48 protein-coding genes, 2 tRNA genes and 1 pseudogene (2 of these 51 cut by a window edge) are annotated in these 57,671 nt (G+C 37.4%); 26 read left to right on the top strand and 25 right to left on the bottom strand.

Features of this window, described 5'->3' with window-relative positions; all coding sequences use genetic code 11:
• From ASE92_RS00460 to ASE92_RS00440, 5 genes are all read left to right on the top strand, one after another.
• A protein-coding gene (locus ASE92_RS00460) for a phosphocholine-specific phospholipase C (RefSeq protein WP_056848158.1) crosses the window boundary here: on the top strand, positions 1 to 277 show its 3' portion. Its footprint begins 2,252 nt before the window's first position; only the last 277 of its 2,529 coding nucleotides appear in the window; its start codon lies off the left edge, out of view; its stop codon occupies positions 275 to 277.
• 340 nt (positions 278 to 617) lie between these two features.
• Complete coding sequence (locus tag ASE92_RS00455; protein WP_056848157.1) at positions 618 to 2,936, top strand: NADP-dependent malic enzyme; 2,319 nt, start codon at positions 618 to 620, stop codon at positions 2,934 to 2,936.
• A gap of 81 nt (positions 2,937 to 3,017) precedes the next feature.
• On the top strand, positions 3,018 to 3,602 hold the full coding sequence (gene ruvA, locus ASE92_RS00450) for a Holliday junction branch migration protein RuvA (protein ID WP_056848156.1): 585 nt from the start codon (positions 3,018 to 3,020) through the stop codon (positions 3,600 to 3,602).
• A 12-nt stretch (positions 3,603 to 3,614) separates the two neighbouring features.
• On the top strand, positions 3,615 to 10,811 hold the full coding sequence (gene sprA / locus ASE92_RS00445) for a cell surface protein SprA (protein ID WP_056848155.1): 7,197 nt from the start codon (positions 3,615 to 3,617) through the stop codon (positions 10,809 to 10,811).
• Positions 10,812 to 11,051: 240 nt separating this feature from the next.
• Entirely contained in the window at positions 11,052 to 11,282 is a 231-nt protein-coding gene (locus tag ASE92_RS00440) for a response regulator transcription factor (protein WP_056848154.1), read from the top strand.
• Positions 11,283 to 12,070: 788 nt separating this feature from the next.
• Here ASE92_RS00440 and ASE92_RS00435 read toward each other — a convergent pair.
• Positions 12,071 to 12,457, bottom strand: coding sequence for a hypothetical protein (locus ASE92_RS00435; RefSeq protein ID WP_056848153.1), 387 nt, complete (start codon positions 12,455 to 12,457; stop codon positions 12,071 to 12,073).
• A gap of 501 nt (positions 12,458 to 12,958) precedes the next feature.
• On the opposite strand from ASE92_RS00435, the gene gcvH reads away from it, so the two are divergent.
• The 6 genes from gcvH to feoB all read left to right on the top strand — a co-directional run bounded on the left by gcvH (position 12,959) and on the right by feoB (position 22,259).
• The gene (gene gcvH / locus ASE92_RS00430; RefSeq protein WP_056848152.1) at positions 12,959 to 13,339 is read left to right on the top strand and encodes a glycine cleavage system protein GcvH; all 381 of its coding nucleotides are present in this window, start codon (positions 12,959 to 12,961) and stop codon (positions 13,337 to 13,339) included.
• Positions 13,340 to 13,350: 11 nt separating this feature from the next.
• Positions 13,351 to 13,749, top strand: coding sequence for a VanZ family protein (locus ASE92_RS00425; protein ID WP_056848151.1), 399 nt, complete (start codon positions 13,351 to 13,353; stop codon positions 13,747 to 13,749).
• Between the two features lie 253 nt (positions 13,750 to 14,002).
• Positions 14,003 to 16,819, top strand: a complete 2,817-nt coding sequence (locus ASE92_RS00420; RefSeq protein ID WP_056848150.1) for an outer membrane beta-barrel family protein — start codon at positions 14,003 to 14,005, stop codon at positions 16,817 to 16,819.
• 162 nt (positions 16,820 to 16,981) lie between these two features.
• On the top strand, positions 16,982 to 19,750 hold the full coding sequence (locus tag ASE92_RS00415) for an outer membrane beta-barrel family protein (protein WP_056848149.1): 2,769 nt from the start codon (positions 16,982 to 16,984) through the stop codon (positions 19,748 to 19,750).
• Positions 19,751 to 19,924: 174 nt separating this feature from the next.
• Entirely contained in the window at positions 19,925 to 20,140 is a 216-nt protein-coding gene (locus ASE92_RS00410; RefSeq protein WP_010600239.1) for a FeoA family protein, read from the top strand.
• 10 nt (positions 20,141 to 20,150) lie between these two features.
• A complete protein-coding gene (gene feoB, locus ASE92_RS00405; protein WP_082454864.1) occupies positions 20,151 to 22,259 on the top strand; it encodes a ferrous iron transport protein B in 2,109 nt (702 codons plus the stop codon).
• A 184-nt stretch (positions 22,260 to 22,443) separates the two neighbouring features.
• Here the strand turns inward: feoB and ASE92_RS00400 are convergent, their stop codons facing one another.
• Positions 22,444 to 22,920, bottom strand: a complete 477-nt coding sequence (locus tag ASE92_RS00400) for an Lrp/AsnC ligand binding domain-containing protein (protein ID WP_056848148.1) — start codon at positions 22,918 to 22,920, stop codon at positions 22,444 to 22,446.
• A gap of 156 nt (positions 22,921 to 23,076) precedes the next feature.
• Here ASE92_RS00400 and ASE92_RS21020 point away from each other — a divergent pair.
• The 3 genes from ASE92_RS21020 to ASE92_RS00390 all read left to right on the top strand — a co-directional run bounded on the left by ASE92_RS21020 (position 23,077) and on the right by ASE92_RS00390 (position 24,619).
• Positions 23,077 to 23,186: transfer RNA gene (locus ASE92_RS21020), tRNA-Asp, on the top strand.
• Positions 23,187 to 23,257: 71 nt separating this feature from the next.
• A tRNA-Asp gene (locus ASE92_RS21015) sits at positions 23,258 to 23,401 on the top strand.
• Positions 23,402 to 23,578: 177 nt separating this feature from the next.
• The gene (locus ASE92_RS00390) at positions 23,579 to 24,619 is read left to right on the top strand and encodes a LacI family DNA-binding transcriptional regulator (protein ID WP_056848146.1); all 1,041 of its coding nucleotides are present in this window, start codon (positions 23,579 to 23,581) and stop codon (positions 24,617 to 24,619) included.
• Between the two features lie 41 nt (positions 24,620 to 24,660).
• On the opposite strand, the gene frr is transcribed toward ASE92_RS00390, so the two are convergent.
• The 8 genes and pseudogenes from frr to ASE92_RS00350 all read right to left on the bottom strand — a co-directional run bounded on the left by frr (position 24,661) and on the right by ASE92_RS00350 (position 30,864).
• Positions 24,661 to 25,224 carry a ribosome recycling factor gene (gene frr / locus ASE92_RS00385; protein WP_056848145.1) on the bottom strand — a complete coding sequence of 188 codons (564 nt, stop codon included), beginning with the start codon at positions 25,222 to 25,224 and terminating at the stop codon, positions 24,661 to 24,663.
• A 36-nt stretch (positions 25,225 to 25,260) separates the two neighbouring features.
• Complete coding sequence (gene pyrH / locus ASE92_RS00380) at positions 25,261 to 25,965, bottom strand: UMP kinase (RefSeq protein ID WP_056848144.1); 705 nt, start codon at positions 25,963 to 25,965, stop codon at positions 25,261 to 25,263.
• Between the two features lie 64 nt (positions 25,966 to 26,029).
• The gene (nagA, locus tag ASE92_RS00375; protein WP_056848143.1) at positions 26,030 to 27,124 is read right to left on the bottom strand and encodes an N-acetylglucosamine-6-phosphate deacetylase; all 1,095 of its coding nucleotides are present in this window, start codon (positions 27,122 to 27,124) and stop codon (positions 26,030 to 26,032) included.
• Between the two features lie 132 nt (positions 27,125 to 27,256).
• On the bottom strand, positions 27,257 to 28,102 hold the full coding sequence (gene tsf / locus ASE92_RS00370; RefSeq protein ID WP_056848142.1) for a translation elongation factor Ts: 846 nt from the start codon (positions 28,100 to 28,102) through the stop codon (positions 27,257 to 27,259).
• A 97-nt stretch (positions 28,103 to 28,199) separates the two neighbouring features.
• Positions 28,200 to 29,060, bottom strand: a complete 861-nt coding sequence (gene rpsB, locus ASE92_RS00365; RefSeq protein ID WP_056848141.1) for a 30S ribosomal protein S2 — start codon at positions 29,058 to 29,060, stop codon at positions 28,200 to 28,202.
• 18 nt (positions 29,061 to 29,078) lie between these two features.
• A complete protein-coding gene (rpsI, locus tag ASE92_RS00360; protein WP_055913282.1) occupies positions 29,079 to 29,465 on the bottom strand; it encodes a 30S ribosomal protein S9 in 387 nt (128 codons plus the stop codon).
• A 3-nt stretch (positions 29,466 to 29,468) separates the two neighbouring features.
• Positions 29,469 to 29,912 (bottom strand): 50S ribosomal protein L13, encoded by a 444-nt coding sequence (gene rplM, locus ASE92_RS00355; protein WP_010602007.1) that lies wholly within the window; start codon positions 29,910 to 29,912, stop codon positions 29,469 to 29,471.
• Between the two features lie 608 nt (positions 29,913 to 30,520).
• Positions 30,521 to 30,864: pseudogene (locus ASE92_RS00350) on the bottom strand (ORF6N domain-containing protein).
• A gap of 262 nt (positions 30,865 to 31,126) precedes the next feature.
• Here ASE92_RS00350 and ASE92_RS00345 point away from each other — a divergent pair.
• Entirely contained in the window at positions 31,127 to 31,606 is a 480-nt protein-coding gene (locus ASE92_RS00345; RefSeq protein WP_056848140.1) for a hypothetical protein, read from the top strand.
• A gap of 15 nt (positions 31,607 to 31,621) precedes the next feature.
• Here the strand turns inward: ASE92_RS00345 and ASE92_RS00340 are convergent, their stop codons facing one another.
• The 5 genes from ASE92_RS00340 to ASE92_RS00320 all read right to left on the bottom strand — a co-directional run bounded on the left by ASE92_RS00340 (position 31,622) and on the right by ASE92_RS00320 (position 34,156).
• The gene (locus tag ASE92_RS00340) at positions 31,622 to 31,840 is read right to left on the bottom strand and encodes a hypothetical protein (protein WP_056848139.1); all 219 of its coding nucleotides are present in this window, start codon (positions 31,838 to 31,840) and stop codon (positions 31,622 to 31,624) included.
• 8 nt (positions 31,841 to 31,848) lie between these two features.
• Positions 31,849 to 32,310 (bottom strand): hypothetical protein, encoded by a 462-nt coding sequence (locus ASE92_RS00335; RefSeq protein WP_056848138.1) that lies wholly within the window; start codon positions 32,308 to 32,310, stop codon positions 31,849 to 31,851.
• A 95-nt stretch (positions 32,311 to 32,405) separates the two neighbouring features.
• Positions 32,406 to 33,014, bottom strand: a complete 609-nt coding sequence (locus tag ASE92_RS00330) for a superoxide dismutase (RefSeq protein WP_056848137.1) — start codon at positions 33,012 to 33,014, stop codon at positions 32,406 to 32,408.
• A 179-nt stretch (positions 33,015 to 33,193) separates the two neighbouring features.
• Positions 33,194 to 33,661, bottom strand: coding sequence for a nucleoside deaminase (locus ASE92_RS00325; RefSeq protein WP_056848136.1), 468 nt, complete (start codon positions 33,659 to 33,661; stop codon positions 33,194 to 33,196).
• 159 nt (positions 33,662 to 33,820) lie between these two features.
• On the bottom strand, positions 33,821 to 34,156 hold the full coding sequence (locus ASE92_RS00320) for a tRNA-binding protein (RefSeq protein WP_056848135.1): 336 nt from the start codon (positions 34,154 to 34,156) through the stop codon (positions 33,821 to 33,823).
• Positions 34,157 to 34,391: 235 nt separating this feature from the next.
• Between ASE92_RS00320 and ASE92_RS00315 the strand changes: the two genes are divergently transcribed.
• The 4 genes from ASE92_RS00315 to ASE92_RS00300 all read left to right on the top strand — a co-directional run bounded on the left by ASE92_RS00315 (position 34,392) and on the right by ASE92_RS00300 (position 39,578).
• On the top strand, positions 34,392 to 35,870 hold the full coding sequence (locus ASE92_RS00315; RefSeq protein WP_056848134.1) for a xylulokinase: 1,479 nt from the start codon (positions 34,392 to 34,394) through the stop codon (positions 35,868 to 35,870).
• 20 nt (positions 35,871 to 35,890) lie between these two features.
• On the top strand, positions 35,891 to 37,222 hold the full coding sequence (gene xylA / locus ASE92_RS00310) for a xylose isomerase (protein WP_056848133.1): 1,332 nt from the start codon (positions 35,891 to 35,893) through the stop codon (positions 37,220 to 37,222).
• 114 nt (positions 37,223 to 37,336) lie between these two features.
• Positions 37,337 to 39,004 carry a sodium/sugar symporter gene (locus ASE92_RS00305; protein WP_056848132.1) on the top strand — a complete coding sequence of 556 codons (1,668 nt, stop codon included), beginning with the start codon at positions 37,337 to 37,339 and terminating at the stop codon, positions 39,002 to 39,004.
• A gap of 202 nt (positions 39,005 to 39,206) precedes the next feature.
• Positions 39,207 to 39,578: a glyoxalase/bleomycin resistance/extradiol dioxygenase family protein gene (locus tag ASE92_RS00300; protein WP_056848131.1), complete on the top strand. Its 372-nt coding sequence runs from the start codon at positions 39,207 to 39,209 to the stop codon at positions 39,576 to 39,578.
• Between the two features lie 6 nt (positions 39,579 to 39,584).
• On the opposite strand, the gene ASE92_RS00295 is transcribed toward ASE92_RS00300, so the two are convergent.
• The 8 genes from ASE92_RS00295 to ASE92_RS00260 form a co-directional block, all read right to left on the bottom strand.
• Positions 39,585 to 39,968, bottom strand: coding sequence for a hypothetical protein (locus ASE92_RS00295; RefSeq protein ID WP_056848130.1), 384 nt, complete (start codon positions 39,966 to 39,968; stop codon positions 39,585 to 39,587).
• Between the two features lies 1 nt (position 39,969).
• Positions 39,970 to 41,196: an ABC transporter permease gene (locus tag ASE92_RS00290; RefSeq protein WP_056848129.1), complete on the bottom strand. Its 1,227-nt coding sequence runs from the start codon at positions 41,194 to 41,196 to the stop codon at positions 39,970 to 39,972.
• A gap of 70 nt (positions 41,197 to 41,266) precedes the next feature.
• Positions 41,267 to 41,905 (bottom strand): MBL fold metallo-hydrolase, encoded by a 639-nt coding sequence (locus ASE92_RS00285; protein WP_056848128.1) that lies wholly within the window; start codon positions 41,903 to 41,905, stop codon positions 41,267 to 41,269.
• Complete coding sequence (locus tag ASE92_RS00280) at positions 41,902 to 43,203, bottom strand: alpha/beta fold hydrolase (RefSeq protein ID WP_056848127.1); 1,302 nt, start codon at positions 43,201 to 43,203, stop codon at positions 41,902 to 41,904. Before ASE92_RS00280 ends, ASE92_RS00285 begins: the two co-directional genes overlap by 4 nt.
• 6 nt (positions 43,204 to 43,209) lie before the next feature.
• Positions 43,210 to 43,797 (bottom strand): hypothetical protein, encoded by a 588-nt coding sequence (locus tag ASE92_RS00275; RefSeq protein ID WP_056848126.1) that lies wholly within the window; start codon positions 43,795 to 43,797, stop codon positions 43,210 to 43,212.
• Between the two features lie 60 nt (positions 43,798 to 43,857).
• Complete coding sequence (locus ASE92_RS00270) at positions 43,858 to 44,601, bottom strand: shikimate dehydrogenase (RefSeq protein ID WP_056848125.1); 744 nt, start codon at positions 44,599 to 44,601, stop codon at positions 43,858 to 43,860.
• Between the two features lie 84 nt (positions 44,602 to 44,685).
• Complete coding sequence (locus ASE92_RS00265; RefSeq protein WP_056848124.1) at positions 44,686 to 45,453, bottom strand: phosphosulfolactate synthase; 768 nt, start codon at positions 45,451 to 45,453, stop codon at positions 44,686 to 44,688.
• A gap of 60 nt (positions 45,454 to 45,513) precedes the next feature.
• Entirely contained in the window at positions 45,514 to 46,917 is a 1,404-nt protein-coding gene (locus ASE92_RS00260) for a tetratricopeptide repeat protein (protein ID WP_056848123.1), read from the bottom strand.
• Positions 46,918 to 47,167: 250 nt separating this feature from the next.
• Between ASE92_RS00260 and ASE92_RS21305 the strand changes: the two genes are divergently transcribed.
• Positions 47,168 to 47,437 (top strand): nuclear transport factor 2 family protein, encoded by a 270-nt coding sequence (locus ASE92_RS21305; protein ID WP_056848122.1) that lies wholly within the window; start codon positions 47,168 to 47,170, stop codon positions 47,435 to 47,437.
• Positions 47,438 to 47,472: 35 nt separating this feature from the next.
• Positions 47,473 to 47,640 (top strand): hypothetical protein, encoded by a 168-nt coding sequence (locus ASE92_RS21300; RefSeq protein WP_200926301.1) that lies wholly within the window; start codon positions 47,473 to 47,475, stop codon positions 47,638 to 47,640.
• A 46-nt stretch (positions 47,641 to 47,686) separates the two neighbouring features.
• Here ASE92_RS21300 and ASE92_RS00250 read toward each other — a convergent pair whose 3' ends face one another.
• Positions 47,687 to 50,197 carry a M1 family metallopeptidase gene (locus tag ASE92_RS00250; RefSeq protein WP_056848121.1) on the bottom strand — a complete coding sequence of 837 codons (2,511 nt, stop codon included), beginning with the start codon at positions 50,195 to 50,197 and terminating at the stop codon, positions 47,687 to 47,689.
• Positions 50,198 to 50,320: 123 nt separating this feature from the next.
• Here ASE92_RS00250 and ASE92_RS00245 point away from each other — a divergent pair, with 123 nt between their 5' ends.
• The 5 genes from ASE92_RS00245 (at position 50,321) to ASE92_RS00225 (ending at position 57,011) form a co-directional block, all read left to right on the top strand.
• Entirely contained in the window at positions 50,321 to 51,862 is a 1,542-nt protein-coding gene (locus ASE92_RS00245) for an aldehyde dehydrogenase family protein (RefSeq protein ID WP_056848120.1), read from the top strand.
• A 419-nt stretch (positions 51,863 to 52,281) separates the two neighbouring features.
• On the top strand, positions 52,282 to 55,077 hold the full coding sequence (locus ASE92_RS00240; protein ID WP_056848119.1) for an outer membrane beta-barrel family protein: 2,796 nt from the start codon (positions 52,282 to 52,284) through the stop codon (positions 55,075 to 55,077).
• A gap of 5 nt (positions 55,078 to 55,082) precedes the next feature.
• Entirely contained in the window at positions 55,083 to 55,865 is a 783-nt protein-coding gene (locus tag ASE92_RS00235) for a GLPGLI family protein (RefSeq protein WP_056848118.1), read from the top strand.
• A gap of 49 nt (positions 55,866 to 55,914) precedes the next feature.
• Positions 55,915 to 56,484, top strand: a complete 570-nt coding sequence (locus ASE92_RS00230) for a Crp/Fnr family transcriptional regulator (protein WP_056848117.1) — start codon at positions 55,915 to 55,917, stop codon at positions 56,482 to 56,484.
• 92 nt (positions 56,485 to 56,576) lie between these two features.
• Positions 56,577 to 57,011: a carboxymuconolactone decarboxylase family protein gene (locus ASE92_RS00225; protein ID WP_056848116.1), complete on the top strand. Its 435-nt coding sequence runs from the start codon at positions 56,577 to 56,579 to the stop codon at positions 57,009 to 57,011.
• A gap of 44 nt (positions 57,012 to 57,055) precedes the next feature.
• On the opposite strand, the gene ASE92_RS00220 is transcribed toward ASE92_RS00225, so the two are convergent.
• Positions 57,056 to 57,671: the 3' portion of a rhamnogalacturonan acetylesterase gene (locus ASE92_RS00220; RefSeq protein WP_056848115.1), read on the bottom strand. Its footprint extends 167 nt past the window's final position; 616 of the gene's 783 nt are visible here — the last part of the coding sequence; its start codon lies off the right edge, out of view; its stop codon occupies positions 57,056 to 57,058.

Genomic DNA, 57,671 nt, shown 5'->3' with positions numbered 1-57,671 from the left:
CATAGTGCCAACAGGAAATATTAAGCTTCTAATAAAAAATGAAGGTTCGAAGGCGATAAGTTTCCAGGTGAACGACCTTGCTTATAAAAAAGGTATTATTAAGAAAACGATTGCAGCCAATGGTGAAGACACAATAGTGTTGGATTTGAAGTCGAGTTTCGGCTGGTACGACTTTGAAATCACTGCTAACACATTTGCTTCGTTTTCGCAACGATTTGCAGGAAGAATAGAAACTGGCAAAGAAACCTATACCGATCCGCTGATGGGAAGAGTTTAGCTCATTTTAAACCTCGCAGGTTTTAAAAAACTGCGAGGTTGCTGCTCGTAAGCCAGAGTTTTATAGCACCATCTGTTGTTTTTAAACCTTATTGCAGCGGTATCCTTTTTGTTGCAGCAACATTCAAATTCAGCAGAAAAATGAACAAAAAGATTAAGCGAAAAGAAGGATTGACTATTTATTCTTGCTTGTAAAGTTGCTTTACAAATTATCTGTTTGTTATTATGTTCCAAATTGTTAGAAAATTTTAGCCCGATTCGAATTAATTATTTTGCTTGGATATTTATTTTCTGCCTAGTAAAAGAATTGTACCTTTGCGGCGTCACTAATAAGTTACGTAATGAGTAAAACCACTAGAAAGCAAGATGCGCTTGATTACCACTCGCAAGGCCGTCCGGGAAAGATACAAGTAGTACCTACAAAACCTACAAATTCGCAAAGAGACTTAACTCTTGCCTATTCTCCAGGCGTTGCAGAGCCATGTTTAAAAATTGCTGAGAATACAGAAGATGTTTATAAATATACCGCAAAAGGGAATCTTGTTGCGGTAATTAGTAATGGTACAGCCGTTTTAGGCTTAGGCGATATCGGTCCGGAAGCTGGGAAACCAGTAATGGAAGGCAAAGGTTTGCTATTTAAAATTTTTGCTGATATTGATGTATTTGATTTAGAGTTAGACACTAAAAATGTTGATGATTTTGTTAAAATCGTTAAAGCTTTAGAGCCAACATTTGGTGGTGTTAACTTAGAAGATATTAAAGCGCCAGAATGTTTCGAAATCGAGCGTCGCTTGAAAGAGGAAATGAACATTCCGGTGATGCATGATGACCAACACGGTACGGCAATTATTTCTGCTGCTGCATTGTTAAACGCCTGCGAAATCATCAAGAAAAAAATGGACAAGATTAAAATTGTGGTTAACGGTGCTGGCGCCGCTGCAATTTCTTGTACTAAGTTATATGTTTCTTTAGGTGCTAAAAAAGAGAACATCGTGATGTGCGACCGTTCTGGCGTAATCCGTAAAGACCGTGAAAAGCTCGACGCGATTAAAGCTGAGTTTGCTACTGACAGAAAAATCGACACTTTGGCCGAAGCCATGAAAGATTCTGATGTTTTCATCGGATTATCTTCTGCTGATTGTGTAACTGTTGAGATGTTAAACTCGATGGCAAAAAACCCAATCGTGTTTGCAATGGCAAATCCGAATCCGGAAATTGCTTACGAATTGGCGATTAAAACGCGTAAAGATATCATTATGGCTACTGGCCGTTCTGATTATCCTAACCAGGTAAACAACGTTTTAGGATTTCCATATATTTTCCGCGGCGCGCTTGATGTTCGTGCAACAAGCATTAACGAACCCATGAAAATTGCTGCCGTTAAAGCAATTGCCGAATTGGCAAAGAAATCGGTTCCTGAGGCGGTAAATTTGGCTTACAATGCCCGTAACCTTAAATTTGGCAAGGAATATATCATTCCGAAACCTGTAGATTTTAGGTTGATTACGGAGGTTTCTACGGCAGTAGCTAAGGCAGCAATTGAAAGTGGCGTAGCCCGTAAAATCATCACTGATTGGGATGCTTATAACGAAGAATTAAGAAAGCGTTTAGGATTGGACGATGCCATTATGCGTTCGATTACAACCAAAGCTAAAATGGACCCTAAACGGGTAGTCTTTGCTGAGGCAGACAACTATAAAATTTTAAAAGCTGCTCAAATTGTAAAGGATGATAATATTGCTATTCCTATCTTGTTGGGAAATAGAGAAAAAATTCAGGCCATTATTGATGAACACGCTTTGGAATTGGAAGGTGTAGAAATCATCGACCAAATGCAGAATCCCGAAAAAACGAAACTATACGCGGAATCACTGTACAAAAAACGTCAACGTAAAGGGATTTCATTAAACGATGCTACAAAATTATTGAGAGACCGTAATTATTACGGTGCATCGATGGTAGAATTTGGCGAAGCTGATGCTATGATTTCTGGTTTAACAAAAGATTACGGATCGACCATTAAACCTGCTTTACGCGTTATTGGTGTAGATCCAAGTGTAAAACGTGTGGCAGGAATGTACATGATGATGACTAAAAAAGGTCCGATCTTTTTTGGTGATACCACCGTTAACGTAGATCCGACTGCAGAAGAATTGGTAGATATTACGCTATTGCTGGATAAATCGGTAAAACAATTCAACATTAAACCTCGTATTGCATTATTATCGTATTCTAACTTTGGTTCGAATGATGGTGTAACGCCAAACAAGGTTAGAGAAACGGCCAGATTACTTCACAAAAACCATCCAGAAGTGGTGGTTGATGGAGAAATGCAAGGAAACTTTGCCATTAATAACGATTTATTAAAAGAAAATTTCCCATTTAGCACTCTAGCTAAAGAGCCTGCAAATACGTTGGTTTTCCCCAATTTAGAATCGGGTAACATTGCTTACAAACTATTACAGGAACTTGGAGGTGCAGAAGCTGTTGGTCCTATTTTACTTGGATTAAACAAACCTGTTCATATTGTTCAGTTAGGAAGTTCGGTGCGAGAAATCGTAAATATGGTTACTATTGCAGTAGTAGATGTTCAGGCTAAAGAAGAAATTGCAGATTCATCAAAACGAAAAGGTATATTTACAAAAACAAACAAAAAATAAACAGATTTCGGATGCTCACGGGTTTGGTCTAAAACTACAAGATCATGCTATTAAATCTAAAATCGTAAACTGTAAATCGAAATGTACGCCTATATTGATGGTAAATTGACGTTCAAAAACCCGGCATATGTTGTGGTTGAAGCCGGAGGTATAGGCTATCATATTAACATTTCTTTAAACACATATAGCGCTTTGGGCGATGCAGAAAGGTGCAAATTGTACACTTGGCTACATGTGAAAGAAGATGCACATACATTATACGGCTTCGCCGATGAGGGCGAACGCCGTTTATTTTTACACCTCATATCCGTATCAGGAATTGGACCCAATACAGGAAGAATGATCTTATCTTCCATTACTCCAATTGAAATTCAAACAGCAATCGTTAAAGCCGATTATCCTCTAATACAGCGTATTAAGGGTTTAGGCGCAAAAACAGCGCAACGTTTGGTATTGGAATTACAAGACAAGCTTAAAAAAGAAGGCGCAGATTCATTAATTTCTATGCCTCAATACAATACAGTGAAAGATGAAGCGTTATCTGCATTGGTAATGCTCGGATTCGCCAAACAAACAGCCGAAAAAACTATTGATCAGATTTTAAAAGGGACAGAAGGAACACTTTCGGTAGAGCAACTAATTAAACAAGCTTTAAAAAATTTATAGATCTAACGGCCTTTGAAGAGAATTTCTACACTCCTATTTCTCATCCCACTTTTCTTATTTGCTACTAAAAACGCCTTCTCTCAAGCTGTTCCGGGCAAAGCTGATACAGCTACGCTTAAAAATAACTTTGGCTTACGCGAAAAACAACTCCTTGGTTTAGGTTCATCAACCAATCCTTTTTATCCATTACCCAATAATGTTAAAAGGCTTGTAGAATACGATGCAAAAAACAAAAGATACATTGTTAAAGAACTCATTGGCGACAAATACGTTACGCAAACGCAGTACTTAACAATTGATGAATACTCACGTTTAGTAAATAGCGAAATTAAGAGGGGTAACTGGAGAAGTATTTCCAATGCAGAGGTTAGCGATTACCGTAATACAGGCATCATTCCGAAAATTCAGGTGAATAGTAAAGCCTTCGAAAAACTTTTCGGTGGAACTACAATTGATATTCAACCTCGTGGTGAAGCAGAATTAACTTTCCTCGGTCGGATAAATAAAAACGAAAATCCGCTTTTCAACGAACGTCAGCGTGTACAAACCAATTTTGATTTTAACCAAAGAATTCAAATGGATTTGGTTGGAAACATTGGTACAAAACTTAAAATAAGAAGCAATTACAATACTGAAGCCCAATTCGATTTTGAAAACCAAATTAAACTGGATTATACGGGCGGTGCCGATGATATCATCAAAAAAATTGAAGCAGGTAATGTGAGCTTGCCTTTAAATACCTCATTAATTACAGGTACGCAAGCACTTTTTGGTCTAAAAACGCAATTACAATTTGGTAAACTTAGCGTAACAAGTGTTTACACACAACAAAAGTCAGAATCGAGAGAGCTTCGTATTACAAATGGTGCGCAACAAAATGAATTTAGGGTAAGTGCAGATAGTTATGAAGCGAATAAACACTTCTTTTTAGCGCAGTATTTTCGCAACAATTACAACAAACATTTAGCAAATGCACCTATTATAACCTCTCCTATTCAAATTACTAAGATAGAGGTTTGGATTACCAATAAAGCGGGATCAACAACCGATTCGAGAGATGTTTTGGGTTTATTGGATTTGGGCGAAAATCAACCTTATAACAATACTTTGCTTACCGGTGGAACTTCGGGTTTACCTGCCGGGTCTACGGCAACAGGTTTCCCACAGCAATCAAACAACTTAGTTGCGCAATTAAATACTTTTCAGGGTGGGGCGGCCAGATTTACCAATTCCAATGCCGTTATTTCATTCTTCCAATCTACCGGCGTTACCGATAACTTTGCTAAACTTACTTACGCCAGAAAATTAACCGAACGGGAGTTTACTTTCCAGCCTCAATTGGGTTACATCTCTTTAAATAACCCCCTAAACGGAGATGAAGTTTTGGCGGTTGCCTATCGTTATACCTACAATGGCGTAGAATATCAGGTGGGTGAATTTTCTACCGATGTAAGTTTCGATGCAGCGAATCCTAAGGTACTTTACGCAAAATTGCTTAAGAACGATATCAACAAAATCAATTTGCCAACTTGGGATTTGATGATGAAAAACATCTATTCCATTGGTGGATACCAGATTAGTCCGGTAAATTTTAAACTGGATATTTTTAGGATTGATAACGAAACTGGTGTAGAAAAACCCATCATGACTGAAGGGCAAAATACAGCCAATAAACAGTGGATTGCCTTAACTGAATTTGATAGATTAAATCAACAGAACGAAAGAAAACCTGATGGGATTTTCGATTTTGTGGCCGCCAATAATGCATTCGGCTCGTACTTTTCATCCAGCAGCCAAAACCTAAACAGTCCGTTTGGATCAAACCTTTCGAGCACAGGTTTAGCCGCCTTAGCCAACAACACCAATACCGGTTACATCACCATCGATCCGGCAAATGGTAGAATTATTTTTCCGTTAATAGAACCTTTTGGGAAGGATTTAGCTTCGAAATTTTCGCCAAGCGAGCAAGCGTTAATTGATAAATATACCTTTACCGCACTTTACGACTCGACGCAAACCATAGCCAAGCAGCTTTTTCAAAATCAAAACAGATACATTTTAAAAGGTAATTATCAATCAGAAATTTCGTCGGAGTTCAGCTTAAATGCAATCAATGTTCCTGAAGGTTCGGTAAAGGTTTTTGCGGGTACAATGCCTTTAACTGAAGGTGTTGATTTTACTGTTGATTATCAGGGTGGAAGAGTAAGTATCATTAATCAGGCTTTGCTTACTTCTGGCCAGCCAATAAGAATTACAACCGAAAACAACGAATTATTTGGACTTCAACAACGGTCGCTTTTTGGAACGCGTTTAGATTATCGTGTAAATAACAAGCTGAATTTGGGTGGTACAATCATGAACCTGACTGAAAAGCCGCTTACGCAAAAAGTAAATTTAGGCGAAGAACCTATTTCCAACACCATTTGGGGTGCAGATATTAATTACAGTTCGCCATCAAGATTTTTAACAAAATTAGTAGACAAGCTGCCGTTTTTATCTACTAAAGCACCGTCAAGTGTTAATTTTTACGGCGAGTATGCTCAACTTATTCCTGGCCACCCGAGGGCTTTAAACTTTGCTGGTAGCAGAAATGGAGTAAGTTACCTGGACGATTTTGAAGCATCGCGATCAATTATCGATTTGAAAAGCGCTATCTCCTGGCAACTTTCAGGAACGCCACAAGATTTCGCTGAATCGCAATTGGTTGATAATTTAGAATATGGATACAACAGAGCGAGAATCGCTTTTTATAATATCGATCCTACGTTCTATAATTCGGCAGCATCTACTACTCCAGCAAACATCAGGAATAACAGAAACGAACTTTCTAACCACTACGTAAGGGAAGTGATTGAGCAGGAGGTGTTCCCATTCAAAGAAACCGCAACCGGACAGGCATTAAACATCACTACTTTGGATGTGGCTTATTATCCAACCGTTCGTGGTCCTTACAACTATGTAACTACTGGCTTTCAGCCCGACGGAAGGTTTATTGCTCCAAGAACAAAATGGGGTGGTTTCCAACGTAAAATCGAGACCAATGATTTTGAAGCCTTAAACGTAGGTTTTATCGAATTTTGGGTGCTTGATCCATTCATTTATAACAAATCAAATACCGCCGGTGGCGATCTTTTCTTCAATCTTGGTAATATTTCAGAAGATATTTTAAAAGACGGACGGAAATCATTGGAAAATGGTTTGCCCGCAGGCGAAGACCCATCTAAATATGATGTAACCAATTGGGGAAGAGTACCCAAATTACAACCGGTAATCCAGGCTTTCGATAACGATCCAGATGCCAGAAGGGCGCAAGATGTGGGTTTAGATGGTTTATCAGATGCGAATGAAAAAACAAAGTTTGCCACAGCCATCAATCAAATCAAAGCACAATTAAATGGCACCGCAGCAGCACTTATCGATGCCGATCCATCATCAGATAACTATACCTATTTCAGAGGTCCGCAATTGGACGCCATTAATGCTGGCATTTTGAAGCGTTACGAGAAATATAATGGTCCAGAAGGAAACTCAAAAACTTCACAACAATCTCAGGAAGAACTCGGCATCGAAAATTCTGCATCAACAGCATTGCCTGATGGTGAAGATATCAATCGCGACAACAACATGACGCAGAGCGATGAGTACTTTCAATACAAAGTTTCTATGCGCCAGAACGATTTAGTGGTAGGCCAGAATTTTGTTACGGACAAAGTTACCTCGCAGGTTAAGCTGGCAAACGGAAATACGCAGGCTGCAACCTGGTATCAGTTCCGTGTACCAATCTCCCAATATCAAAAGAGAGTGGGGAACATTCAGGATTTCAAATCCATTCGTTTTTTCAGAATGTTTATGACAAACTTTGCTGATACGACCATTTTGCGTTTCGCTAAACTGCAGTTAATTCGTGGTGAGTGGAGAGAATTCAATGCCAAAAACGAAGCCGATGAAGTAATTGTTGATCCATCGTTACCGGCTTTAACTCCAGATAATTCTACCATCGAGGTTTCTACCGTAAATATTGAAGAAAACGGTAAACGTTCTCCAATCCCTTATGTTACGCCTCCGGGCATTTTGCGTGAGCGTGATTACTCTAACTACAGGGGCGATACCCGTTTAAATGAACAATCGCTTTCGGTAACGGTAAAAAACTTACGTGATGGTTACGGGCGCTCGGCATTTAAAACCGCTTACAGCGACTTCAGATCGTATAAGCGTTTAGAAATGTTTGTCCATGCAGAGGCAGTAAATAATCAGATATTAAATGATAGAGATGTTGCGGCGTTTTTAAGAATCGGTACAGACAATCAGGACAACTACTACGAATATGTAATGCCGTTGAAGGTTACGCAGCCAGGCACAAGCGATCCGGATGCGATATGGCCAGAAGCCAACCGGATGGATATTGATTTAACCTTATTTCAAAATGCCAAACTTGCCCGAAACGTAGCAAAACAAAGCAGTGGACAGCCATGGCCAATTAACGTTCCGTTTACTTACACTGATGGCGACAGAACCATTGTAGTTAAAGGCCAGCCAGACATGAGTAAAGTAAGGGTTTACATGTTGGGTGTTAAAAATCCGTTACGTGGTTTAGCCAATGCAGAAGCTGATGACGGTTTGGATAAAAATGCTTTGATTTGGTTTAATGAGATGCGTTTAACGGAATTTGATGAACGCGGTGGTTGGGCAGCAACAGCCAGATTGAACCTAAAACTAGCAGATTTTGCTGATGTTAATATTTCTGGAAGTAAATCAACGATTGGTTTCGGAACCATTGATTCGAAAGTGAGCGAACGTAACCGGGCAGATAATGTGCTGCTGGATGTATCATCGGCGGTTGAATTAGGTAAATTTTTGCCGCAAAAATCGGGTGTGAAGATTCCGATGTTTGTAAACTATTCGAAACAGGTATCTACGCCGCAGTTTAATCCGCGTACACCAGATATCGAACTCAAAAATGCACTCGATCAATCTACAAAAGCGCAAAAAGATTCTATTTTAAACTTCTCGCAGGATTATACCATTCGTAGAGGAATTAACTTTACCAATGTACGCAAGGAACGCATTAACAATAGCAAACCTGTTCGCCTTTGGGATATTGAAAACTTTGCGGTGAGTTATGCATTCACTGAATATAACCACCGCGATTTCATCAATCAAAGCAGTATTCAGAATACCTACAGAGGCTCGCTTCAATATAGCTATGCCAAAGAAGCGAAAACTTATGCTCCTTTCGAAAAGATTATTAAATCGAATATGTTGGCGCTGGTTCGCGATTTTAACTTCAGCATTTTCCCTAGCGCCATTAATTTTAGGATAGATGTTGATCGGTTATATTCGGAAAATACTTTAAGGAATAACGACCCTAACAATTCCATCCCAATTTATCAGAATGGGTTTGGAACTACATTCAACAAAAACTTTAGAATGAGCAGAATTTATGGCATTGCCTGGAATTTAACCCGTTCATTACAGCTCGACTTTAATGCCACGAACTACTCCATCATTGATGAACCAGATGGAAGATTAGAAGGTTTGAAACGCGATACCGTTTGGCAAAACTTAAAACGATTAGGCCGTACAACTGATTATAACCACAACTTAAATGTAACTTACAACCTGCCAATTGATAAAATTCCTGGCATGAATTGGGTAACTGTTAAAACACGTTACGGAACCAACTTTAACTGGCAAACCGAACCATTATCTACCCTTTTGGATCCAAATATCAACTTAGGAAACACTATCCAAAACAGCAGAAATCTTCAGGTTAACCCAAGTTTGAATTTGGTTACGCTTTACAACAAATTTGGGTTCATCAGAAATGCAGGGAGCAATCAAGATGGCGCAAAAGTTAAAAACTTCTTCATCAATTTATTAACCAGCGTTAAAAATTTAAATGCCAATTACGTTCAAACCAAAGGAATATTTTTGCCAGGTTACTTACCAACTACAAAATATTTTGGAATTGATAATGCAACTGGCGCTCCTGGTTTAGGGTTTGCTTTTGGTAGTCAACGCGATATTCGTGATATGGCCTTAAACAATGGGTGGTTAACTACCGATACTTTGCAAACGCAACTATATGTAAATACATTAAGAGAGGATTTGCAGTTTACTGGCCAGATAGAACCTTTTAAAGATTTGCGCATTACATTAAGAGCAAACAAAGCGCAGACCCGAAATTTTTCTACCAACTTTAGATACGAAGCCAGCGTAGGTTCATTTGAAAATTTGAGTGCTATCACTACCGGTGATTATAGCATTTCATACATCGCATTGGGAACGGCCTTTAAAGAAAAAAATTCGAGCATCATCTCTACTTTGTTTAACCAGTTTATGGCAAACAGGATTATTGTTTCCAGAAGGCTGGGTGCACAAAATCCAAATTCTGGCGCACAAACGGCTGGTTATGCTGATGGCTATAGTAAGGAAAGTCAGGATGTAATTATTTCGGCTTTTATGGCGGCATATACCGGAAAAGATCCTGGTAAAATGAAGCTCAATGCTTTCCCTCGTATTCCGCTGCCAAACTGGACCTTAACCTACAATGGTTTAACAAGAATCCCTTTCATTGCCGATAAATTTTCTTCTGTAGATATTCGTCATGGTTATCGTTCAGCCTATAATATCAATGGTTTTAATTCCTTGTTGAGGTATGAAGAAAGTAATGGTTTCTCTGTAAATAGAGATGCAAATAATAATTTCTTGCCAGAATATCAGTTTGCCCAAGTAACCATTTCTGAATATTTTTCTCCATTGATTGGTGTAGATACCCGTTTTAAAAATAACCTGACCGCAACTTTTGAGTTGAACAGATCGAGGTTGTTAGGCTTAAGTTTGGCTAATAGTCAATTGGCTCAGCTTTCTGAAAACAATATGGTTTTAGGTTTGGGTTACCGGACCAATAAATTCCGTTTTCCATTTGGGTGGTTTAAGAGCCTAAAAATGGATAATAACATGGACTTTAAATTGGATGTAGCCATTCGTGACAACAAAACGGTTATTTATCGTGCCGATGTAACTGAAGCTGAAATTTCATCTGGAGCGAAGAACATTACTTTAAGACCTAGTGTTGATTACGTGTTGAATCAAAAATTCAACATCAAATTATTTTACGATTCAAACATTACAAAGCCTTATACTTCGCAAACGTTTAATACTGCCTTTAGCAATTTCGGCTTCAGTTTGAGATTTACATTGAATTAGAAGAAATCATTCTGATCAAGGATGATATTTCAAAAATAAATAGCAATACCTATTGAAAAAAACTTCGATATAAAGGAATGGAGCCATACAATTGTATGGCTACCATTGCTTCTTAGAATGCCTTTAGGCTCCATACCAGCTAATTAATCTCTTACACGCAACAATCATAAATCTTAGAATTTGTAGTTGTAATTAGTCGAAACAAAACAATCTGGCTAAATTCTTGTTCATTTCATTCAAATGGAAAATAATAATACAGCTATCCCTAAAATTATGGGACTGGATGAGCAGGAAATTAAAGCACTTGAATTGATAGCAGAAGGTTTGACCTATAGTGAAATTAGCCAAAAACTCAACTTAAACGAGAATAAAATTGAATCTATAAGGAAAAACCTGATGGTTAAAACGAAAACAAAGAACAGCGCTTCATTAGTGTCGTTTGCTTATAAGTACGGTTTGCTTAAGGTATAATAAAAGCCTCTCAAATTTTTGAAAAGGCTTTTAAAATATTTGGTTAGAAAAAACGCTCTGCTATAAGCATAGCAAAGCGTTACTATTTAATCTATCGTCCCGAATAAATTAACATTACAAACTTATCAAGTTTTGTTTATTCGCCAAATAGCCTTTTTGGGCCATTAACATTCTATTTTATCATTAGTTTAGGGCACATTAGCCAGATACTTATCACTTCGAATATCAGGTAAAGTCAGCATAGCAAAGTTCTTGGCTAAAATTACGTTTCAGCGTATTGCTAACAATAGCATAATAATTATGTGCAGTATTTCCCATCAAAAGGATTATCTATATTACTTTTACAGATGATTTTCTTAAATAATAAAAGCCCCGGAAACAAGATTATCCACGAGATAAAATACTGTACTCTACACCGCAACCAGCATAATTCGAACTGAAGATTTTGGCGCTATGTTGATCTGCGATTTCTTCCCTTTTTAAGGATGAGCAGAGTGCGATACCTCTAGCATTTAACATGGAATTTCCTAAATTCGTACGTGGTAGAGCGAACTATTCATAAAGGATTTGACGATTGAAAGGTGACAATTTGATTTCAAAGGGTTAAAAGATTTTACACAAAATACTCCGGTTAAATGAAATTAATTTTGATGTTCTATAAAAATTGACTGTGACGGCAATGCAAAACTTGATAACGTAGAGAGATATACTGTAAAAGGTAGGTGAAAAAAGCGATCCAAACTGCTAATACTAAAAAAGCCACCCTATCTTAGAGTGGCTTTTCAAAATTAGTTTTGTCTTTCTTTATGGAGATTGTAGGTCTCGTGTATCTGCTCGTCGATGCGAAGCAATTTCAAAATTACCTTGGCCGGAACAGGTTCATCGATATCCCACTTCCAGAAAATGTGGTCAGGCACATGTTCGAAATTAATTACCTGATTCCCCGATCTCAGTTTCCAATAGTATACGGTACTGGTAAGTGGTTGCTTTTCTTCGAGATAAAATACCTTCTTTTCAATATCAGAGATTGTTACCTTGTCAGTATCAACAGGCAAAAGTTTCAAAGTTTGCTCATGGTGCTTTGCTTTAATACCTTTAGGGACATAAATAGCTGAAATTAAAGTTAGTGGCAATAAGAATATTGCTGATGCAATGAGAATGTGTTTGGTTTTCATTTTTAAAAATTCAATATTGAAATTGTGACTCAAAATTGAGCAGAAATTACAAATGCATCAATAGTACAATAAGGCTATTAATTGAAACCCTAAAAGGTGGAAAGCTGTTAAAATATACACCACTAAATCAGGCCATTAAGTAATCTATCATATCAGCAGCAGCCGGATCCGATGAGCCTCTTCAGTTCGTTTTATAGTGATTACAAATTCTTATTTCTTTACAATGATCAGGCTACTATCGGCTAACCTAATTTGACTCAAACGCGGTTATTACGCGTGCATAAGAGTTGATGTTTCGCAACTATCGATATCTCAACCGGGGCACTTAATGCTGAATAAATAAAAGTTATTTTGGAGTCGTTGCTAATGGTTAAACTAAATTGTATTTTTGAGGCACTGGCAAACATATAGATACGAAGAAACGGAAAGATGTTTTTGCAACAAGTTGTGCAATACGTATAGAATTAGACAAATTTTTCATAATCAATAACTTACATTATAATGAATTTTCCATCAGAATTAAAATACACTAAAGACCACGAGTGGGTTAAGGTTGAAGGCAATGAAGCTTTTATCGGCATTACTGATTTCGCACAACGCGAATTAGGCGATATCGTTTATGTTGACATCAACAACGTAGGCTCTGAAGTAACTAAAGAAGAAGTTTTCGGTACAGTTGAAGCAGTAAAAACAGTTTCAGATTTATATATGCCGGTAACAGGTACTGTTTTAGAAATCAATTCAGAATTAAATGATAATCCAGAATTGGTGAATAGCGATCCTTATGGTAAAGGTTGGATGGTTAAAGTTTCATTATCTGATTTAGCTGAAGTAGAAGAATTATTGACTGCAGAAGCTTACCAAGCTTTAGTAGGCGCTTAATTTATCATATTTTGTACGAAGCACTGAAACGACAAAAATGGGCCATCTTCTGGACAATTGTTGTCTTGGTGCTTTGTAATATCAAATTACCCGATTCGGAAGGAGATGGATTTTTCTTCAAAGGTTTTGATAAAATGGCCCACCTGGGCTTTTTCTTTGTACTTTCTGTATTATTATTTTATGGGAAGATAAAATATCAAAATAATTATGGTTTTAGAACGTTAACCATTTTTAAAATCATTTTGATTAATGCCATTATCGGCGGTACCATCGAAATATTACAGTGGAAACTCTTCACCTATCGCTCGGCAGAATGGTGGGATTTTGGCTGCGATATGTTAGGCGCTTTGATGGCCGTATTCAGTTACATATTACTTCACAAATTAAATCTTAATGAAAAAAATACTTAGTTTATTCATAGTTGGTGCATGCTTAAGCTTAAGTGGCTGCAGTATTTTTAAAAAAGGTTGTAACTGTCCGAAAGTTTATCATAAAACTTATCCTTCTCAAATTAGATAAATTCTATCGCTCGATTATCTCTCACAGCTACATCCCACCTGCTGTATTTAAAATGTTACCAAGCATTTAACACATCTTAACCAAACCTTTTAAACTTCGCTTAGTCTGATAGCTTAGTTTTGTATTAATATCTAATTTTTTCTAATGAAAAAAAACGTTCAAAGAGCAGTTTTTATTGTTCTTATCTTTTGCGGTTACCTCGCTCAAGCTCAAAATACCGGTGCTATTACTGGCAAAGTAGTCAGTGCTAAAGATAAAAAACCAGTTGATTACGCAACCATTGCGGTTAGAAGTTTAAAAGATTCGGCAGTTGTGGCTTCTGGCCAAAGCGATCCCGATGGAACGTTTAGCTTTAAAGCCATCGCCCCAGGAAAATACCGCATTTACGCAGCCTTTTTAGGGTTAAAAACGGCCACCAAAGATATTGAAGTGGCCAAAACTACTGTTAATGCAGGCGAAATTGCCATGACTGATGATGGACTTGACTTAAAAGATGTAAATGTAACGGCAAGTATCCCTGTAGTTGTTAAAACCGATACCTTAGAATTTGATGCTAAATCAATTAAAGTTAGAGAAAATGCCGTAGTGGAAGATGTGTTAAAGAAACTCCCTGGAGTGGAAGTGGCAAAAGATGGAAGTATTAAAGCACAAGGTGAAACGGTTACCAAGGTTAAGGTAGATGGTAAAGAGTTTTTCGGAAGCGACCCACTTTTGGCTACAAAAAACCTCCCTGCGGATATGGTCGATAAAATTCAAGTGATTGATGAAATGTCAGAACAATCGCAATTTTCGGGCGTTGATGATGGTACCCGAAGCAAGATCTTGAACATCACTACCAAAGCTGGAATGAAAAAAGGTTATTTTGGTAATAGCAGCATCGGTTATGGAACCAATGAAAGATATGATGCCAATATTAACGTAAACAAGTTTGATAACGACCAACAATTCAGCGTAATTGGGCAATTTAATAATGTAAACAAACAAAGCTTTGGCCAGGGTAACGGCGCTGGAAATGGTTTTGGCGGCGGTGGCCGTGGCAACTTTGGCGGTGGCGGTAGTGGCGCCGGTAGTGGAGGTATTACCAACACCAATGCTGGCGGTTTAAACTTTGCCGATACCTATAAAGATGGAACCCAAATTCAGGGAAGTTACTTTTTTAACCGATCGGATGTATCCAACCAGCAAACCAGTTTTACCCAAAACTTATTGGGAAATTCGATTACTACCGTTAACAATACGGCAGATAACAATACCGATCGAATCAATCACAGGTTTAATTTCATGATTGATACCAAGCTGGATTCATCAACAACAATTAAGATTCAGCCAAATGTATCTTTCACAGAATCTGATGCAACGAACTTAAGTACTTACAACAGAAATTTAATCGCTACTTCAACCACTGGAGATCAGCGTTATATTAGCAATTCGACCACGCCAAACATTGCAAATAATTTATTGATTCGTAAGAAATTCAAAAGACGTGGCAGAACGATATCATTAAACGTAAATACCAGCATCAATAACAATGATGCAGATACTTACAATTATATCTCTGAAAGTAACACGGTGAATAATGTTACTACTCCATCACTTATTGATCAGTTGAATAAAGTAAATAGCAATTCGATTAATAACACGGCAAGAGTAGTTTACACCGAACCGCTTTCTAAAACAACAAGCCTGGAGCTAAATTACCAAAATGGCTATGCTCATGATAATCAAGGCAGACAAGTTCTGGATTTTAACTCTGCAAGCGGACAATATGATTTAGTTAATTTAGATTACACCAACATTTACGAAAACCAAACTTTAACAAATGCTGCAGGCGTAAGTTATACCACGAATGAGAAAAAATACAATTGGAATATCGGCTTAGCCGCTCAACAAACCAACCGTGTAAACACCAATGTGACCACTGGTATGGTTAGAACTCAAAATTTTATTAATTTAACGCCTTCAGCTAACTTCAGATACAACTTTAGTAATGCCAGAAGATTAAATATACGATACAGAGGAAACACACAACAGCCAAGTATCAATCAAATTCAACCAATTCCTGATAATACCAATACGCAAAGTGTATTTGTGGGTAACCCTTTATTGAAACCAGCTTTTAATAATAATTTAACCATTAATTATAATAATTTCGACTTTGCAAAAAGCAGAATGTTTTTTGCCTATATCAATTTAAGCCAAACCTTCAACGCTATTGGAAACAGTAGTCAATTGGTTACTGACCAAAGTGATGTGGACTTTGGTAAAATCAGAACTACCTATGTAAATGTTGATGGTGTTTATTCGGGTACTGGAAGCGTAAATGTGGGTTTACCACTTCTCCCTGAACGTAAATTAAATTTGAATGCATCGTTAAATGCAAATTACAACCGAAACGTAAACTTTACTACAGCCAATAACAACCCTGCAGATTTAGTAAGAAATATTACCAATACTTACGCATTAACAAATCGTTACAGTTTGGTAACCAATTTTGATAAGTTTGATTTAACCGGAGGTATTTCTGGAACATACAACAGGGCCACGTATTCGGCTAATCCTGGTCAAACCACAAACTTTTATACGCTAAACCCGAGTTTCGATATTAGTTATGTATTCCCTGGAAATATCCGTTTGGCTATTGATTTGGATTATATTAAAAATACTGGTCGTGGCGAAGGTTACAATACCGAATTTACATTGGTAAACTCCTACATCAGTCGCCAGTTTTTTAAAAATAGAGGGACTTTCAAAGTTGCGGTAAATGATGCTTTTAACCAGAATCAAGGTATTAGCAGAACAGCTACCAACAATACCATTACCGATTTAAATTATAATGTTTTAAAAAGATATTTTATGTTCTCGTTTACTTACTCATTAACCCGCATCGGCGGAAGAAATATGAGTGGCGATATGCAGATGCCAAACCAAGGCGGAGGCGGCGGTCAGCGAATGAGAATGTAAGCTTAAAAATTTATTTAAAGTCTCGGTTGATTAGCCGAGACTTTTTTTTAGTTTGAATTTATAACTGTTAAATCAACAGTTATGTATTTCAATTGTTACTTAAACCAAATAAACCTTTAATATCGTTGTTAGTCTCTATTTTTAAACCAGGAAACTAACCGAATGAAACAACTCTTTACCCTAATTTTTATTTTATTTTCTTGCTATGCCTTTGCCCAAAACAATGGTTCTGTCAGTGGGCGGGTACTTCAATCAAAAGATAAAAAACCTATAGATTATGCTTCTTTAGCCGTTAAAAATCTGTCAGACTCAAGCATGGTTGGTGCGGTGAGTACTACTGAAGATGGAAAATTTATTTTGAAGGGGCTTAAACCTGGCAACTACCGGATATTTGCAGCCTTTCTGGGCTTGAAAAACACGACAAAAGATTTCGCGATTACAGCTGACAGACCGACTGCTGATGTTGGAGATATTATTTTAGAAGGCGGGGCGATTGATCTTCAAACCGTTGAGATTAAGGCGGAGGTTCCACCGATTGTGGTAAAAAAGGATACGCTGGAATTTAATGCCAGCTCGTTTAAAGTAGTGGAAAATGCAGTGGTAGAAGATTTACTAAAAAAGCTTCCAGGTGTTGAGGTAGACAAGGCAGGAACCGTAAAAGCACAGGGGGAAACCATTACTAAAGTACGGGTAGATGGAAAAGAATTTTTTGGCAACGATCCACTATTGGCCACCAAAAACTTACCCGCCGATATGATTGATAAAATTCAGATTATAGATGAACTTTCTGATCAGGCCCAATTTACAGGAATTGATGATGGAACACGAACCAAGATCATTAACATCACCACTCGAAAAGACAAGAAAAATGGCTACTTCGGAAATACCACAGCTGGTTATGGCTCAGACGATCGATATGATATCAATGCCAATATCAACCATTTTGATCAGGATAGAAAGCTAAGCGTAATTGCTCAATTCAATAACGTAAATAAACAAAACTTCGGTGGCGGCTTAGGCGGTGGAAATGGTGGTAATAATGGAGGCAGAGGTGGCATAACCGATACAAAGGCTGCAGGTTTCAATTACAACGATACTTATTCCGATCAAACAGAAGTAAGCGTGAACTACTTTGTTAATAAATCTGAAAATCTAATATTGAGGAACAGTGTTACCCAAAACTTTCTGGGTGATGTAACCACAATATTCAATAACAATCAAACGAATAATTCAGAGCGATTGAACCACCGTTTGGGTTTCATGGTTGATACCAAAATCGACTCACTTACTTCATTAAGGATCCAACCTAACATCAGTTATACTAATAACGAATCCTTAAATTTTAGTGAATATACCCGGGATTATAATACTTACCGCATTAATGGCTCACAAACATTAACCAATCACGGAACATCTCCTTCCATTAGTAATAACATTTTGCTAAGAAAAAAATTCATGCGTCGCGGCAGAACATTATCATTAAATTTAAATACCAACATTAACAACAACGACAGTGAAAACTACAATGATAATCCTGAGACGAGAATTGAAGGAACGGTAGCCACTCAAAAACGCACCAACCAGTTAAACGATCAGGAAAGTGAATCCATCAACCAAAATACACGTTTGGTATACACCGAACCATTGAGCAACACATTAAGTTTCGAGCTGAATTATCAAAACGGATATAACCACAACACATCCGATCGGTTTACATACAATTTCAATCCTGCAACACTACAATACGATTTGCTCGATCAAACTTTTAGTAATTCTTATGAGAATACCATTTTAACCAACACCGCGGGGTTTAGTATCAATAAATCAGCAAAAAAATACAATTGGAATGCGGGTATGGCAGTCCAAAATACCGATCGAACGAACAACAACATTACCCGTGGATTTATATTAAAGCAGAATGTATTTAACTATACGCCATCGGCTATGTTTAGGTATAACTTTAGCAACAGCAAAAGGTTGGTTTTCAATTACCGGGGAAGAACCAATCAGCCTAGTATACAGCAATTGCAACCGATTCCCAACAATACCAATACCCAAAATATTCCAGTCGGCAACCCCGATTTAAGGCCTGAATTTGATAATACATTGAGAATTGCCTACAACACCTTCACTGTGGGCAAAAATAGATCGCTTTTTGTAAATATCAATCTTACCCAAACCTCAAATAAAATAGCCAACAGCAGCAGTTTAATTCAAAGTGGACCAGATCAAGGTAAGCTCTCCATTACACCAGTAAACGTAAACGGCGTGTATGCAGGCAGTGTATCTTCATCACTAAGTCTCCCTTTAATGAGCGAGAATAAACTTAACTTCCACATTAACGTTTCAGGTAATTTCGATCGGGATGTAAACTTTACCAATTCATTAAGAAATATCACCAACAGCTGGTCAATCACCAACGGTTACCGCCTGGTTTCTAATTTGGATAAGCTTGATTTAACGGCTGGTGTTAATGGTTCAATCAACCGTGCTACCTATTCTGTTCAACCAAATTCGAACACCCGTTTCTATACCTTCAGTCCAAATGTAAGTGTAAGTTATCTTTTCCCTGGGGATATCCGCTGGTCTGTAGATGCCGATTATAATCAGAATACCGGTCGCGGAGAAGCCTTTGACACTCATTTCACTTTGATAAATTCTTACATTAGCAAACAGTTCTTTAAAAACCGCGGTACTTTCAAAACTGCTGTAAATGATTTGTTAAATGAAAATCAGGGTATAAGCAGAACGGCAAACAACAACACTATACAAGACGTAAGCTTTAATGTGCTTAAACGATATTTCATGTTTTCATTTACTTACTCGCTTAATAGAATGGGTGGCAAAAATCGAATCAAAGGAAATGAAGGTGGCGGAGGCCGACGGCGTGGAGGTGAAGGAGGCTTTAGCGGCGGCCGACAACGTAATTAATCATTATTTAGTAAAACAACATTTTTAACAGCAATGTTAACAGTCGTTATTTGGAATAAATCTAAAGAAAGGGTAACTTGCGCCTCAATTCAGCACATGAATAACCTAAGAGTAAAGGGATGATAAAGATCAAAAACTCGAAGGCTACGAAATACGAGTAAACAAGATCATACAATGAAACTTTCAAATCTAAAAGTAGGCGAAAAGGGCACTATCATTTCATTTACAGATCTCGATTTATCTGTTAAATTGATGGAAATGGGTTGCTTGCCTGGCGAGGTTGTAGAAGTAGAACGCTTTGCTCCGCTCGGCGATCCGATGGCTATTCGAGTTGCTGGATATCAGTTATGTTTGCGCAAAAGCGAAGCTGATGTTATTATCATTCAATAAATAAGCTGGTTTGGATATTAAAGTTGCATTAGTTGGTAATCCCAATACAGGTAAATCTACACTCTTTAACCGTTTAACGGGGTTAAATCAAAAAATCGGAAACTTTCCAGGCATTACTGTTGATAAAAAAACAGGATTTATGAAAATGCTTGATGGTAAACAGGCCGAAATTATCGATTTGCCTGGAACCTATAGCTTATATCCGAAAAGCAGCGATGAAAGTATCGTTTTTCAGGTACTGGCCGATAAAGAAAACAGTAGTCATCCGGATGTTATTGTGCTTATCGCTGACTCCTCAAACCTAAAACGCAACATGCTGTTGTACTCGCAGGTGGCCGATTTGGGTATTCCAATAGTCCTGGCGTTGAACATGATTGATCTTGCCGAAAAACAAGGTATCAGTATTGATTTAAATAAGCTTGCAGAAAAATTAGGCATCCAGGTAGTATCCATTTCTGCAAGGAATAATATTGGTATCGACCGTTTGAAACAAGCTATTGGCAATACCACTAAAATTGCCACACAATTTCAGGATGTTGATGTGAACAGTTTAGCGCCTGCCGCAATCAACGCCATAAAATCGAAATTGAATTCTGATAACGATTACTTTGCCTTGCAGGTGTTGCATCAACACGAATATCTAACGTTCTTCAGCCCTCAGGAACAAGAAGAAATTGAAAATATAGAACAATCGCACCATTTTGAATCGTCGAAAATTCAGGCAGCAGAAACCGTTGTTCGCTACCAACATTTGAGTAAAATTCTATCAGATGTAGTAACGGATAGCGGCAGGGCGCAAAAATTTTCTTTTAGCGATAAACTCGATGCAGTTTTAACCCACAAAGTTTGGGGTTTTGCCATTTTTCTACTGATCCTCTTTGTGATTTTTAACGCCATATTTGCGTGGTCGGCCTACCCGATGGATTGGATTGAAAGCGGTTTTGGTTTCATCACTGAACTCGGTCACAAATATCTACCGGCAGGCATGCTTACCGATTTAGTGCTCGATGGAATTATTGCTGGCTTAGGTGGAATATTCGTATTCATACCTCAAATTGCTATACTTTTTGCCTTTATTTCCATTTTAGAAGATACAGGCTACATGGCTCGTGTTACTTTCATGATGGATAAAATCATGAGCAAAGTGGGCTTGAATGGTAAATCAGTAGTTCCAATGATAGGTGGTTTGGCCTGCGCAGTGCCTTCCATTATGGCCGCCCGAAATATCGAAAACTGGAAAGATAGAATGATTACCATTATGGTTACGCCATTGGTAAGTTGCTCGGCAAGGTTACCAGTCTACATTCTAATTATCTCGTTAATTATCCCTTCAGAGAATGTGTTAGGTATCTTCAACATGCAAGGTTTAGCACTAATGATCATGTATTTGGTCGGCATCATTGCAGCGGTGTTGGTTGCCTGGGTAATGAAAATCATCATTAAAACGAAAGAGCGGTCTTACTTCATCATGGAACTGCCCATTTACCGAATGCCAAGGTGGAAAAACGTTTTCTATACCATGTATGAGAAGTCGAAAACCTTTGTAATCGAAGCCGGGAAAGTGATTATTGCTATTTCTATTATCCTTTGGGTAATGGCAACATTTGGCCCAGGCGATCGCTTCGAAAACATTGATAAAAAATACGAATCAGCACTAGCAGATACGACTAAAAACACAACCCATATTGAAACATTAATCGCAACAGAAAAGCTCGAAAACTCTTATGTGGGCATTCTTGGGCATTGTATCGAACCTGCCATTCGTCCACTCGGTTACGATTGGAAAATCGGTATTGGGCTAATCACATCATTTGCCGCCCGCGAAGCTTTTGTAGGTACCATGGCTACCATTTATAGCGTTGACGGTGGCGATGAAGATACCTCTACTATCCGCGAACGCATGGCCGCATCAAAAAACACACGAACTAACTTGCCGGTTTATACTTTTGCAACTGGCGTATCGCTGATGTTGTTTTACGCTTTCGCAATGCAATGCATGAGTACCGTGGCTATTGTTTACCGCGAAACCAAGGGCTGGAAATGGCCTATCATTCAGTTGGTTTACATGACAGCCATGGCCTACTTTGCTGCACTCCTTGCTTATCAGTTGTTGAAATAGAAAGAAGCCCCACCCAACCTCCCCCGAGGGGAGGAGCCTAAAGCGTTCATATTCATTTTGATGTTTTACTTTAAGATAAATCTTTGCTTTGGGTTATAGCTAATCACTATCGTTTCCCTCTCTTCGGGAGAGGGACAGTACTACCCAAGCCCAATTACAAAACTTTCAGAGGGAGAGGCTACTTTTAGCCCAACTCGATCTGCCTTTTAATGCTTTCTTCCAAAGAAATTAGCGTTTCTGTCCGTTGAATTCCATTAACCGCCTGAATTTCTTCGTTAAGCACATGGCGTAAATGATTCGTATCCCTACAAATAATTTTCGCGAACATACTATAAGATCCAGTGGTATAATGTAATTCTACCACCTCTTTGATTTTACTCAATTGAGCAACAGCATCCTTATATTGTATTCCCTTCTCCAGGTAAATTCCTAAAAAAGCACAAATATCGTAACCCGCCTTCTGTGGATCTATAATCAGATGAGAGCCTTTTATAATGCCCATCTCCTGCAATTTCTTCATTCTAACGTGGATTGTACCCCCAGATACGATTAAATCCTTGGCAATTTCCGTATAAGGTTTCGTAGCATCTTGCATTAACTGTTTCAATATATCAATATCGAGGTTGTCAATTTCTAAATTGGAATTGTCTTTTTTAAGCATATTTTTGAATTATGATAAGCGAATTTACGAATATTTATCAAAATTATAAAAATAAAATTAAATGTTTAAAATATTTGCAAGGTATTGAGAGTTCCTTTACATTTGTATCAAGCAATTAACAAAAAGGGAACGTTCTTTCACAATTGCTGAACATAATGTAGGGTGGTGAAACAGGCAGACACACCTCCTTGTCTCGGTGGCGGAGAATAATGGGAAAACCAGCAATGGCTAACCACTCCTTGAAGGTTCGATTCCTTCCCCTACAGCGACTTAGTTCAAAGTCATTAGTCAGTAGTCTTTAGACTCAGTACTTTCGACTCCAGACTGATGACTAAAATGTTGGGTGGTGAAATTGGCAGACACGCCTCCTTGTCTCGGTGGTGGGGAATAATGGGACAAACGCAGTTTATTGGGTTGACCACAATTAATTTTTTGAACTGTAGCTAACTACCCCTTGAAGGTTCGACTCCTTCCCCAACAGCATTTTTTATGAATAATAAGTTAGTTAATCGAGCAATCCTGGATAGGTTGCTCTTTTTCTTTTTTAGACGGTTTAGGTCGAAGTCGCCTTTATCTTTATCCGGTGCCAACATTAATATAGAGTTAATATTCAAATATTTCCTATATTTCGATGTATTGTAAGTGTTATACCACATTAATGAAAAAGAAAATCCAAATAAAAGATATAGCAAACGAATTAAATATATCCATCACTACCGTTTCTTTCGTGATCAATGGCAAAGCTCAAGAAAAAAATATAAGCAAGGCTGTTACTAAAAAGGTACTTGATCTAGTCGAAAAATGGGGCTACCAGCCCAATACCCTTGCAAAGAGCTTGCGTACCGGAAAAACAAATGTAATTGGTTTTCTTGTCGACGATATTTCTGAACCTTTCTTTTCCCGTATAGCGCATCACTTAGACCAGAAAGCCTCTGAAAACGGATACAAGATTCTTTTCAGCAGTACCCACAACAGTTATGAAAAGGCTATCGAACTACTCCAGATATTTCGCGATCGGCACGTGGACGGATACATTATGGCTTTGCCAGAGGGATTTGAAGCGGAAACTAAAAAACTAATAGAAACCAATACGCCGGTTGTACTTTTTGATCGCTATGTACAGGAACTTCAAACAGATTACGTGGTGATAGATAATGCAGGGGCAACCTTTAACGCTACACAACACCTGATCAATAACGGCTATCAAAATATTGGCTTTGTAACACTCGAAACAGATTTACAACAAATGGTTGATCGGTTAGCGGGTTATGAAAAAGCCATGGAGGAACACAAGCTTCCCGCTACTATCAAAAAGGTGAAATATCAACGTTCCGAATTAACTTCGATCGAACAAATGACAGCATTTTTTTCTTCGGAAAAGCAGCTTGATGCAGTAATTTTCTCTGCCAATTACATTTGCCTTGATGGCTTGCGAACGCTGAAACAAATGGAAATCTCACCTGCGTTAAAACCTGCTTTGCTATCTTTTGATGATTTTGAGCTTCTCGAATTTTATACGCCACCTATAACTGCAGTTGCGCAGCCTGTACAGGAAATTGCCGAAAGCCTAATGAAAATATTGCTTTCGAAACTAGAGTCGAAAGAACAGGAATCAGCTTTTAAGCAGATTGTGTTATCAACCAAATTAATCGAACGGGAATCTACTCTTCCAAAAAACCAGCATAAAAAAAGGGAATAAGTTCTATCTTATTCCCTTTTTTTATGCTGATGATTGACAACCTAAACGGTCATTACATCCTTTTCCTTTGCTTCTGCATGTTTATCAACTTTAATGATATAAGCATCAGTTAATTTTTGTACTTCGGCTTCACCTGACTTTATTTCATCGTCAGATACACCTTCTCCTTTTAACTTTTGTATTTTGGTATTGGCATCTTTGCGAATGTTACGAACGGTTATCCGTCCACGTTCTGCCTCTTCCTTTACTTTTTTAACCAGGTCTTTTCTGCGTTCCTCAGTTAATGGTGGTACAACTAAACGAATTACAATACCATCATTTTGAGGGTTGATACCGATGTTAGCTACCTGAATAGCTTTTTCTATTGGCACTAATAACGATTTTTCCCAAGGCTGAATCACAATCGTTCTGGCATCAGGTGTATTAATGCTAGATACTTGAGACAAGGCGGTAGAAGCACCATAATAATCTACAAAAATACCATCAAGCATTCCTGCAGAAGCCTTACCAGCTCTAATTTTAGTTAATTCCGATTCGCAATGATCGATAGCCTTATCCATAGCAGATTGGGCATCCATTAATTGCAATTGTATGAGTTCGTTCATAATATGTGTATTTCTACAAAAATAATAATTTAAGCTTTATTTCACCAAAGTACCAATGGGTTCTCCATTAGCAATTTTCATGAAATTACCGTGTTTATTCATATCAAACACAATAATAGGAACCTGGTTTTCTTCACATAAAGTAAAGGCAGTCATATCCATTACATTTAACCCTTTAGCATATACTTCTCTAAACGATATTTCATCGTATTTAGTCGCTAAAGGGTCCTTTTCAGGATCTGCAGTATAAATTCCGTCAACTCGTGTTCCTTTTAAAACTGCGTCTGCCTTAATCTCTATTGCCCTTAACGCTGCAGCAGAATCGGTCGTGAAGTATGGATTGCCTGTTCCGGCTCCAAAAATAACTACCCTACCTTTTTCCAAATGGCGCACCGCTCTACGGCGGATAAATGGCTCACAAATTTGTTCCATTTTAATTGCAGTAAGCAAACGCGTTTTTATGCCCACTTTCTCCAAGGCATCTTGCAATGCCATAGAGTTGATCACTGTAGCCAGCATCCCCATATAATCGGCCTGGGCTCTGTCCATACCGCTTTTTTCAGCACTTAAACCTCTAAAAATATTCCCACCTCCAATTACGATTGCAATTTCTAAACCTTTATCGTGTACTGTTTTTATATCTTCAGCATATTGCTTAACACGCTCATTGTCAATACCGTATTGTTTTTCGCCCATTAGCGATTCGCCGCTGAGCTTTAGTAGGATGCGTTTGTACTTCATGACCTCAAAAATATCAACAATTTTTTAATACCAAGCAATTGTTTCTAATAATTGATGTAATTATTTAGATTGAAACTTCTTCTCCCTGGAAAATTACTCGTTTTAGATTCAAATCTTTATCAACAATAACCAGATTTGCATCGCTACCGCTTTCTATTTTGCCAATCAGGGTTTCAATTCCAATTAACTTTGCCGGATAAACTGTAGCCATATTTATCGCCTCGCTTAAGGCAATTTCACAGTATTTAACGCAGTTTTTGATTGCTTGAAGCATGGTTAAAGAAGAGCCTGAAAGCGTTCCGTCTGGCATTACAAACTTCTCGCCTTTTTTGATATGCTGATACGGACCCTGATTACATTCCGTTACAGCATCGGTAATTAAGAACAATCTTTCTTGAAGTAGCTTCTTTGCAAATTTAACTACCTCAAAATCTACATGCTGCCCATCTACAATAATGCTAGACATAGCTTTACTGTGATTGAATAATGCCGTTGGTATGCCCGGCTCGCGATGATGGATAGGACTCATAGCATTAAATAAGTGTGTAGTAGTGGGTATGCCCATATTGTACGCGACAGTTGCTTGTTCAAAAGTCGCATTGCTGTGACCTAAAGATATCAAGACGCCATTATCAATTAAATAATTAATCACTTTATCATCATTGCATTCGGGTGCAATAGTCATCATTTTAATTACTCCATCCCCAAAGTCTAATAATTCTTTAATCTCATCCAAGGTAGCTTTACGTACAAACTCCGGAACATGGGCACCCAAACGATTCGGGTTTAAAAATGGGCCTTCTAAGTGTAAGCCTAAAAAATTTCTTGCTGATGAACGATATTCTTTTGCTGTCGCGATGCAAGCATTAAATACTTCCGCGGTATTGGTCGCCATACAGGCCAAGAAACCCGTGGTGCCTTTTTTGAGCAAATCGTCTTCCATTATCTGGAGTGCTTCTATTGTCGGCTCTGCTGAAAACAGTTTTCCTCCGGCACCATAGATTTGAAGATCTATTAAGCCTGGCAAAAGAATTAAATCATCACATTGGTTTACCTCACTATTTTGAATGGAAATGATTTTCCCATTCAAAATATTTAGCGTTTTATCTTCCAACAGAATGTGATCCTGATAAAAGTTTACATTAGAAATTTTTAGCATAAGATTTGTGTTAAAGGGATGAAGTTGCTATACTCCAAATTAATAAACATTAGTTTGTCGGCGCTGAAAAAACACAAAAACCAAAAAAGTCCCGATTTTCATCGGGACTTTCGAAATATTGTTTATAAATGCTTACGCACCTAATTGAACGCGTTTGAATTCTGTTACTGTTAATCCTTTAGCCGTATTGTCTAAGAATTTCCGAACATCCATTGAGCCGTCTTTAACAAACTCCTGGTTTAATAAAGTACTGTCTTTGTAGAATTTGTTCAATTTACCAGCAGCGATTTTCTCAACCATTTCTTCTGGTTTACCTTCTTGACGAATTACGTCTTTAGCAATTTCGATTTCACGCTCAATAGTTGCAGGATCAACACCGTCTTTATCAACAGCAACTGGATTCATTGCAGCAATTTGCATTGCAACATCTTTACCAGCTTCAGTGATATCAGCACCATTAGCACCCTGGAATACTACCAAAACACCCATTTTACCGTTAGAGTGAATATAAGAAACGATTTTCTCGCCTGTTACATTTGCATACTCTTGGATAACGATTTTCTCGCCAATTTTACCAGTAAGTTCAGTAATAGTTTCTGCAACTGTACGTCCGTCTTCTAATTTAATTGCTTCTAACTCCTCTGCAGTAGCAGGATTGTTCGCAACTGCTGCAGCTAAAACAGCCTGAGCAAGATTACGGAAATCTTCAACTTTAGAAACTGGTTCAGTTTCGCAAGCTAAAGCAACTAATTTACCATTTGTACCATCCGCTGAAACAGCGATTGATACCAAACCTTCAGAAGTAGCATTACCAGAACGAGCGGCAGATACTTTTTGACCTTTTTTACGCAATAAATCAACAGCTGCTTCGAAATCGCCATTAGCTTCTACTAAAGCTTTTTTGCAATCCATCATACCAGCGCCAGTTTGTTGGCGTAGTTTATTTACATCAGCGGCAGTAATTTGTACTGTAGACATGTTTAAAAATTTTATAAGTTCCTTAAAATGTTAAAAGTTACAGGTTACAGGTTGCGGGGATATACCTACAACTTATAACCTATAACTTATAACTTAATTATTCTTCTGTTTTAGTTTCTTCTGATGAAGGTGCTTCAGTTTCTGCTTCAGCAGTTACCTTTTTAGTAGTTGGTCTTTTTTCACCAGCTGCTCTAGGCTCTTTTGCTTCAGGAGCATCAGCTGCAACTTTCGCTGCTACTGCTTCTTTTTCAGCTTCATCATCTTTTTCGCGTTTGCGCTCATCTAAACCTTCTTCAATAGCTTTGATAATTACATCAGTAATTAAAGAAATTGATTTCGTAGCATCATCATTCGCTGGAATAGGGAAATCGATGTTAGAAGGATCCGAGTTCGTGTCAACCATCGCAAAAGTTGGGATGTTTAATTTTAATGCTTCAGTTACTGCGATGTGTTCTTTCTTAACATCAATTAAGAATAAAGCTGCAGGTAAACGGTTTAAATCAGCAATACCACCTAAAAGTGATTCTAATTTAATACGCTCACGTTGAATCATCAAACGCTCTTTTTTAGAAAGAATCGAATAAGTACCGTCTTTAGTCATTTTATCGATGGTAACCATCTTTTTAATTGACTTACGCACGGTAGCGAAGTTAGTTAACATACCACCTAACCAACGCTCGGTTACGAAAGGCATGTTTACTTTTTTAGCTTGCTCAGCTACGATTCCTTTTGCTTGTTTTTTTGTTGAAACAAATAATACTTTACGTCCTGATTTTACGATTTGCTTAATCGCAGCCGCAGCTTCTTCAGTTTTAGTTAAAGTTTTATTTAAATCTATAATGTGAATTCCATTACGCTCCATGAAAATGTAAGGAGCCATTTTTGGATTCCATTTACGGGTAAGGTGACCAAAGTGTACACCTGCATCCAATAAGTCTTGATAAGTTGTTCTTGCCATTGTTCTTGCCTCCTGTGATTAACGTTTACTGAATTGGAATTTCTTACGAGCTTTAGCACGTCCTGGTTTTTTACGCTCAACCATACGCATATCACGCGTCATTAGGCCTTTAGCACGTAATGCAGGTTTTTTCTCCGCATCTAGTTCAACAATCGCTTTAGCAATAGCTAAACGAACAGCTTCTGCTTGTCCTTTTACTCCACCACCCTGTACGTTTACAGTGATATCGTAACGGCCAGTAAGCTCAGAAACTTCTAAACTTTGGTTTACGATATATTGCAAAGGTAAAGTTGGGAAATAAACTTTGTGATCTTTACCGTTAACGGTAATTGCTCCAGCACCATCTTTTAAGTAGATACGTGCAACAGCTGTTTTTCTTCTTCCTGAAGTGTTAGTAACTGACATTTCTTAAAGTTTAATGGTTTTTGGAGATTGAGCTGCATGAGGGTGAGTTTCACCAGCATACACAAAAAGATTGGTGTAAAGTTTTTTACCCAATTTAGTTTTCGGTAACATACCACGTACCGCTTTCTCGATTACACGTTGAGGGTGTTTCGCCATTAACTCCTTAGGAGAAATAAAACGCTGACCACCTGGATAACCAGTATAAGAAACATATTGCTTTTCGCTGAATTTGTTTCCTGTCAATTTAACCTTGTCTGCATTGATAACAATAACATTATCTCCGCAGTCTACGTGTGGGGTGTACTCAGGCTTGTTTTTACCACGGATGATCATAGCGATCTTCGATGACAAGCGCCCCAAAATCTCGCCTTGTGCATCAACAACAATCCACTGTTTGTTAACAGTTTTCGCATTGGCAGAGACAGTTTTGTAACTTAACGTATTCACTTGCTTGTATTTAATTTATTAAACAATTTATTATTCCCATTAAATTTGGGACTGCAAAGATAGATAGAAAACTTTTATTATCAAATAGTTGAAGAGAAAAAAGTTGAATGTTATAAGTTAAAAGTTGAAAGTCTGAGTGCAGTAGCTGTATAACATCAGGAAGTAGTCCTGCTGAATTTAGTCCAGCATCTTAATAATTTGTATTTAATTGTGCGATCATCTGCTGTAAATATCATGTCGATCTGGCAATTTTATGAAAGATATCTGGAAAGCAAAACCAGTGGTTCTTCGACAAGGTTTGGTCGGGCTTTGTGTCCAATTTCAAATCAATCTTGTGCTGCTGAGGCGTGAAGCATCTGTTTCATCGGCTGCAGATGCTTCGTGCCTCAGCAAGACAGCGTGAACAAAGTCGCTGCTAATTTAAAAGAATACCGCTTTCATCCCGTTTACACAATATTAGCTTATAATCCCATTAACCATTCAACAGCAGAAACCTACAAATCATCAGGCATAAAGCCAATCCTTTTTCTTGGCCCAATTTTCTTATCAATTAGCTTATCTAAATAAGAAAACACCATTTCTATATTTTTGTCATAATTTTGGAGATGCTATTTAATATCAGCAATTTCAAGTTGAAGCTCTGTATGTTCAATAAGTAAATTTCTCAGTCTCGTAAAAATCCTTACAATTTGAATATTTACCTGAATAGCCTGTTGGCTATTTAGAACACTTGAAAGCATCAGTACACCATGTTCAGTAAAAGCAAAAGGAAGTTTTCTCGTCCTACCTCTACCTGTCTTTGATGTCACAATTTGTGATATCAAAGAACTCCATTCTCTTTCGTTAATTGAAACATAAAATCCTCAGGAAATCGTTCGATATTTCTTTTAATTGCTTGATTTGAAATCCTGGTTTCAACTCCATAGAGTTCTGCCAAATCACTATCGAGCATAACTTTATGCCCACGTATTTCATAAATTTTGTTTAGTAAAGTATCTTCAGGGATGATAGAGAACGTTTGTTTAGCTGTCATATCATTATTGGGTTTAAATTAAAGATACAAAATCGATTTGGTTATTAAGCGAGCAATGTTCAGCCGTAAAGAAATTAAAATTAATTATGCTCTTACTTTGCTTGAAAATCCTAATGGAAAACAAAAATTAGAAATTCTTCTTTACATTGCAGCATCTAATAAACGTTTTCTATTTTAACTTATGTTCAACATCGAATTTTTATCTTCATTAGGCAAGAAAACTGAACTGCTAAACCGTAGTAGTTTTGATATACAAAATTTTTGCAAGAACATTGATTGGCTACAAGAGTGGAAGAGTTATTATCACGCTTACCGCAGCAATGAGCATATCAATTATGAAGATTATTGGTATTTGGATCTATCCGATGAGGTTAATATGAGAAACCTTAATGTTTCCTCCAATTATATAGATGAAAGGAAACTGCATGAGGAAAATTTAAGCCTACTTGTAACCTTTTCTTGGTATCATCTTGAGAAAAACGGTTGGTTTACTAAATTAATTACCGGCAAAATAGAGAAGAAAGTTTGGAAAGCTAGACATGCAGATGTCGTGCTTGTGAAGGATTTAGCTCAAATTGTGAAATATTTTGTAGAAGGAGACTTAGCGCAACTTAATTCAATATTACCGAATGAAGGTGAGTATCAATTTAACGAACATTAAAACCTTGAACTCTTTTTAATCTTTCCCAATATGATCTGCCAGCTTATAGCCAGCACTATTCGGATTCTTATCCTCTAAACAAATCAGGATAATCAATGAAATAATCGGTATTAAAAATGATATCGAAAACCAAAACCAGAAATTTCGACCGGTTCTTTTGGCTAAAAAACCGGCTAGCAGTTGTGGCGACAACAATAATCCAAGTACAATTGTGCCTACGATAATTTCAGGCATAGCTTAGTTTATTGTTTCTGTGGATCAAGCGGGGGTGCAGAAAGTAATCCTTTGATATCGCTTTCAACCTCTTCTTCTTCGCCTTTTTTCTTTTTCTTCTTTTTATCTTTATTCGCTTTACCGCTCAAGCGCTCTTCGATAACTTTATCGTATTCGGTTTGCTGTTCGCCTTTTAACACGTTACGGATATTTTTCGAAGTTTCATTCTGTAGTTTATAGAATTTATCTACATCCTCATCTCTGGAGTTGCCAGCTTGTTGTCTTTTAATTAAATCAGCTTGTTCTTTAGCCTGATTATAGGTAAAGCGATAAATCACACTCTTTTGAGTATCATTCAGCTTCAATCTTTTATCCAAATCCTCCACATTTTTCTTCGCAATATCATCGGGTGTTGGCATCTTATTCTGCTGTGCATTTGCCAAACCTACCATCCCAATCACTAAAAAAAATAAAAATATAATCTTCTTCATTTTGAATATTTTACAATGGCGAAGTTACTTATTTATCTTAAAACAAGAAAGTCTCGATTTATATCGAGACTTTCAAAATTTATATAGGTGGAAGCCTATAAAGCTTTTTTATAAAGTTCAGCAACAGCATCCCAATTAACAGCATTCCAAATAGCCGCTAAATAATCAGGACGCTTGTTTTGATATTTTAAATAATAAGCGTGCTCCCAAACATCGATACCGAAAATTGGCGTACCTTTTACTTCAGCAACATCCATTAAAGGGTTGTCTTGATTTGGCGTAGAAGAAACTTGAAGTTTTTTATCAGCACCAACTGATAACCAAGCCCAACCAGAACCGAAACGAGTTGCTCCAGCATCTTGCAATTTAGTTTTCAGTTCAGCAAATGAACCAAATGTATCATTGATTGCTTTAGCTAAATCGCCAGTTGGCTCGCCACCTTTATTCGGACCTAAAACTTTCCAAAATAATGAATGATTATAATGACCACCGCCATTGTTTCTTACTGCTGCAGGATATTTTGAAATGTTTTTAATAATTTCTTCAATACTTAAACTTGCCTCAGGCTTACCTTCAACAGCTTTATTTAAGTTGGTAACATAAGCTTGATGATGTTTATCATGGTGAATTTCCATGGTAGTTTTATCAATATGCGGTTCTAATGCGTCGGTTGCGTACGGTAACGCAGGTAATTCAAAAGCCATAGTATTATGTTTTTAGATTTTAAAATGTTTCTGTAGCAAATATAACATTAGTAGGTTAAGATTTGTTCATGTAAATATCATCAAATCGTTTTCCTTTCGATTCATGATGAAAGAAATTGGAAGGATTTAAGCTTTGGGAGTTACTCGATTATCAAATTTAATAAACTCTAAATTTTTAACTATCGCTTTTTAATAAAGAAATCCTTCATTAAAATTGCTGCCTCATCTGCCAGAACGCCACCTTTGAGTTCAGTTTTAGGATGCAGTAAATTTGCATTCTTTGAAATGAAACCACGCTTTTCTTCCCTGGCTCCGTATACAATTCTGCTGATTTGGGTCCAATAACTTGCGCCAGCACACATTACGCAAGGCTCGATGGTAACGTATAAAGTACAATCCCTAAGGTATTTGCCACCCAGGGTTTGAGCCGCCGATGTAAAAGCCTGCATTTCGGCATGCGCAGTTACATCGTTAAACTTTTCGGTTAAATTATAACCCCTTCCAATGATTCGGTTTTTGCTCACCACAATGGCACCAATCGGGATTTCATCTTCGGCCAACGCCTTTTTAGCTTCCTCCAAAGCCAATTTCATGTAGTGAATATCTTCTGCTCCTGGGTTGGTTTCTTCAAAATTATAAAAACTCATATGCAAATATAGTCTATTCTTGATGTTCATATAAGGCCAACCTCCCCGCAGATGTCGCAGAAAAGAATCGCTGATCTGGTTAAACCTCAATATGTATTAATTATCTGTGAAAATCAACGTTGTTTATCATCTCAAATCTGCGGGCAAATAATTAAAGAATTAAATCAATTTACTCCCATTCGGAACCTTTTTATCAACAGCTGTTAAAACAATATCCCCATTTTCATCGGCGAAACCCGTTACTAAAAATTCAGACATAAACTTACCAATCTGTTTCTTTGGAAAATTTATGACTCCTACAATTTGCTTTCCCAATAATTCATCTAAGGTATAATGTTTAGTAATTTGTGCGCTACTGGTTTTTATACCTAGTTCTCCAAAATCTACTCTCAATTTGTAGGCTGGCCTGCGTGCTTCTGGAAACTCAAGCGCTTCCAATACCGTTCCAACTCTCAAATCGACCTTTTCAAAATCATCCCAAGTGATTTCTTCCATAAGTTTAGTTTTTTGCTTTAGTCTGCTAAATTAATAAATACTGTATAATATCAGTTTGGGATAAAAAATTACAGCAAATTCAAACGGTTAGATCGACATCTATTAAATATGCATAACCTTTCCCTACTTTAAAAATTGTTTTGGGTAGATTTTTGGAAATAATTTGCGAATTATAATTTAACAACTATCTTTATGCAACCGTTTGCATAACCAAATATTAATTTAATCAAAACAAATGTATTTATTAGGTATTGATTTAGGCACTTCGTCTATAAAAGTTGCAGTTGTAGAGGTGGCTAGTCAAAAATGTGTGGCAACAGCACAATATCCTGAACAAGAAACAGAGATAAAATCGGTTAAACCCGGGTGGGCTGAACAATCCCCATTAGATTGGTGGCACAATACGCAGCAAGCGATTTTAAAACTAAATGCGACCAAGTTATTCGATCCTAAAAATATTGCAGCTATTGGCATTGCCTATCAAATGCATGGCTTAGTTGTGGTAGATCAAGATCAAAATGTTTTGCGTGATAGTATTATCTGGTGTGATAGCAGGGCGGTTGAAATTGGCAAAAAGGCTTTTGACAAAATCGGACATGAAAAGGCTTTGAGTAGTTTGCTAAATTCTCCTGGAAATTTTACCGCGTCAAAATTAGCCTGGGTAAAAGAAAACGAACCTGATATTTATCAAAAAATTGATAAAATAATGTTGCCAGGAGATTTCATTGGAATGAAACTGACTGGAGATATAACTACTAGCATATCAGCTTTATCAGAAGGTATTTTTTGGGATTTCCAGAAACATGAAATTTCAAAAAATGTGATGGAATGTTATGGATTGGATGAAAGCATCATCCCAAAGGTAAATCAACTTTTTTCTTCTCACGGCTTTTTAAAGGAAGGTATCGCAAGGCTACTAGGACTAACGCCAGGAATTCCTGTGTCTTATAAATCTGGAGATCAGCCCAACAATGCGCTTTCGTTGAATGTGCTAAATCCTGGAGAAGTAGCGGCAACAGCCGGAACATCAGGCGTAATTTATGGTGTGAGCGATAGCTTAACCTATGATAAACAATCTCGTGTAAATACGTTCGCCCATGTAACCTATTCTTCATCAGAAAAAAATACAGGTGTTTTGCTTTGTATCAATGGAACAGGAAGCATGTACCGCTGGGCGAAACACACTTTTGCGCCAAAATCAACTTATCAGGAATTAAATAGTCTGGCCAGTCAGGCACCCATCGGGAGTAAGGGATTAAAAGTTTTACCCTTCGGAAATGGCGCTGAACGTATGTTAAACAACAAATATACTGGTGCCCAACTCTTAGGTGTCGATTTAAATACTCACAATCTATCCGATATTTTTCGGGCAGTTCAAGAAGGCATCGCTTTTTCTTTTAGGTATGGGCTGGATATCATGCGAGAAAACGGAATGCCCCCAAAAGTAATCAGAGCAGGGCGGGCAAACCTTTTTTTAAGCGATGTTTTTGCACAAACCTTTGTTGATGTTACGGGAGTAGCCGTAGAACTTTATGAAAACGATGGCAGTGTTGGGGCGGCATTGGGAGCCGGCATAGGTGCGGGGATTTTCAAAACTGCAGAAGAAGCCTTCACCCAACACGAAGTGATTAAAACTTTAACTCCAAAAAATTCGGAAGAATATGAACCCATTTATCAGGAATGGAAAGAAATATTAATTAAAGCATTAAAGTAGAATCACATAAAAAGATCACAATGACAAAAGTAGTAGCAGGATCAAAAGAATTTTTCAAAGGCATCGATCAAATTCAGTTCGAAGGATTAGAAAGCGATAATCCATTAGCCTTTAGATGGTATGACGCAAATAAGATTGTGGCTGGCAAAACCATGAACGAGCACTTCAAATTTGCCTGTGCCTACTGGCATTCGTTTAACGGAAATGGAGCTGACCCATTCGGTGGCGCAACACATGTATTTCCTTGGGATGAAAAGAGTGATGCTGTAGAAAGAGCGAAAGACAAAATGGATGCAGCGTTTGAGTTTATTACTAAAATGCAATTGCCTTACTATTGTTTCCACGATGTGGATGTGGTTGATTATGGTGATAACGTTGCAGAAAATGAGCGCAGATTACAAGCTTTAGTTGACTATGCAAAACAGAAACAAGCAGATAGTGGTGTAAAATTGCTATGGGGAACAGCCAATTTGTTCAGCCACAAACGTTACATGAACGGCGCTTCAACCAATCCAGATTTTCATGTATTGGCGCATGGCGCTGCACAAGTTAAAGCAGCTTTAGATGCTACAATTGCACTAGGCGGCGAAAACTATGTTTTTTGGGGTGGTAGAGAAGGCTATATGAGCTTGCTTAACACTAATATGAAACGTGAGCAGGAACATTTGGCTAAGTTTTTACACACCGCAAAAGATTATGCCCGCAAACAAGGTTTTAAAGGAACTTTCTTCATCGAGCCTAAGCCATGCGAGCCATCTAAACACCAATATGATTATGACGCTGCAACCGTTAAAGGCTTTTTGCAGGAATATGATTTGTTAAAAGATTTTAAATTAAACCTGGAAGTCAACCATGCTACTTTGGCTGGACATACTTTTCAGCATGAGTTACAGGTTGCAGTAGATAATGGCTTATTGGGCTCTATTGATGCCAACCGAGGCGATTACCAAAATGGATGGGATACGGATCAGTTTCCGAACGACATTAATGAATTAACTGAATCGATGCTGGTTATTTTAGAAGGTGGCGGTTTCAAAGGTGGCGGCGTGAATTTCGATGCTAAAATTCGCCGCAACTCTACTGATGCAAAAGATTTATTTTATGCACATGTTGGGGGAATGGATATTTTTGCCAGAGCCTTAATTACCGCTGATGCCATTCTTCAAAAATCAGATTACAAAAAGGTGAGAGCAGAACGTTATGCTTCATTCGATAGTGGACAAGGTGCAGAATTTGAACAAGGAAAGTTAAGTTTAGAAGATTTACGAAACTACGCTGCCGAAAATGGAGAGCCTGAAATACGCAGTGGCAAACAAGAATATCTAGAAAATTTAATCAACAGATATATATAAAATCCTGCGAATAGAAATAATAAATGTCTTAATAACATTTTTAAATCAAATAAATTGAAATTTAATTTATGATTTTATTACATTTAGCCTTCTAAACCAAATAACTTATCTTAAATGAAAGTAACAGATTACATTATTTTTCTAGCCTATTTTGCGCTTGTAGCAATTTATGGTTTCTGGATTTACCACCGTAAAAAACAAGCTCAAATGAGCAGTAAGGATTATTTCCTTGCGGAAGGATCGCTTACATGGTGGGCAATTGGAACGTCGCTAATTGCCTCTAACATTAGTGCAGAGCAATTTGTGGCCATGAGTGGGGATGGATTTAAAATGGGGCTGGCCATTTCTACCTACGAGTGGATGGCTGCTGCAACGCTGGTTATTGTAGCAACATTTTTTATCCCGGTATATCTTAAAAACAAGATTTACACCATGCCGCAATTCTTAAGTCAGCGATACAATGGTACCGTTGCCATGATTATGGCGGTGTTTTGGTTGTTATTATATGTGGTAGTAAACTTAACTTCTATCCTTTATCTTGGCGCATTAGCCGTAAGTAGCATATCTGGTATAGGTTTCTGGTATTGTATGACAGGTTTAGCTGTCTTTGCTGTTATTATCGCTTTAGGTGGGATGAAGGTTATCGGTTATACCGATGTTATTCAAGTGGCATTTTTGATTTTTGGTGGTTTAGCTACAACGTATTTAGCACTAAATCTGGTTAGCGATCACTTTGGTGGCGATGGCGTTTTAGATGGTTTAGCATTTTTGAGAGAAAAAGCACCAGATCACTTCCACATGATTTTCAAAAAAGACAGTGCCAATTATGCTTCTTTACCGGGCATGACCGTATTGTTGGGTGGTATGTGGATTGTAAACTTAAATTACTGGGGTTGTAATCAGTACATCACTCAACGTGCTTTAGGTGCCGATTTAAAAACAGCCAGAGCTGGTATATTATTTGCCGCGTTTTTAAAGCTTTTGATGCCATTAATCGTTGTTTTACCAGGTATTGCTGTGTATATGTTGTATCAGGAAAAAACAGGTATTGATGTAAATTCGATGATGCCTGGTGGAGAACTTCGCCCTGATAGAGCCTACCCAACACTGCTTAACATTTTACCTACAGGCTTAAAAGGATTATCATTTGCGGCTTTGACCGCAGCAATTGTGGCTTCATTAGCTGGTAAAATCAATAGTATTTCTACCATTTATACCTTGGATATTTTCAAGAAACACATTAAAAAAGAAGCTTCTGAGAAGACCTTGGTGAGAACAGGAAGAATGGTTGTAATTATCGCGATGGCTATTGCCGTAGCAATTTCTCCTTTCCTGGGTATCGATAAAAAAGGTGGATTTGAGTTTATTCAGGAATATACAGGATTTGTAAGTCCTGGTATTTTCGCCATGTTTATTCTTGGTTTCTTCTGGAAAAAAACGACCTCGAATGCAGCATTATTCGCTACTATTGGCGGTTTCGGTTTATCAGTATTATTAAAATTCTTACCAGGAATGATGGATTTATCATTCTTGCATGACTTTGGTTTCTCTGTAGCAAATGCAGAAGGCGTTTACGAAATTCCTTTCTTAGATAGAATGGGCTTTGTATTTGTAATCTGTATTGTTGTGATGTTTACCATCAGTATGATTGAAAACAAAAAAGGTGATAAATCAAATGGTTTAGAAATAGATAGCAGTATGTTTAAGGTTGACCCAGGATTTGCGGTTGGATCATTACTGGTTTGCGGAATATTAGTAGCACTTTATTCTATCTTCTGGTAGACGTGAAATATTGATTTTGATAACGGCCTTCTGGATAAACCAGAAGGCCGTTTTTGTTTAATTGAAAATTGATAACTTTATGTTGGCTTGTAAACGATTAATGCTTTGGGTTTCGCGTTAACGATTGCAGCGGCATCCCCCGATTTTTCATCGGGGATATAGCGGAAAGCGTGTTAAAACGCCAAAATAAATTTTAATATCTATGAAAGCACCAGATTATTATCAGCCAATTATGCCTTACCTAGTCGTAAAGGATGCAGAAAGATTTATTGATTTTTTGAAGGATGTATTTGATGCAGACATCAGGTTGATTGTTCCAAGAGAAGATGGAACGGTGATGCATGCTGAAGCAGTAATAGATAAGGGAACAATCATGTTCGCAAATGCGAATGAAAATTATTTATCATTCCCTGCAGGTATGTTTATTTTTTCTACACGGGCAATAGCATTTTATGATCAGGCGATTGCTTATGGAGCAAAATCAGTACAAGAACCCGACAGAAGAGAGTATGGCTTAAGTGCAGGCTTTGAAGATAAATGGGGAAATGTATGGTGGGTTACTGTTCCAGATTAGGATAAATTATTGTCCACAAGGGCCATCGGGAATTTCCTTACTAATTTTAATCACCTTCGTAACTACCAAAGTAGAATCGAAATCTGCGGAAACTGTTGAGGTATCAGATTTTGCAACATATCCCTCCAGCTCCACATATACCGGCTCGTAAGGTTTTTCGAAACCTAAGTTGCTGTAAGAGAGCTCTAAATTTTTAACGCTATCTGTAACCCAATATTCTCTCCCATCTTCACAAAGGGTAAAAGATTTCATTTCAGGCCCAAAACTATAGAGCCCTTTAACAATCTTCAATTTACTTTTTCCGCCATCAGCCTTTTCCGTTCTATTACAAGCGGTAACCGCTACGCCAAGGAGCACAACAAATACAAATGCTTGTTTAAATAATCTCATCCTATATATTTTGATTAATCTGATCTATCCTTTTAACACTAAGATTTGATGACAAAGCAGATGCCAAAAATGAAAAAGTGCCTACTGTGATAAATACTAAAATAAAGTCTTTCCACTTCAGTGCGATAGGATAGGAATTGACCAAAGTTCCTTCACCCATTTTGATTAGACCAAATGTATGTTGAACATAATAAAAGCCTATACCAACTAAAAGACCAAATACACAGCCTGACATGGTGATCATCATTCCTTCCAGTAAAAAGATACGTTTTATTAGTTTTTTACTTGCGCCTAAACTACTTAAAATAGCAATATCTTTTACTTTATCTATAACCAACATGGTTAGGGAGCCAACAATATTAAATATAGCAATTATTAAAATAAATGTTAAAATAATGTACACCATACTTTTTTCTGAATTGAAAATATGATGCAGAGAACTATTTTGTTCTGCCCTATTTTTTACCACAAAAGCAGTTCCGAGCTTTTCAGCAATCTGATCTTTATAACTATCTACATCAACATTCGGACTGAAATCAATTTCGATGGCTGAAACATTTTTACTTTCATCAAGTAGTTCTCTAGCAAAAGCAAGGGGAACAATAATGCCATTATCAAACTCTTGCTGTACCTCAAATACGCCACTTACGCGGATACTTTTAGCAATAAAATCATCTGTAGGATTTAACGAGTTTACAGAAATATCTTTCTTGGGCGAATAAATTTCCAATTCCGTAAAGGGATCCAAAGTATTTACTGCCAAATAACTTTGTAATGCAGAACCAATTACACCATTAAAACCACTTTTATTCTCTAAAACAAATCGCCCTTGCAGAATAGTACTATCCAACTTTGTGTTTTTCAAGTAATCGGCACTTACACCTTTAACCAAGCCCACAGCCTGTTTATCATTATATTTTAAAAGCGCTTTCTCTTGTAATACCTCTGAGAAAGCATAAACATCTTTGCTTTTCTTTAATGCATTAAAATAAGTCGTATTTGGATCGAAGGTTTTTCCCTTGGCCGGTGTAATGGCTATTTGAGGCGTAATCGTATCAAACATACCCAGCACTACCGTTTCTAAACCATTAAAAACCGAAAGGATAATAATTAAAGCGGCGCTACCCACCATAACACCAACCATTGATATGCCTGATATCAGGTTAATGGCATTGGTAGACTTTTTCGCAAACAAGTAACGTTTGGCAATATATAGCGCTGTATTCACTTGGTAAAGATAGTGATTAAAAGATTGAAGGCTTAGAGAGTAAAGGAGACTATAAATCTATTCTGCATTTTTAAAAAAAAGGATTGTGTTGTTTTTCGAAACCAATAGTTGTTGCAGGACCATGTCCTGGGTAAACCTTAGTTTCATCGGGTAAAACGAAAAGTTTTGATGAAATGTTTTGAATTAATTGTTGATGATTTCCACCGGGCAAATCTGTTCTTCCTATGCTTCCATAAAATAATACATCGCCACCTATCAAAACCGCATCAGCTTTGCTATAAAAACATAAATGTGCAGGCGAGTGCCCCGGAGCAAAAATTAATGCTAAGGTGCTATCTCCGAAAGCGACGGTTCCGGTTTCAGGCAAAAACTCATCTGGTAAGGGCGAAACTTCGTATTTACCAAAACCCATAGATGGCGCATAACTTGGCACCGCTTCCAACACCTGCAGTTCACCTTTGTGAAATTTTGGCTTTAAACCATAGGTGTCAAATACAAACTTGTTCCCAAATACATGATCGAGATGACAATGTGTATTTAACAACAAAACTGGTTTAAGATTTTCTTGCTTAATGAAGGCTGTTAATTCATTTTGCTCATAACCTTCGTACATGCCTGGATCGATGATCACACATTCTTTGGTTTCATCATAAAGAACATAGGTGTTTTCACTGTAAGCGTTGAATGTGAATGTTTCTACGGTAATCATAGGTTGCTGTGAATAAAGTTTGAGATATCAATAATAACATATTCTGGAATATTTGCTGGAATATTATACTCTGCTGGACTACTTAACGCACCCTCTCCCTCAGTGAAAGAATGATTAAGCTTTGGAAAGCTCTTGATCACTACATTTTTGGAATTTCCAATTGCCTTTTTCCATATATTGAGATCTGTTATGGTAACCTGATAATCTCGCTCACCTTGTAAGATCAATATAGGCAACGTTAATTTTTTCGCTGTTAAAACTTGATTAAGCTTATTAAGCTCAGTAAAATAGCTTGCATTTGCCCCTAAAAGCACTTTATTTTGGTTCTTGATTGTGTCGGCATGAGCAATTTCTGCCGCCAGTTTTAAGTTTTGCGCCAGTGCCGCAGAATCTTTTATTAAGTAGCGAAATTGTTCGTTCAGCATTTCACCAATCGTTCGGGCAGGAGCTGCCAACATTATAATTCCCGACAATAACTTATTGTTTAAAGCAATTTCTGGGGCCAGTTGTGCGCCTAAACTATGTCCCAGTAAAACAACCTTTTTTGGGTTTACTTTATTTAATTTCTGAGCGAACAAAATTGCAGATGTAGCATCATCGATTACCTCCTCCTTCACCCCAATATTTTGCCCAGCAGCAGTCGATTTTTTGCCATAAATACGTGTGCGTTTATCATACCTTATTGTTGCAATTCCTTTTGCTGCCAAACCTAAAGCCAAATCGCGAAATGGTTTTAAGTTGCCAGTTTGCTCATCCATATTTTGAGGACCAGAACCATGAATTAATACCACAACAGGATAATTTTCACCTACTTTTGGCCGTGTTAACAAACCTGGTAATTTGAATTCTCCAGTTTCTATAGCTATATTTTCTTCCAGATAACTATCCTTTTTTACATAATTGGGATCAGTATATTTGGTAATATAGTTCTCTGCTGTGGTAAAAAGTCCGGCTATTTTATTTTCAGTATTTATTGTTAAAGCGAAAACTGGCTTTGCCCGATCAAAAGCAACGGTAAGAAGTACATATTTTACATTCTTTTGAGTGTGAGGGCTTGTTTTAATTACTGATTTAAAATCGCCATAACTCGTTAGAAATTGCCTTCGCAAAGATTTAATTTGTTCAAAACTTACTTTTGACTGAAACTCATTATCGAAATAAGGGTAGGCTTTCTCTATATCTCCACCAATAAAAAAGTTGAAAAATTGATTGGCCTGTACCAGCGTACTATCTGATTGTGAATAGGCAGTTCGAGTAATCAGGAATAAGCCTATAACAAGTAAAGAAATTCTACGCATAAAGTTTTAATTTTTCCATCTAAACGTAGAGATCAAGGTGTCGATATCCGTCTTAATAAATTTCACCACCGGTGCAATTGAATCAAATTGTGGTCGCTCGTTAAAATATAGAGCGCCTCTGAAATAATGTTTGGCGCTATCAGTTAAAAAAAACTGAACAGATGAAGCGGTATTACCTTCTATGGCATAATAAATACCGTAGACCTTTTGTTTCGGATAATTGATGATTCGCTGATCGATGGCGCTCGCTTTAATGGTATGTTTAAAAGCCAATTTTCTGGCATCTTCAACCATCTGGTTGTATTCCCCTTTACCAGAAACATCGTAATAGGTGAGGTGCAGGTAGCCATTAAATTGCTTAAAGTGTAAGTTGTACCAATTCGCCCTAGCATCTCTACTTTGATCCTTCTCCAGAGTTGCGTAGACAGGAAATTTAAATTGATAGGGAACAGGCTTGTTAAATTCTGTATACGCTTTCTTTGGGAATTCAATCCGAAAGTAGCCCTTTGGTTTCGGACTATAATCATTGTTTTTACAAGCAAAACAGGCCAAGGCTACAATGAATGCAATAAGTATTAAGGGTTTGAATTTCATAACATTCTGGAATATTTTGCTTCCCTAGATAAAAACAATTGACAACAGGGATAAGTTAAACTATTTATTCCAAATAGCCCAGGCTTTTTCTGCCTGTTTGTATAGCATTTCCAGTCCGTTCTTTATTTGAGCGCCCTGTGTCGCAGCTTTTGCCAAAAATGCAGTTTCTAAAGGATTATAAACCAGATCATAAGCCAAATGATCAGTACCAAGTTGAGTATAATCGATATCGGGAAAGCTATCTGTATTTGGCGACATGCCCAAGGGGGTGGTATTGATGAGCAATTTATGCGACTTTAAAATCTCTGCCGTAATTTCTGAATATAAAATTGTGCCTTCAACAGGTTTGCGAACCACTATGTTGTATTCAATACTTAATTTCTCCAAAACATACTTAACGGCCTTTGCGGCACCGCCATCGCCAAAAATTAATGCTTTACGGTGATGGTTGGTTAAAAGAGGTTCCAGTGATTTCTGAAAGCCATAGGCATCTGTGTTGAAACCCTTTAAATAGGTTTCGCCTGCAAATCTTTTAATACAGATACAATTTACAGCTCCTATCTTTTCTGCAGCCTCTTCAATCTCATTTAAAAATGGCAATACACTAACTTTGTGAGGTATAGTAACGTTTAATCCGCAAAGCGACTGATTTTCGGCGAGCAAGTCAGCTAAAGATTTTATATCCTCTATGGGAAAAAGTTCATACTGATGATTGGCAATCTTTTCATTAGCAAACTTTTCGGTAAAAAACTTTTTTGAAAAGGAATGGGATAATGGAAATCCAATTAAGCCGTAGGTTTTCATAAGCAATGATGCATTATGCTAATCAAAAAGCAACCCATTGATCGTTCAATAAGATTGCTTTTTGATTGATAGTAACGATATAGATTATTTAGTTTGGTTGAGGAAGTAATCAAAAGTATCTCCACGCAAGCCTAAACGAATAGTTTCCAAAGGAATAACTTCTGCCGGGGCGATATTGCCCAAGTTTACATTTGTTCCGATTAATTTGATAAACCAAACCTGTTGTTCTTTTTGTGGTGCTTCCCAAATGATGGTTTCTTCCGGAATTTGAGTTAATATTTCATCAACCAAACCTTCCCTAACTTCACCACTTCCGCGATAAATACCAACATTACCGCCTTCGCGAGCCTCTGCAATTACTTTCCAAGATCCCGCCTGAATTTCTGCCTGCATTAATTTAATCCATTTATATGGAGCGAAAATTTTTGCTGCATCTTTACTTCCGACTTCAGAAATTACAGTTACCTGTTTTGATAATTCCCTGATATAACCGCACTTCAAATCATGTTCAATTTCGATTGATCCATCCGAAACCTCTGCATATTCCATCCCATATTGGTCTAAAATGCGCTGATAATCTTCAAATTGATTACGAATAATAAAGGCTTCGAAAAGCGTTCCACCAAAATAAGTTGGAATGCCTGCACTTTTATATAAAGCTAATTTCTCTTTAAGGTTTGGTGTAACGTGTGATGTAGCCCAACCTAATTTTACGATGTCTGTATAAACGCCGGCAACTTCTATAAAATCTTCTACCTGACGAAGGCTTAATCCCTTATCCATAACCATTGTATAGCCGCTTTGGCGAGGTTTAGACGGACGTTCAGGAACGTTTAATAATGGGTAATTCATATGCGTACAAAAGTGAAAAAAATTTTCAGATTTATTTGTTAAATTTTTCTCACAAGACTGTTACCTGATATATCGGTTTATCACGTTGATAATGGCGCTGTTATCCTGTAACTGCGGCAAGTATTCAAACAAAATATAATGCTTATCAGGATCGGTTGTTAAAGCAGTTTCCAGATAACCTAGTGCATCTGCATAATTTCCAATGGCAAAAAGATATGCCACCATCCGGTAATATAATTCTGCAGCTTCGGGATTATTTTTTATTGCTTCGGCCATTGTTTCCGATGCCTCAAGCAATTTTCCCTGCTCATAAAGCACTGTACTAAAATCCAACCACGCCTCAATATCAAGTGGATTGTATTCCAATACCTTTTCGTAAGCGACTATCGATTCTTCTATTTGGCCGAGCTTGTAATAGGCATCAGCCATTGCAAACCAGAAATCGGCATTTTCAGCTTCCAAATCAATTGCTTTTTTATAAAAATGAAGCGACTCGAAATAACGCTCTTCATGGTTTAAAGTAACCCCTATACCGAACCAGGCATCGGCCATTTTCGGATCCATTTTTACCGATTTTTTGTAATAAGAACGGGCCTCATCCATCTTTTCGAGCTTTTCATAGCATTCTCCGATGGCACAATAAGTATCTGCGTTGGGCTGCTCATACTCAAAGGTCTGCTTGTACACTTCAATAGCCTCATCGTATTTATCCAACTGCACTAATGCGTTTCCTTTGTTAAAATAAGCCGAACTAAAATCTTCTTTAATTAAGATCGCATAATCATAAGCATCAATTGCTTTTTCAAAAAGGTTTAGTTTATGAAAACTGTTCCCCAAATTATACCAGGCGGCATAAGAGTAAGGATCGGTATCAATGTACTGCTGATAAAACTTAATGCTTTCTTCTTGTTTATCAAGCACATCATAACAGAAAGCCAGCTCGTACAGGCCATCCTGGTTTTCCATATTTTGCTCCAAACTTAACTTAATGTAGGTGATTGCACTTTCATAATCGCCCATGCTCTGGTGTACATATGCAATTTGCAACAGAATTTCGTCTGTACTTTCAGCAAGGAGTAATGCTTTTTCGTAGTTTTCCAAAGCCTCGCTAAAACGCTCGGTATTTTGGAAAATATTACCACGAAGCAAATAAATATCAGGTTCTGATGGCTCTAATAATTCGGCTTTCTGTAAAGAGATAAATGCCTGCTCATTATTGTTGGTTAAAATGTATAAGTGTGCCTGTTTAATCAAAAAAACGGTTGCATAAGGATGTTGGCTAATTGCAAACTCAACTACCTGCAAAGCCTTAACCGGATCGTTTTTTTCGATGTAAAAATCTACAATATATTCGAAAGCACCCGCATCGAAGAAATACTGATCCTGGTTGCGGAGCATTTCTTCATAACGTTCTACAGAGCGTTGTGCGTCTTCGTTGGATTCAAAAAAAAATTCTTCTTCCATATTTAATAACTATTAAAGAACCGTGCCAATTCGCAGAAAAACACATTATAATTTTACTGATTTTAATTATCGATTTGATAAATAATTATTAACATCAAATGTTAAAACAAGCGTAAATAGCTGAAAATAAAGCTTATTAAGTGTGATTAAGATGTGTGAATAATGAATTCCTTTTATCAACATCGCGGTTCCTTTTCCCTTCTTTCACAAAAATAATATAAATTTACGGGACTAACGTAATCGAGAAGTCATGAAAAGGTACGCCTTTTTAGCAGTTTTATTGAGTTTTATATGCACGAGTGCATTTGCTCAAAGCGATGAAAATGCGATTAAACAAACTGTAAATAATTTGTTTACCGGAATGAAAAATGGTGACAGCACCTTGGCCAGATCGGCTTTTGCAAAAGATTGTATGATGCAAACCGTTGTGAATAAAAACAGCATTACATCGGCCCCAACAGAGAAATTAGATGGCTTTATCAAATTTATTGGCTGCCCTCACAAAGAAAAATTCGATTAGCGAATAGTGTTTACCAAAATATTAATAGATGGTCCATGGCTTCTGTTTGGACCGATTATGGTTTTTATGTTGATGAAAAGTTTAGCCATTGCGGAGTCAATTCGTTTCAGTTGGTAAAAGGCGATAAAGGTTGGCAAATTGTTTATCTGATTGATACAAGGAGAAAAGATACCTGCAAAATCGGAGTGATTTCCGAATCATGATCATAAAAAAGAAGCTCTGCAGATTTTTGCAGAGCTTCTTTTTAAGCTATTCCTTTCCTAACTCTGCCGCGGCTTTTTTAAAGATTTCGGCTTGCTTATTTAGATTTGATTTTGCCTCGCCACTAGCTGATGTGGCCTGTTGCGATTTGCCTTGCGCTGTTGCCGCGTAAGCGCCAGAAAGTTGCTTGTTTAAATAATTTTGCAGCTTCAATCGCTCAATAGCATTGCTTATGCTTTTCACGCCTTTTTCGGTTACCTTTGGATTGGTATTCGCCCTTAAGTACTGAAAATATTGACCAATGACGCCAAAAATTTTGTTCTTATCGCCATTATCCATAATATTATCATAAAATGCTTGATGCTCATCCTTTGGATCGTTGATGTATAAAGAAGCTATTGATGATGCGATATGGTCTTTCGTATCTTCATCTAAAGAGGAAAGTGCTGTTAACCCTTCTTGTGGCGCAAGTTTAGTTAAACCCGCTACCGAGGCTGCAATCACGCGGTACGATCTGTCTTTAACACCATCAACCAATAAGGCTTTATAGGTTTGATCGCCTGTTTCTGCTAACTTATTAATTGCCGCCGCTCTTGCTTCGGTATTTTTATCACTTTTTGCCATTTGCAGTAATAAAGGTAATGCTGCAGCTTTAACTTCTGCATCAGCTAAGTTCAGTCCTTCAATACTCAAAGCCCTTAAATCTCCTGATTTATCTTTCAAAGCATCCAACAAAATTTTCTGTCCGCTTTTAGCTTTACTCTGCATGATAAACTGCAAAGCCTCAATCCTATTGGCATAAGTTGGTACATTTTTATATTGGAAATAATAGTTCTCTGCAACTTTGTTGTCGTTAATTTCCCCTACTACAATTTTATCGGCATCGAAATCAATTAAATCTGGCTTGGCGCTTACCTCAAAAGAGAAAGTTTGTTCCCGGCTATTGATCAAAATTTCTTTAGAAATTTTTTGCCCGCCTGCATAAATATTTACTTTCACTGGTAAAGTAAAAGTTTGTACTGCAGCATCTTGTGTCTGCTTTACTTTAATTGTTGCTTTTCCGTTTTCATATCCAAAATCAACAGCTAAAATCGGGTGACCGCCGGCATAATACCATTGGTTGAAATATGGGCTCCAGTCTTTGCCTGTAATATCTTCCATGGCCAGGCGCAATTGATGTGTTTCGCCATTTTTGAACGCATTCGCTGTCAAATATTTGTTCAAGCCTTTATAAAAAGCCGCATCACCCATTTGATTTTTCATCGCATACAAAATAACAGAGCCTTTCGCATAGCTGATATTATCAAACATGTCTTCCTTATCCTTATAATAAAAACGAGCTAATATCGGGCTTTCGCCGTTCTTAGTAGAGCTGATGTACGACTGTAATTTTTCGTATCGCGATTTATCTTCCGCATCTTTTCCTTCATCATATCCATGCCAGATAATTTCGCCAAAGGTGGCAAAAGATTCGTTCATAGTTAAATTAGACCATGATTCTGCCGTCACGTAATCTCCAAACCATTGGTGAAAAAGTTCGTGAGCAATGGTACCTTCTTCGTTTCCATCTAATAACTCACGATCTGTTTTTTGAATATGCTCCCCATGCAACGTAGCGGTTGTATTTTCCATAGCACCCGATACATAATCTCTCGCAACCACTTGGGCATATTTATTCCATGGATAATCTACACCTAAAATATCACTATAAAACTTCATCATTGTGGGTGTTTTACCAAAAATTTGCTTTGCAAAAGGTGCATATTTCGGTTCCAGGTAATAATTTACTTCTTTACCTTTGTAAGTATCTTTAGTGATTTTAAAATCGCCCACTGCCATCATAAACAGATAAGGTGAGTGTGGCAAATCCATTTTCCAGGTATCTGTTCTGGTTCCATTGGTATTGGCTTTCTGGCTGATTAATTTTCCATTGGATAACGTAGTATATTTCGACTGAACCGTCATCGAAATTTCCTGAGTGGTTTTTTGATCTGGCTTATCAATTGTTGGAAACCAGGCTGATGAAGACTCCGTTTCACCCTGAGTCCAGATTTGGATGGGTGTAGTTTTATCTGCACCATCAGGGTTGATGAAATACAGTCCTTTTGCATCGGTTATCGCGGCGCTGCCTTGCACTTTTAACTCATCTGGCTTTGCCGTATAAGCGATATAAACAGTATACTTTTCTGCATTTGTATATTTTTTGTTTAAGGTGATAAACAGTTTATTGTTTTCGTAAACATACTTTAGCGGGGTATTTCCTTTCGCTCCTACCAATGCAACTGTTTTGATGTCCATCCCTTGGGCATCTAAGGTTAATGAATCGGTTGCATAGAAATGAGGCTTCAATGTTATCCATTCTTTACCGTACAGGTATCTCTTTACATAATCAAACGATACATCGAGTTTGGTATGTACAAGATCATTCACTTTGGTAGGTGTTACGCGATAAACAGATAAATTTGCCGATTGATCTACAGTTTTTTCTTGAGCTGAAATGGTGTTTGCTGCCAAAATAGAAACCAGTATGGCGCTATAGACGAAAATTTTTTTATTCATATTTTATATTTTAATAAGTCAGTTGTGTTTAAAGCGATGTGTTAAGAATTATGACAAAGTAAACAACCAAATGTAACTTGCTTTATGTTAATTTTTTGTTTTTTTGTGTAAATCGTTAGATATATGAATACAGATATTCAATCCATTTTAAACAAACTGGGTGTTACCGAAAGCAATGCTGCTTTCAGCACCGGAAGCAATTGGGGAGGCGAATTGAACGCTGAAAAACTAGAAAGCTTCTCGCCGGTTGATGGTAAACTTATTGCAGAAACAAAAATTGCAAGCGCTACAGATTACGAAACAATTATTGCAAAAGCTCAAATTGCTTTTAATGATTGGAAAACTATTCCAGCTCCAAAAAGAGGCGAAATTGTTCGTCAGTTTGGCGATGCATTGAGAGAAAACAAAGATGCTTTAGGCACCCTGGTTTCTTACGAAATGGGAAAAAGTTTGCAGGAAGGTTTTGGCGAAGTACAGGAAATGATTGATATCTGCGATTTTGCTGTGGGCTTATCGCGTCAGCTTTATGGTTTAACCATGCACAGTGAGCGCCCAAGCCATCGAATGTACGAGCAATGGCATCCGCTAGGGATTGTAGGGATTATTTCTGCTTTTAATTTCCCTGTAGCAGTTTGGGCATGGAACGCTGCTTTGGCATTGGTTTGTGGGAATGTTTGCATCTGGAAACCATCGGAAAAAACGCCTTTAACGGCCATCGCCTGTCAACATATCATTGCAAAAGTTTTTAAAGCGAATGATGTTGCTGAGGGTGTTTGCAACTTAATTATTGGAGATAAAGCTGTTGGCGAACTTATGACACATGACGGTAGGGTGCCATTAATTTCGGCAACCGGATCTACCCGAATGGGAAAACAGGTAGGCGCAGCCGTAGGAGCCCGTTTAGGTAAAAGTTTATTGGAATTGGGTGGCAACAATGCCATTATCATTTCAGAACATGCCGATTTAGACATGAGCTTAATAGGTGCAGTTTTTGGAGCCGTTGGTACCGCAGGCCAGCGTTGCACATCAACAAGGAGATTAATTATCCACGAAAGTGTTTATGATGCCTTTAAAGAAAAACTAATTAAAGCATACGATCAGCTGCGCATCGGTGATCCGCTGGATCAGAACAACCACGTTGGTCCGCTGATTGATCAAGATGCCGTTGCGGCTTACCTCGATTCCATCCAAAAATGTAAGGCAGAAGGCGGAAAATTTGTGGTTGAAGGCGGTGTTTTAACAGGTGAACATTACAGTAGCGGATGTTACGTGAAACCTTGCATAGCGGAAATTCAAAACGATTTTAAAATTGTGCAACACGAAACCTTTGCTCCAATTTTATATTTGATTAAATACAAAACTTTAGATGAAGCTATTGCTTTACAAAATGGCGTTCCACAGGGGTTATCATCTGCAATCATGACTTTGAATTTAAGGGAAGCGGAGCAATTTCTATCTGCTAAAGGATCTGATTGTGGTATTGCAAATGTGAATATTGGCACTTCTGGAGCCGAAATCGGTGGCGCATTTGGTGGTGAAAAAGAAACTGGTGGTGGGAGAGAAAGTGGTTCTGATGCTTGGAGAGCTTACATGAGACGACAAACCAATACCATTAATTATTCGAATACTTTACCATTAGCACAAGGCATAAAGTTCGATTTGTAAATAAGAGGTTTGTTGTTGTGAAACAATCTCACACCTATCAACGCGTTCTTAGACGAATGCATTAGGATTGCTTCGTACCTCGCAATGACGACAAAATTAGAGCTGCTAGATTAAACTTAGCAGCTCTTTTTCAAAAATAATATGGCTCATTTAGCATATTTTTTCTGATATGGCTTGCTAAACCAAGTTTAGTACTAATTTGATATTACCTTCCTGACCAGTAAAATCGTCCAATTAATTGAGAATCGCTTCCTAAAATTGCATTATCTATTTCAATAGAAATGATTTACCCAAAACGATTGGCTTCACGAAAGCAACCCGTAATGTAATGATTTCGAGATAATTGTTAAAAAAGGTTAAAGCATATATTTTAACTAAAATATTAGTTTTATATTCGGCAAACAAAACTAATCAAATCTATGAAACGCCTTCTCCTCTTGCTGTGTGGCTTTGTGCTCATTAATTTTAGCACAAATGCACAAGGTTTACATTCCATTAAAGGAAGAACTATCGACACGGCATCTACTACGCTTCTAGCGGGTTCAACAATCGCCATCTTAAATTCAAAAGATTCTACGCTAGTAAAATTTACCCGATCAGCTGAAAATGGATCATTCGAACTCAACGGAATTAAAAACGGCAAATTTATTCTCTTGGTTTCTTATCCAAAATACGCCGATTTTGTTGATCATTTTACCCTCGATTCTACAACGCAGGTAAAAGATTATGGAAAAATCAATTTAACCGGAATGGCAAAAATTCTTGCTGATGTAATTATTAAAGGAAACAGGAATGCCATTAAAATTAAAGGTGATACTACCGAATTTGATCCCAAAGCTTTTAACATTGAACCAAATTCAAAAGTTGAAGACCTGATTAAACAGTTTCCAGGTATTCAGGTAGATAAGGATGGAAAAATAACAGCGCAAGGTAAAACGGTTCAAAAGGTACTAGTTGACGGTGAGGAGTTCTTCGGTGATGACCCCACATTAGTGACGAAAAACCTTCGTGCTGACATGGTTGAATCCGTTCAATTGTATGATAAAGCAAGTGATCAGGCAAGTTTTACCGGAATTGATGACGGCGAAAAAACCAAAACCCTGAACGTTAAACTAAAGGAAGATAAAAAGAACGGCTATTTCGGGAAAGTGCAGGGTGGATACGGAACCGACGACTTTTATAATGGCCAATTCATGTTTAACAAGTTTTGGGGCAAGAAAAAATTCTCTGCTTATGGCATTTTAGGGAACAATGGAACTGTAGGTTTAGGTTGGGATGATCGTGATAAATATGGTGGCTCCAGCGGGATGACGATGACAGACGATGGTGGAATGTATTTCAGTTCTGGTGGATCAGATGATTTTGATAGCTACGACGGACAATATAACGGTCAGGGAATTCCAGTTACCCGCACCGGCGGTTTACATTTCGACAGCAAATGGAATAAAGACAAAGAATCGCTAAATACCAATTATAAAATCGGATCTATTAGGGTTAAAGGCGATAGAAATACCATCAGCCAAAACAACTTAAGCTCTGGTGTGATTAACAACATTTCTGATCAATACACAGATAATGATATGTTCAGACAGAAGCTGGATGCAACTTATGAAGTAAAACTCGATTCGACACTTACATTAAAAGTAAATGTAGATGGCACATTGAAACAAAGTAATACTTTTAACGATTACAATACGTCGAGTACAGATGGAAACAATGATTTACTTAACACCACAAAAAGAACTTTAAAGAATAACGTGGATGAGCAGATGTTCAACATCAATGGCTTGCTTACTAAACGGTTTCAGAAAAAAGGACGTACACTTTCATTAAACTTGAACCAGTCTATTACAAAGAGTAATAGCGATGGCTATTTAAACTCAGAAAACAGTTTTTATGAAATTACGGGCAGAAGAGATAGCTTAATTAATCAATATAAAGTTAATGATATAGCCAATAGTGCCTTCAAATCAAACTTAGCCTATACCGAACCTTTATCGAAAACCATGACGGTTATTGTAAATTACGGTTTGAGCTTAATGAATGGCAAGTCAGATCGTAAATCATTCAACCAATCTGCCAGTGGTAACTACGATATTTTGGATACTGAATTTAGTAACGATTACGAACTAGATCAGATTATTAATCAAGGTGGCGCAATTTTCAACTATAAAAAAGGCAAAACAATAATTAATTTTGGTTCAAAATTTAGTGGTGTTAACTTCAAACAAACGGACTTATACAACAATAAAACCTACGATCGTAATTTTGTTAATTATATGCCTCAAGCTTCTTATCAGTATAGGTTCTCTCAACAAAAATCTTTCAGAATCAGTTATAACGGTAATACAAATCAACCATCTTTAGATCAAATTCAACCTGTTAGGGTAAATACTGATCCATTGAATATTTCATTAGGTAATCCAGATTTAAGACCATCATTTAGAAGTAACATCAATGCCAATTACAATTCGTATAAAGTCCTCACCAATCAATCAATTTGGTTAAGTGGGTCGTATAGCTTCACGGCAAACCCAATTGTAAGCGATGTAACTACCGATGCATTAACAGGTAGAAGCAGTTATAGATCGGTAAATATCACCGATAAAATGTCAAAAAGTTTTTCTGTATATGCACAAAGCAGTAGAAAAATTAGTGGGATCGACCTAAATGCTGGCATTAATTTAAGCACCAATGGAAATTCATCCTATAATTACATCAACAAAGAACTAAACAATACCAAAAACTACACCTATAATTTGGGTATTGATTTAAACAAATACGTTGAGAAGAAGTATAATTTTTATATCAATGTTGGTCCAACATATAATGTTTCACGAGCAAGTATTGGCAATTTTGGTAACAGTGATGGCTGGGGATGGAATGGTTATTCATCTGGTAGCGTTCAATTACCGGGCAAATTTTCACTATCAACCGATACGCAATATGAGTTTAGAGGAAAAACACAAACCTTTAACGAAACTTTCTCTCGGTTTCTCTGGAATGCATCGTTAACTAAAAAGTTCTTAAAATCAGAAAACCTCAAATTAATGATGTCGGTGAATGATATTTTAAATCAGAATGTTGGTTTCGATAGAACAGCCTACAACGGAAACATTACGCAAAGCAGCTACACCACCATCATGCGCTATTTTATGTTCTCTGTAATTTGGGATTTTAATAAAATGGGCGGCGGATTAAAAACTTCAAAATAATTATCATGACAACTACACTTAAATATATCATTCTATTTGCTGTTGTTTTCATCAGCAAAACTTTACAAGCACAGAACGTCCACTTTATTCAAAACGGCATTATTGAGTTTGAGAAAAGATCAAATATGTATGCCTTAATTAAAAAGAAGATCAATAAGGACAATGAAACCTATATGAATCAGGCGTTTGAGCAATACAAGAAAAACAATCCGCAATTTAAAGTTGCTAAAAGCACTTTAAGTTTTAACCAGGATAAAAGCTTATATAAATGGCCAACCGTTGAAGAAACAATGAATAATAATTGGCTAAATACGGATGTGTTAGGGGATTTGAAAAACACCATCGCTACTAATTTCGATACGCAAAGTAGTATTACTCAAAAGAATGTTTACGAGGATACTTATTTAGTTAAAGATAGTGTTCGTAAAATCAACTGGAAAATAACAGACGAAACACGAGAGATTGCAGGCTACGAATGTCGCCGGGCAAATGCAGTGATTATGGATTCGGTTTATGTAGTGGCTTATTACTCCAATCAAATTGCGGTTTCTGGTGGCCCGGAATCGTTTACGGGTTTGCCTGGGATGATTTTAGGCTTAGCTTTACCACATGAAAATATAACCTGGTTTGCTACAAAAGTAACGGAAACCACAGTGCCGGAAAAAGATCTAACCGCACCAGTAAAAGGAAAACCAACAGACAATAAAGGTTTGAAAACTATTTTACTAGGCGCAATGAAGAATTGGGGAGAGTATGCTCATCCCATCTACAAAGCCTTTTCGTTATAAGTATCGGTGTTATAATTATGCCTAAATTAGCATCATTACAATACCTAGCATGTACCAGGCACTATTTACTCATATTAATAAATTTATAGATTTGAGTAGCGAAGAACAAGATCTTCTTACTTCACTACTCAAATCTTTTTCATTTAAAAAGAAAGCTTATCTCCTGGAAGCTGGAGAAACCTGCCGGGCGAATTATTTTGTGGTAAAAGGTTGCTTAAGGCTTTATTTTATAGACATTAAAGGAGCCGAACAAACCACTCAATTTGCCATCGAAAATTGGTGGATCTCTGATTTAACCAGCTTTATCTTTCAAAAGCAATCAGATTTCTTCATCCAGGCCGCCGAGCAAACGGAAATAATTGCCATCGAACATCATCACTATCAGGAAATGTTTGAAAAGCTCCCGAAATTGGAAAAATATTTTCGGTTAATTTATCAGAAACTGCATCAAGCCTCACAAATCAGAATCAAATATTTGTATAGTCAAACTGCTGAGGAAAGATATACCAACTTTAACAAACTTTTTCCTGAATTTGTACAGCGGGTGCCGCAATATATGCTGGCTTCTTATCTGGGTTTTACGCCAGAATTTTTAAGTAAAATCAGAGCCAAACGGTAGGCCCTCAAAGATCCTTTTCATTTCTTAATCTACATTAAGTTTTTTGATTTTTTAGATGATGACCTTTATATCGTAATCAAAAAACAAAAGAAATGGAAAATAGAATTAACATCCAAAAAGTAGAACCAGCAGCTTACCAAGCTATGTTTGGTTTAGAAAAATATTTATCAACCAGCACCGTAGATCCTATCCTTTTGGAGCTTATTAAAATGCGTGCTTCGCAAATTAATGGCTGCGCATTTTGCTTGAACATGCACTCGGCTGATGCCCGGAAAATGGGCGAAACAGAACAGCGGCTGTACCTTTTAAATGCCTGGAAAGAAACTACTTTATTTACAAAAACAGAGGAAGCGGTTTTAGCGCTAACAGAGGAAATTACCTTGATTAGCAACCACGTTTCGGACGAAACTTACAACAAGGCAGCAAGCTTTTTTGATGAAAAAACATTGGCTCAAATTATTATGGCCATTGTAACTATTAATGCCTGGAATAGAATTGCCATCAGCACCAAGTTAATCGTTAGTTAAATGCTAAAATAAAGGCACTAAAGCATATGGGTGCCTTTTTAATTTCATTTCATTTTTTTAAGCTCTTCATAAACCAACTTGGCTACTTCTCTGGCACCCTCTGGCTGAAAGTGGGTATTGTCTTTTTGGCCTTTGGGATAAGCCTCATATTTACCTGAATCCAAATTCATGAAATAATTTTTGGTTACGAAATCATTTCCTTTTGAGGTAAAAAGCGCTGCTGAAAGTGTAGTTAAGTCAATAATGGCTACGTTTAATTCTACAGCAACATCTTTAACTGCCTGGGGATATTCGCCATGAGCGCTACCCAACTTTCCATCTTTCCAGGGATAATTTCTGGTTACGGGCGTAATGAGTATGGGCACCGCACCTTTGGCTCTGGTTTCCCGCACATACATCCGAAGAAAATCTTTATAGCCTGGGATGCCGACATAGCGTTCTGGTTTATCTTTAGCGGCATCGTTATGCCCAAACTGAATTAATACCAGATCATTCTTCTTTAGAGAATCTGTAACTTCTTTCCACCGACCTTCGCTAAAAAAGGTTCGGGTGCTTCTCCCACCTTTGGCTTTATCCACTACCAGTGCACTGTCGCTTCTTATTAAATTGCCCAGGTTTTTAAGGCTGTCCTTTCTCAGAAACTGTTGAAAAACCTGGCCC

The sequence above is a fragment of the Pedobacter sp. Leaf41 genome, from assembly GCF_001422545.1.
Classification (GTDB): Bacteria; Bacteroidota; Bacteroidia; order Sphingobacteriales; family Sphingobacteriaceae; genus Pedobacter.
Note: the sequence above shows the minus strand (reverse complement) of the source record. Positions and strands in the feature narration are given on the sequence as shown.

Coding starts and splice junctions, on each gene's coding strand:
- ASE92_RS00270 (WP_056848125.1), bottom strand. CDS start 44,601: ATGAAAACCTACGGCTTAATTGGATTTCCATTATCCCATTCCTTTTCA.
- ASE92_RS00440 (WP_056848154.1), top strand. CDS start 11,052: ATGGAAAATAATAATACAGCTATCCCTAAAATTATGGGACTGGATGAG.
- ASE92_RS00435 (WP_056848153.1), bottom strand. CDS start 12,457: ATGAAAACCAAACACATTCTCATTGCATCAGCAATATTCTTATTGCCA.
- ASE92_RS00410 (WP_010600239.1), top strand. CDS start 19,925: ATGAAACTTTCAAATCTAAAAGTAGGCGAAAAGGGCACTATCATTTCA.
- pyrH (WP_056848144.1), bottom strand. CDS start 25,965: ATGAAGTACAAACGCATCCTACTAAAGCTCAGCGGCGAATCGCTAATG.
- rpsB (WP_056848141.1), bottom strand. CDS start 29,060: ATGGCAAGAACAACTTATCAAGACTTATTGGATGCAGGTGTACACTTT.
- nagA (WP_056848143.1), bottom strand. CDS start 27,124: ATGCTAAAAATTTCTAATGTAAACTTTTATCAGGATCACATTCTGTTG.
- ASE92_RS00300 (WP_056848131.1), top strand. CDS start 39,207: ATGAAAGCACCAGATTATTATCAGCCAATTATGCCTTACCTAGTCGTA.
- ASE92_RS00330 (WP_056848137.1), bottom strand. CDS start 33,014: ATGGCTTTTGAATTACCTGCGTTACCGTACGCAACCGACGCATTAGAA.
- ASE92_RS00275 (WP_056848126.1), bottom strand. CDS start 43,797: ATGAAATTCAAACCCTTAATACTTATTGCATTCATTGTAGCCTTGGCC.
- ASE92_RS00320 (WP_056848135.1), bottom strand. CDS start 34,156: ATGGAAGAAATCACTTGGGATGATTTTGAAAAGGTCGATTTGAGAGTT.
- rpsI (WP_055913282.1), bottom strand. CDS start 29,465: ATGTCAGTTACTAACACTTCAGGAAGAAGAAAAACAGCTGTTGCACGT.
- ASE92_RS00315 (WP_056848134.1), top strand. CDS start 34,392: ATGTATTTATTAGGTATTGATTTAGGCACTTCGTCTATAAAAGTTGCA.
- ASE92_RS00335 (WP_056848138.1), bottom strand. CDS start 32,310: ATGAAGAAGATTATATTTTTATTTTTTTTAGTGATTGGGATGGTAGGT.
- ASE92_RS00225 (WP_056848116.1), top strand. CDS start 56,577: ATGGAAAATAGAATTAACATCCAAAAAGTAGAACCAGCAGCTTACCAA.
- ASE92_RS00340 (WP_056848139.1), bottom strand. CDS start 31,840: ATGCCTGAAATTATCGTAGGCACAATTGTACTTGGATTATTGTTGTCG.
- ruvA (WP_056848156.1), top strand. CDS start 3,018: ATGTACGCCTATATTGATGGTAAATTGACGTTCAAAAACCCGGCATAT.
- ASE92_RS00260 (WP_056848123.1), bottom strand. CDS start 46,917: ATGGAAGAAGAATTTTTTTTTGAATCCAACGAAGACGCACAACGCTCT.
- ASE92_RS00245 (WP_056848120.1), top strand. CDS start 50,321: ATGAATACAGATATTCAATCCATTTTAAACAAACTGGGTGTTACCGAA.
- tsf (WP_056848142.1), bottom strand. CDS start 28,102: ATGTCTACAGTACAAATTACTGCCGCTGATGTAAATAAACTACGCCAA.
- ASE92_RS00325 (WP_056848136.1), bottom strand. CDS start 33,661: ATGAGTTTTTATAATTTTGAAGAAACCAACCCAGGAGCAGAAGATATT.
- ASE92_RS00295 (WP_056848130.1), bottom strand. CDS start 39,968: ATGAGATTATTTAAACAAGCATTTGTATTTGTTGTGCTCCTTGGCGTA.
- ASE92_RS00235 (WP_056848118.1), top strand. CDS start 55,083: ATGACAACTACACTTAAATATATCATTCTATTTGCTGTTGTTTTCATC.
- ASE92_RS00240 (WP_056848119.1), top strand. CDS start 52,282: ATGAAACGCCTTCTCCTCTTGCTGTGTGGCTTTGTGCTCATTAATTTT.
- ASE92_RS00390 (WP_056848146.1), top strand. CDS start 23,579: ATGAAAAAGAAAATCCAAATAAAAGATATAGCAAACGAATTAAATATA.
- ASE92_RS00305 (WP_056848132.1), top strand. CDS start 37,337: ATGAAAGTAACAGATTACATTATTTTTCTAGCCTATTTTGCGCTTGTA.
- ASE92_RS00250 (WP_056848121.1), bottom strand. CDS start 50,197: ATGAATAAAAAAATTTTCGTCTATAGCGCCATACTGGTTTCTATTTTG.
- ASE92_RS00455 (WP_056848157.1), top strand. CDS start 618: ATGAGTAAAACCACTAGAAAGCAAGATGCGCTTGATTACCACTCGCAA.
- frr (WP_056848145.1), bottom strand. CDS start 25,224: ATGAACGAACTCATACAATTGCAATTAATGGATGCCCAATCTGCTATG.
- ASE92_RS21305 (WP_056848122.1), top strand. CDS start 47,168: ATGAAAAGGTACGCCTTTTTAGCAGTTTTATTGAGTTTTATATGCACG.
- gcvH (WP_056848152.1), top strand. CDS start 12,959: ATGAATTTTCCATCAGAATTAAAATACACTAAAGACCACGAGTGGGTT.
- xylA (WP_056848133.1), top strand. CDS start 35,891: ATGACAAAAGTAGTAGCAGGATCAAAAGAATTTTTCAAAGGCATCGAT.
- ASE92_RS00230 (WP_056848117.1), top strand. CDS start 55,915: ATGTACCAGGCACTATTTACTCATATTAATAAATTTATAGATTTGAGT.
- ASE92_RS00280 (WP_056848127.1), bottom strand. CDS start 43,203: ATGCGTAGAATTTCTTTACTTGTTATAGGCTTATTCCTGATTACTCGA.
- ASE92_RS00400 (WP_056848148.1), bottom strand. CDS start 22,920: ATGCTTAAAAAAGACAATTCCAATTTAGAAATTGACAACCTCGATATT.
- ASE92_RS00285 (WP_056848128.1), bottom strand. CDS start 41,905: ATGATTACCGTAGAAACATTCACATTCAACGCTTACAGTGAAAACACC.
- ASE92_RS00265 (WP_056848124.1), bottom strand. CDS start 45,453: ATGAATTACCCATTATTAAACGTTCCTGAACGTCCGTCTAAACCTCGC.
- ASE92_RS00420 (WP_056848150.1), top strand. CDS start 14,003: ATGAAAAAAAACGTTCAAAGAGCAGTTTTTATTGTTCTTATCTTTTGC.
- ASE92_RS00415 (WP_056848149.1), top strand. CDS start 16,982: ATGAAACAACTCTTTACCCTAATTTTTATTTTATTTTCTTGCTATGCC.
- ASE92_RS21300 (WP_200926301.1), top strand. CDS start 47,473: ATGGCTTCTGTTTGGACCGATTATGGTTTTTATGTTGATGAAAAGTTT.
- ASE92_RS00345 (WP_056848140.1), top strand. CDS start 31,127: ATGTTCAACATCGAATTTTTATCTTCATTAGGCAAGAAAACTGAACTG.